Genomic DNA, 56654 nt, shown 5'->3' on the forward strand with positions numbered 1-56654 from the left:
CGGGCCGCGGCTCAGGGGCGGCGCGGCGCGGCATCGCGGATCTCCATCGTGTGATACGGCATCTGCGTCCCTTTGCCGGCTAGCTGCCCATTCCCTAAATCGCGTCCAGATTGTAAGCTATGCAATCAACAATGCAAGACATGCGCGCCGCCGTCCAAAAGCCGCCAGTGCAAGCGCATCCGCTGTCCTTCTGCTACCGTATCGGGGTTGCCGGCCCAGCGCCTACTTCAACTTTTAGACTGAACACGACATGACCCTCTCGACAGAACCGGATACCGGCCTTCCCCTCGACATGACCATTTTCGGCGGCATGGGCGATCTTGCGATGCGCAAGCTCCTGCCGGCCCTGTACATGGCCTACCTGCACGGCAATCTGCCAGGCTCGACCCGCATCATCTCGACCGGCCGCCAGGACTACGACCGCCAGGCCTACCTGGCCTACGTGCAGGAGCACTCGCGCGACTTCATCGCGCTTGATAACTTCAACGAGAAGACCTGGGACGGCTTCCTGCAACTGCTCGAATACGTGCGCCTCGACGTCCAGGCCGCGCCCGACTTCGGCGCCCTGGCCCAGGCTTCGCGCGCCGGCGCCCAGCGCGTGTTCTACCTGTCGACCGCGCCCTCGCTGTTCACCACCATCTGCGAGAAGCTGGCCGCGGCCGGCCTGGTCGACGCCAAGGCCCGCGTGGTGCTGGAAAAGCCGCTCGGCACCGACCTCGCGACCGCCATCGAGATCAACGAGGCGGTCGGCAAGCACTTCGAGGAATCGCAGATCTACCGCATCGACCACTACCTCGGCAAGGAGACCGTGCAGAACCTGATGGTGCTGCGCTTCGGGAACTCGATCCTGGAACCGCTGTGGCGCGCGCCGAACATCTCGAGCGTGCAGATCACGGTGGCCGAGGAAGTCGGCGTCGGCAGCCGCGCCGGCTTCTACGATGGCGCCGGCGCGATGCGCGACATGGTGCAGAACCACCTGCTGCAGCTGCTCTGCATCGTCGCGATGGAACCGCCGACGTCCCTGAACGCCGACGCCGTGCGCGACGAAAAGCTGAAGGTGCTGCGCTCGCTGCGCCGCTTCAGCCTGGCCGACATCGCGCGCGACACCGTGCGCGGCCAGTACACGCGCGGCGCCAGCGGCAACCAGGAAGTGCCCGGCTACCACGAAGAGAAGAACGTCCCGGCCGACAGCAAGACCGAGACCTTCGTGGCCCTGCGCACCTTCATCGATACCTGGCGCTGGTCCAAGGTGCCCTTCTACCTGCGCACCGGCAAGCGCATGACGCGCCGCTCCTCGAAGATCGTGGTCGAGTTCACCAATCCGCCCTTCCCCTTGTTTCCGGATGCGCCGGGCGGGGTCGCGAACCGCCTGGTGATCGAACTGCAGCCGGAAGAAGCGATCAAGCTGCAGCTGATGGCCAAGCAGCCGGGCAGCGGCATGCAGATGCAGCAGGTCGCCCTCAACCTGGACCTGCAGTCGGCCTTCCAGCAGCGCCGCGCCGAAGCCTATGAGCGCCTGCTGATCGACGTCGTGCGCGGCCGCCTGACCCACTTCATGCGCCGCGACGAGCTGGAAGCGGCCTGGGAATGGGCCGATCCGATCATCGAAGGCTGGGGCACGCTGGGCGAAAAGCCGCACGCCTATGCGGCCGGTTCCTGGGGGCCGGCGGAGTCGTTCGCGCTGCTGGCGCGGGATGGCTTCCACTGGGTCGAATAAGCCTGAACCGGCCGGAGGTGGCCATGCCGCACGCATCATTGGTTAGTCCACTTGCAACATTAACAGTTGCCAACTAAGATGCGCATCTGGCATTTGCCACCAACTTTCCTGGACGACCACCGCAATGAAGAGAGCAACCGCGCCGAACGAGCTCATGTCGACTGAGCCGCGACTGTACCGGGTCGTGTCCGCGCGCATCGAGGAGCTGATCCGGGAAGAGAACATCCAGCCGGGCGAACGCCTGCCGGCCGAGCGCGACCTCGCGACCAAGCTGGGCGTGAGCCGCACCTCGCTGCGCGAGGCCTTGATCGCCCTCGAACTGGGCGGCGTGGTCGAGGTGCGCGGCGGTTCCGGGGTCTACGTGAGCGAGCAGGCGACGCCCAAGGGCGAAGGCGCAGCCGCCGGTCCCGGCCCCTTCGAAGTGCTGGCGGCGCGCCGCCTGATCGAAGTCGAGGTGGCCGGCCTGGCCGCGAAGAACGCCACCGCCGCCCACATCGACGCGATCCTGGTCGCGGTCGAGCAGATGGAACAGCACCACGAGCACAGCAGCGACAGCGAATCCGCCGACCGCAACTTCCACCTCGCAATCGCCCGCGCGGCCGGCAACAGCGCGCTGACCGGCGTGGTGGAATACCTGTGGAACCAGCGCGGCACCCTGTGGCACAAGCTGAAGGAGCACTTCCAGACCGAAGAGCTGCGCCAGCAGACTTTGCCGGATCACCGGGACATCCTCACCGCGATCGCTTCGCACGATGTGGCGGGGGCGAAGGCGGCGATGCGGAATCACCTGGACCGGGTGACGCGGACCTTCTCGCGGGGCTGAGCAGCCCCCTACGCACACAGGGCCAGGTGCGCGTCAAGGCCGCGGCCGCGCAGGCGGGGGCCCGCGTTGCTTATCTCAGGTACGCATCCAGAAAAGCCACCGTCGCCTCCACCGTCGGCCCTATCCAGGGCTCGAACAACCAGAAGCTATGCGGCGTCTCGGGCAGCAGCACTACCCGGCTCGGCACACCCACCTCACGCATCCGCGCCACCATCTCTTCGCGCCCTGAAGAAAACCGTGGCTGTGCACTGCCGATGAACAGCACCGGCGGCGTCTTCGCATTCACGTAGAACAGCGGCGAAGCCTCGCGCCACAGAGCAGGCATCGCAGCATAGCGCCCGCCAAACCAGGCTCCCGCCGATGAGGGCTGCCTGGCGGGATCGTCCTCGTACCGGCGCGCGGCTTCCGACGTGAAATCCGACAGCCCGTCGATGTTGACGATCGCCTGCACCGCGCTGGAGACCGTCCCCGGCCCGCCGTCCGGATCGAAGCGCGCCGCGTCCCCGCTCACGCCGGCCAGCGCCGCGATGTGCCCGCCGGCCGAGCCGCCGCCGATCGCGATCTTCGAGGGGTCGATGCCATATTCGGCCGCATGCGTGCGCATCCAGCGCACCGCGACCCGCGCATCCTGCACCGCGGCAGGATACAGGGCCTCGGGCGACAGACGGTAGCTGATGGCCGCCGCCGCATAGCCCCGCTCCGCCATCCGGATCGCCATCGGCGCGAAATTCGCGCGCACGCCCGCGCGCCAGCCGCCGCCGTGCACGAACACGATGCCGGGGACCGGACCCGCTTTCGGCTGCGCCGGCAGGTACAAGTCCAGCTGCAGCGCGTGGCCGCCGCGCTGGACATAAGTGATGCCGGTGAGCGCGCGCACCGAGGCCGGCGCTTCGCTGCCGGCAATGCGGATGAAGGGATAGGCCGGCGCCAGCTTTTTATAGGTCGTCGCCGCCGTGTAGCTCTCCGGCGCGGGCGGCTGCGCGGCCGTTCCCGCGGACACGAGCAGCAGCACCGCCGCCAGGCCCGCGTAAGTACGCCTCATCTTCATCCCGTCTCCATCCATATCGGTCGCCCGAGTATGCCACGGCGCAGCAATCCGCGGCTAGTCCACCTTGCGCAAGTGGCCCGACCACCTTAGAATGGTCCGACCAGAAAAAAGCGGCCACGAAGACAAAAACCCGGCACCAGCCGGCGGGCCGCACCAACATCATGGAGACAAGGGTGACCCCACCGAACCCATCACGCGCCGCGCGGCTGCTGTCCGCGCTGGCGGCCCTGGCCGTCCTCGGCGCCCCGGCGCATGCAGGCAACCCGGCCGGCGGCCCCTACCGCAATCCCGACAACAAGAGCAGGACCGATCCGGCCGAAGGCAGCTATCCCGTACCCTACAAGAAGCCGGTGGTGGCCGAGATCGAAGCCAGCCTGCAGCGCATCCGAAGCTTCCTCGATGCGCAGACTCCGACCCGCGTGGTGCACAAGGGCAGCGGCGCCGAGATCACCGATTTCAGCACGCCGGCGCAGGACGCCGTCGTCCCGACCACGGCGATGGACTTCGGCCTGCAGGTCTACGAAATGGGCGTGGTCCACGCCGGCATGCTGAAGGCGGCCCAGGTCACCGGCGACCAGCGCTTCAGCGAGCTCACCGCGCGCCACTTCCAGTTCTTCGCCGATCGCCTGCCCTACTTCCGCGCCCAGCAAGCGCGCTTCCACCTCGACGGCGCCAACAGCTTCGCGCGCTTCCTCGATCCGCGTTCGCTCGACGACGCGGGCGCCATGTGCGCGGCCATGATGCGTGCGCGCCGCGCCCACGTCGGCCCCGACCTCGGCGCCCAGATCAAGGTCTGCGGCGACTGGGTCGCGAAGCGCCAGTTCCGCCTGCCCGACGGCACCCTGGCGCGCGAGCGCCCGCAAGCGGTATCGCTGTGGGCCGACGACATGTACATGGGCATACCGGCGCTGGCGGAACTGGGCCGCATGACCGGCGAGCGCGCTTACTACGACGACGCGGTCAGGAACGTGCTGCAGATGACGGGCTATTTGTACAACCCGCAGACGGGCCTGTATACCCACGGCTGGAACGCCAACAATCCGGACGCGCCGCAGTTCTACTGGGCGCGCGCCAACGGCTGGGCGGTGCTGTCCATGGCCGACCTGCTCGACGTGCTGCCGAAGGACCACCCCGGCTATCCGCAGGTGCTGGCGCAGTTGAAGAAAAGCCTGCGCGGGATCGCCCAGCTGCAGTCGGGCAGCGGCCTGTGGCACCAGATGCTGGACCGGAACGACGCCTATCTCGAGACCTCGGCCAGCGCCATCTTCGTCTACGTGCTGGCGCACGCGGTCAACGAAGGCTGGATCAGCCCCGTCACCTATGGCTCGGTCGCCCAGGCCGGATGGGCGGGCCTCTCGACCCGTATCGGGGAGCAGGGCCAGGTCGAAGGCACTTGCGTCGGCACCACCTTCGCCGGCGACCAGGTCTATTACTACAACCGGCCGGTCAGCGCGGCCGCCCTGCACGGCTACGGCCCGACCCTGCTGGCCGGCGCCGAGATGATCCGGCTGCTGAACAACCCGGCCATCGACATCCAGTACCGCGTGCGCACCTACCACTACGTCCCGAGGAAACCATGAGCAAACCGATTCGTCTCCTTCTCCTGGCCGCATTGATCGCGCCTGTCGCCGCCGGCGCCGCCGAGCGCCTCGCCATCACGGCCAGCCACGACCTCGACGCCGCCCGGCCCTCCGAAACGATTGCGATTCCCTGGGCCGAAGTGAACCGCGCCCTGCCCAACGCGCTGGTCCAGCACATCGTGGTGAAGGATGCGGCCGGCCACGCGCTGCCCTACCAGGTGACGAACGTCGCGCCGCTGTCCAAGGACCCGAAGAATGTCGGCGTGGCCTACGGCGAGCTGCTGTTCCAGCACAGCTTCACCGCCGGCGAGAAGAGCGCCAGCTTCACCGTCGAGAAGACCGAGACGCTGGAGCCGGTGTTCCCGGTGAAGGCCTACGCGCGTTACGTGCAGGAGCGGCTCGACGACTTCGCCTGGGAGAACGACCGCATCGCCCACCGCATCTACGGCCCCGCGCTCGCGGCCCCGGCGGCGCCGGGCAGCGCCAAGGAAGTGCTGGAGACCAGCGGCATCGACATCTGGTTCAAGCGGGTCGAATACCCCATCGTCGACCGCTGGTACAACAAGGGTCACGACCACTACCACAAGGACGAGGGCGAAGGCCTGGACATGTACAACGTCAGCCAGACCCGCGGCGCCGGCGGCACCGGCGTCTGGTCCGGCGGCAAGCTCTACGTGAGCGGCAACTGGAAATCCTGGAAGGTTTTGGCCAACGGCCCGGTGCGCGCCGTGTTCGAGCTGACTTACGACGCTTGGGATGCGAACGGCGTCAAGGTGGCCGAGGTGAAGCGCTTCACGGTCGACGCCGGCCACCAGCTCGACCAGGTCGAGAGCAGCTTCGATTTCACCGGCGCGGACAGGCTGACGGTGGCCGTGGGCCTGAACAAGACCCCGGCCAACAAGAAGCACGAACCGCGGATCGCGGTCGCGCGCAGCCCCGCCATGGACTGGATGACGCAGTGGGTCGCGCTCAAGGCCAGCCCGAATGGCGCCTATGGCACCGCGGTCGTGCTGCCGGGCGGCGCGGGCTTCGCCGACGATGGCCTGAACGAACTGGCGCTGGCCAGCGTCGAGCCGGGCAAGCCGCTGCGCTACTGGATCGGCGCCGCCTGGGACAAGGCCGGGCAGATCGTCTCGCAGGATGCCTGGCAGGCCTATGTGGCCGCCGCCGCGGCCCGCGCAACGCATCCGCTGAAGCTTTCCACGAACGTGGTTAATTGACAACATTCACGAAAGTGGATTGTCCGATTGCTAAAAGTGGTCGAACCACTTTAGAATGGTCCAACCAAAACGAAATCGGCCCAACCAAAGAGATTCGTTTGGCAGCATCAAGAAGCACAGAGACGCCGCGGCAACGACGGCGTCCGACCGACACCGATAACAAATCTGGAGACAGCTTGATGAAATACCCGCGTACCACGCGCGCGACGCCGCGCACCCTCGTCCGTACCTTTGCCCATTCGTCGATCACCCTGGCCATCCTGGCCCTGAGCCAGCAGGCCGCGGCACAGTCCACGATGCAGCGCGTCGAAGTGACCGGCTCCAGCATCAAGCGCCTGGCCGCCGAAGAAGCGCTGCCGGTCACCACCATCAAGGCCGAGGAGCTCGAGAAGCAGGGCCTGACCACCCTGGCCGACGTGATGATGGCGCTGCCGCAGTCGGTCTCGCTGCAGCCTTCGAACGCCGGCTCCGGCACCAACATCAACCTGCGCGGCCTGGGCGTGAACCGCACCCTGGTGCTGCTGAACGGACGCCGCCTGGCCAACGAGGCCATCGCCGACGGCTACGCCAACCTCGACACCATCCCGATCAGCGCCCTGGCGCGCGTCGAGATCCTGCGCGACGGCGCGTCCTCGATCTACGGCTCCGACGCGATCGGCGGCGTGGTCAACTTCATCACCAAGCGCGAGGTGGAGGGCGGCACCGCCACCGTGCAGTACGTGCAGCCGGAACGCAGCGGCGGCGGCGACGAACAGCGCGTCACCCTCACCTTCGGCAAGGGCAACCTGGCGCGCGACGGCTGGAACATCTACGGCACCGCCGACTTCCACCAGCGTTCGCGCCTGCTGCTGTCCGACCGCGACGGCTTCATCCCGGGCGACGCCGAAATGGCGGCGATCGGCCTGCCGCGCAGCGCCGCCAGCGGCGGCTATGCCACCCCGGCCAACTTCACCAGCTCGATCAACAAGAGCGCCGCCAACCCGTATTACGCGAGCGGCTGCCTGCCGGGCGCCTCGATCCAGGGCGCGAAGAACACCTGCGTGCTGGACGACGACGTCTACGGCACCGCCCTGCACGCCAACAAGCAGCTGTCGGCCTACGTCAAGGCGACCAGGAAGATCAACGAAGACAACACCGTCGCGATCGAATACACCCGCGGCGAAGCGACCATCTTCGCGACCAAGAACCCGACCCAGGCCACCGCGGTCGGCAAGGTCACCGCGATCCTGCCCTCGACCAGCAAGTGGTACCCGGGCAAGAGCGGCGGCGTGCCGGCCTACCCCGGCCTGACCAACCAGCCGCTGACCGTGACCTGGGCGCCGGCCGACGGCGGCGCCGCCATCACCCGCGACCGACAGCTCAACCAGCGCCTGCTGCTGTCCGCGGACGGACGCGTCGGCACCTGGGACTACAAGGCCGGCCTGTCCTACGGCCTGTCGCAGCGCCGCGTCTACTTCGAATCCGGCTATTACAACGGCCTCGGCCTGCTGAACGGCCTGTCCAGCGGCGTGCTGAACCCCTTCGGCCTGCAGGATGCCGACGGCGCCGCCTACCTGCAGTCGATCTCCGCCGACGGCATGATGAACCGCACCGCCAAGTCGTCCTATTACGGCATCGACGGCACCATCAGCCGTCCGCTGCTGGCCCTGGCCGGCGGCGACATGGCGCTGGCCATCGGCGCCGACATCCACCGCGACACCAACGAAGACACCAAGCTGCCGGAAGGCGAAGCCATCACCTACGCCAAGATCGTTCCCGGCCATGGCGCGAGCGCGCGCACCATCGGCGGCCTGTTCGCCGAGATCGACGCGCCGGTCACCAGGACCCTGAACCTGGACGCTGCCGTCCGCGTCGACCATTACAGCGACGTCGGCAGCACCGTCACGCCGAAGATCAGCTTCCGCTGGCAGCCGGCCAAGGCCGTGCTGTTCCGCGGCTCGGCCAATACCGGCTTCCGCGCGCCGACCCTGTTCGACCGCAACGGCTACCGCACGCCGGGCGCGAATACCACCACCTCGGGCCGCTGGGACGATCCGGTCCTGTGCCCAAGCAAGACCCCGCTCATTCCGGGCACCGGCACCGCCATCGCCGGCTTCAACGCGGCCGACGTCTGCAACGCCAAGTTGAACAAGATGACCGGTTCGAACGCGGCCCTGGTCCCGGAAAAGTCGAAAGGCGGCACCCTGGGCGTCGTGTTCGAGCCGAGCAGCACCGCCACCCTGGCCTTCGACTACTGGCAGGTCAACATGAAGAACATGCTGGCCAACCTGCCGGAGTCGGTGTACTTCACCAACTACGCGCAGTACCAGAGCCTGTTCGTGCGTAACGCCGACGGCTCGCTGGCCTACATCGACAACCGCACCATGAACCTGGGCGGCCAGATCGCCGCCGGCGTCGACGTCACCGCCAGCTGGACCGCGCCGCGCACCAGCTTCGGCAGCTTCACGGTCGGCCTGGACGGCACCTACCTGACCCGCTTCGACAACCAGCTGGAAAAGGATGGCGCCTGGATGTCGAACGTCGGCCAGTTCGGCTGGGCCAGCAACGGCACCACCAGCAGCTACCCGATCATCTCGCCGCGCTGGAAGCACAACCTGCGCCTGTCGTGGACCGGCGGCGACTGGGGCGCCCAGCTGACCAACAACTACGCCAGCAAGTACCGCGACGCCAACACCGCCGTCACCCAGCAGTACTACCGCGACATCTCCTCGATCTCGCTGTGGAACCTGACCGCGTCCTGGTCCGGCATCAAGCAGGTGAAGATCACAGCCGGCGTCACCAACCTGCTCGACAAGGCCCCGCCGGTCACCAACAATACGGTGTACAGCAGCGGCTACCTGAGCAGCGCGGTGAACCCGACCGGCCGCGCGTACAACCTGCGCGTGTCTTACAGCTTCCTGTAAGCCCTGGTCCTGTCGTAGAAGACGCAGGCCGGCCGGACTTCCCTCGCCGGCCTGCGCCAGCATTCATATCAGCACCAGCGGCAAAGGAGTCTCATGAAGTTTCCACGTTTCGTCCCGGCCGCGCTGCTGTGCGCGGCTGTTCTTTCCCCCTCCATTCACGCCGCCGAGCGCCTCCCCATCCGCGTCATCCTGGTCGGCGATTCGACCATGCAGACCAACAGCGGCTACGGCGACGCCTTGTGCGCCCGCTTCCAGCCTGAGGTCAGCTGCATCAACCTGGCGAAGGGCGGGCGCAGCACGGCCAGCTTCCGCGCCGAAGGCCGCTGGGACGAGGTGCAGCGCCTGTTGAAGGATGGCGCCAACTTCAGCGCCACCTATGTGCTGGTGCAGTTCGGCCACAACGACCAGCCGGGCAAGCCCGGACGCTCCACCGATTTCGTCACCGAATTCCCCGCCAATATGGCGCGCTATGCGCAGGAGACCCGGCTGCTTGGCGGCTTGCCGGTGCTGGTGACGCCGCTCACGCGCCGCTCCTTCCATGGCGCCTGGCTGCACAACGACCTGGCGCCATGGGCCGGCGCGACGCGCAAGGCCGCAGCACGCGAACAGGCCGTGCTGCTGGACCTGAACGCCGACAGCTACGCCGCGGTGCAGGCGATGGGCCAGCAGGAAGCCGATACGCTCGCCATGGCGCCGCCACCATCGACGCAGGCTGCGACGCCCCAGGACCCGAACAAGCTCGAACCCCAGGGCGCGGCCAAGACCGCCTTCGACCGCACCCACGTCGGCGCCAAGGGTGCGGCACTGTTCGCCGCGATGGTCGAACGCGAGCTGGTGCAGGCGCTGCCGGCGACCCGTAGCTGGTTCAAGGACGGAGGCAAACCTTGAAAGCATGCCTGCTGCCACTCCTGCTCGCTGCAGGCCTGCCAGGCGTGGTCCACGCCCAGGACACGCGCACCGTCACCGAGCCGGCGCCGCCGCCCGCCTGCGCCATCCTGACCGGCGAGGCGTTCGCGCCCGAGCGCAACGACGGCCCGCGCATCCAGGCCGCCATCGACGCCTGCGCGCCCGGCCACGCCGTGGTGCTCGCGGCCAGCAATGCCAAACGCAGCTTCGTTTCCGGGCCGCTGCTGCTGAAGACCGGCGTGACCCTGGTCGTCGACGAAGGCGCCACTTTGTACGCCAGCAGCGATCCGAAGCTGTTCGACCGCGGTAGTGGTACTTGCGGCAGCAACGACCAGAACGGGCGCGGCTGCCGGCCGCTGATCACGGCCGAGAACACGCGCGGCAGCGGCATCATGGGGCGCGGCACGATCGACGGCCGCGGCGGCGAGAAGATCCTCGGCACGAATGAATCCTGGTGGCAGATCGCCCGCCGCGCGCAAAAGGAAAAGACGCGCCAGAACGTGCCGCGCCTGATCCAGGTAGACAAGTCGCAGGACTTCACGATGGCCGGCATCCTGCTGAAGAATTCGCCGAACTTCCACGTCACGCTGAACCAGGTCGACGGCTTCACCGCCTGGGGCGTGAAGATAGACACCCCGCACGACGCGCGCAACACCGACGGCATCGACCCGATCTCGTCGAAGAACATCACCATCGCCCACAGCTGGATCCGCACCGGCGACGACAACGTCGCCATCAAGGGCGGCAGCAACGGTCCGACGGAGAACGTCTCGATCCTGCACAACCATTTCTACAGCGGCCACGGCATGTCGATCGGCAGCGAGACCAATGGCGGCGTGCGGCGCGTGCTGGTCGAGGATCTGTCGATGGACGGCACCACCTCCGGCCTGCGCATCAAGAGTAATGATAAGCGCGGCGGCACCGTGTCCGACATTCTGTATCGCGACGTCTGCCTGCGCGGCACCAAAGCGCCGATCGACATCACCACCCATTACGAGCAGGCCGACAAGCCGGGCAGCCTGGTCCCCGACTACCGCGACGTGCGCATGGAGCGCGTCCACAGCCTCACGCCGGGCAAGATCAATCTGCAGGGCTACGACGATGCGCACCCGCTGCGCCTGCGCCTGGCCGACGTGGTTGTCGACGGCCAGCCGGTGGTCAAGACCGAGTTCGCCCAGGTGACCGGCGCCGCCAGCTTCCTCGGCGAGGCGGCGGCGCCAGTCGATTGCAGCGGGCGCTTCCCGGCCTTCCCGGCGGAGCCCGTGCGCAATCCGCGGCCCCAGCTCAGCGCCGAGCAGGCGAAAGCCTTCGAAGCGCGCGAAGTGCTGAAGTACGTGGGCACGGTCGGCGCCGAGCGCGTCGATCGCTGGGACCCGCTGGCCGATCCGCTCGCCACCGGCGCCCGGTTCATGGCCGATGACACGGTCGATGCGGGCGCCAGCGTGCAGGCCGCCGTGAACAAGGCCATCGCCGCCGGCGCGAAGGGCAAGCGCATCTACATCCGCATCCGGCCGGGCGTGTACCGCGAGCTGCTCTATGTGCCGGCCGGCGCCCCGCCCATCACGCTGTATTCCGAGGATCCGGACCCGCGCGCCGTGCGCATCGTCGCCGGCCTCGACGCCTCGACCACCGGCGCGGATTACCGCCGGCTGCACGGCGCCCAGTTCGACGGCGCCCCGCCCTCGGTGCGCGCGATGTACGAACAGCTGAAGGATCTGCCGGCCCTGTCGACCGGCGGCTCCGGGACCGCCTGGATCAGGGCCGACGGTTTCCAGGCGCGGAACATCACGATCGAGAACGCATTCAACCGCGGCGGCGCCAGGGCCCGCACCGAGTGCGTGGGCGACGGCTGCCCGGACAACACGGGCGGCAGCCGTGTCCACCACCAGGCCGTGGCCCTGCGCGTGGACGGCGCCGACCGCGTCCAGTTCGAGAACCTGCGCCTGCTGGGCCTGCAGGACACGCTGTTCCTGAATGCGCCGGACCAGAACAGCACGGTGCGCAGCTACTTCCACAAGTCTTATGTCGAGGGCGACGTCGACTTCATCTTCGGCGACAGCATCGCCTACTTCGACGATTGCGAGATCAAGTCCATAGCCGGGCGCGCCGCCTCGTATGCGCTGGCGCCGGATACCAGCCGCCGCGCAAAGTACGGCTTCGTGTTCAACGGTTGCCGCTTCACAGCCGACAAGCCGGCCGCCAGTGAAACCCGGTTCTACCTGGCCCGCCAATGGTTCCACAACCAGCGCTGCACGCCCTACGGCTGGATGGCCGTGGAGGGCTACCGCTGCCGCCTGGGCGACAGCGACGTCTACCGCGCGCCGGAAGGCACGATCCGCCTGCGCACACTGGAATCGGTCGGCAAGGCGGTAATCCTGAACTCGCGCATCGGCGCCCACATCGATCGCGACAACCCCTGGTCGGAATGGAACCGCATGGGCACCATGGCGCACCGCCCGGCACAATTCGACTCCTACGATTTCTGGGCCAACCTGGAAGCCGTCCACCCCACGGCCGGGCTGGACGTGAACAAGGTCCTGGGCGGCAAGCCGCGCCCGGCGCCGGCCGAGATCTACCTCGGCGAATACAACAACACGAACGAATGACGGAGACCGCAGCATGACATCAGCTTTCGACAGCCGCCGCAGCTTCCTGCGCAGCACTTCCCTGGCCGGCCTGGCGGGACTCGCGCTGACTCCCGGCGCCCAAGCCGCCGCCGCCGCCGCGCAAGCCGTCGGCAAGGCCGCCGCCGACCCGTGGCGCGAAGCCCAGGCCATCGCCAGCCGCCTGGCGATGCCGGTCAAGTTCCGCAAGAAGGATTACGTGGTGACGGGCTTCGGCGCGGAGCCGTGCAAGCTGGTCCCGGTAAAAGCCTGGGTCTCCTTCGAAGACCAGGAAACCCTGCACACCCCGGCCCCGGGCTCGAAAGACTGCTACCCGGCGATCCGCGACGCGATCGAGCGCTGCCACCGGGAAGGCGGCGGCCGCGTCGTGATCCCGAAAGGCGACTGGTTCTGCGCGGGCCCCATCGTCCTGCTGTCGAACGTGAACGTGCACCTGCAGGCCGGCGCCCACGTCTACTTCAGCAACGACCCGCGCGACTTCGCGAAGTACGGCGACCATGACTGCGGGGCGAACGGCAAGCTGGTCGTCTCGCGCTGGCAGAGCAACGACTGCCTGAATTTCTCGTCCATGGTCTACGCGCACAAGGCGAACAACATCGCCCTCACCGCCGACGACTGGACCGCCATCCTTGACGGCCAGGGCGGCGTGCCCTTCGAAGGCGGCAATGACTGCTGGTGGACCTGGAAGGGCAAGAACGCCACCATCAACTCGGTGGCCCAGGACAAGTCGCCGAACTACGTGCCGGGCAAGCTGGCGCAGAACCAGGTCAATCCGCTGAACCCGAAGTCCTTGGCGGAAATCGCGCCCGGCCTGTCCGAGGAAAAGCGCCTGCTGATCCAGGGCGAAGGCGACAAATGGCGCGCCGACGACGCCTACCTGCCGGCGCTGTCCGAGGCCGGCGTGCCGATCGAGCAGCGCGTGTTCGGCCTCGGCCACTACCTGCGCCCGCCGATGATCCACCTGGTCGAGTGCAGCGGCGTGCTGCTGGAAGGCTACCAGGTCACGCACACGCCCTTCTGGCAGCACCACCCCGTGGCCTGCCGCGACCTCACGATCCGCAGGGTCTACGCCAACAGCCTGGGGCCGAACAGCGACGGCTTCGACCCGGAAGCCTGCGACGGCGTGCTGGTGGACAGCTGCGAGTTCGACACCGGCGACGACTGCATCGCGATCAAGGCCGGCAAGAACCTCGACACCCAGCATGGCCCTTCGCAGAACATCGTGATCCAGAAGTGCAGGATGCACAGCGGGCACGGCGCCGTCACGCTGGGCAGCGAGATGGCCGGCGGCATCCAGAAGGTGTATGCGCAGGACCTGGTCTTCGAGAACAGGAACTGGGCGACCAACCCGCTGAACATCGCGATCCGCCTGAAGACCAACATGAACCGCGGCGGCTTCCTGCGCTACTTCTACGTGCGTAACGTCAGCATCCCGAACGGCGTGCAGACCAGCCCCTCGTTCTACGCCACCCTGCCCGGCTCGCCGATTCCGACCCGCACGGTGGCGGCGGCGGCCGGCGGCGTCATCACCTTCGACTGCGACTACACGCCGCGCGCCGACAACGTGCGCATCCGTCCGCCCGAGGTGCACGACGTGCACATCTCGAACATCCGGGTCGGCAATGTGAAGACGAAGGACGGGAGGCAGGCGTCCAGCTGGCAGGCCTTCGTGATCCTGGGGCCGGTGGCCTCGGACTACAACGGGCCGGCGCCGCGTCCGGCGGTGCTGCCGGTGCGCGACGTGAGCATCACCGATTGCGACTTCGGCACGCCGTCGAACGCGGACCAGCCCTGGTACCTGTACAACGTGAAGGGTCTGACGCTGAAGAACGTGACGATCGGCGGGAAAAAGCTCAACAGCGCACTCGAAGCCTGATTGCCAGGCTTCTCGAGCTTCGGCGCCGATTTGTGACTGCACGTCACAAATCGGCGCCCCTTTTCAAGCGTCTTTGACGTCCGCCACCGCCAGCGCCGTCATGTTGACGATCCGGCGCACGGTGGCGCTCGGGCTCAGGATGTGCACCGACTTGGCCGCGCCCAGCAGGATCGGCCCCACCGTCACACCCTTGCCCGACGAGACCTTCAGCACATTGAACAGGATGTTCGCCGAATCCAGCGACGGCATCACCAGCAGGTTGGCGCTGCCTTCGAAGTTGGGCTGGCCGTCCGGCAGGTAGATGGCGCGGATGTTCTCGTCCAGCGCGGCATCGCCGTGCACTTCGCCGATCACGTCAAGCCCCGGCGCCTCGCGCGCCAGGATCTCGCGCGCCTCGCGCACGCGCTGGGCGGACGGCCGCGAGGACGAGCCGAAGATCGAATGCGACAGCAGCGCCGCCTTCGGCTCGAGGCCGAACTGGCGCAGTTCTTCCGAGGCCATCCTGGCGATCGCCGCCAGTTCCTCGGCGCTGGGCTGGTCGTTGACATAGGTGTCGGTGATGAACAGCGTGCCCTTGTCCAGCACCAGCGCGTTCATCGCCGCCATCACCTGCGCGCCGGGCGCAAGACCGATGTCGCGCTGGACGTGGGCCAGGTGGCTGTCGTAGCTGCCCTGCATGCCGCAAATGAGGGCATCGACCTTACCGGAGGCCAGCAGCCTGGTGCCGCAGGCCGTGGTGTCGTCGCCGCATTCGACCAGCGTGTAGTCGGCGTCGCGCCGCATGCGCAGGCCGGCGTCGCGGATCGCCTGCTCGATGTCAGGACCGCGGCCGATCAGCACCGGCTGCGCCAGGCCCTCGTCGACCACGGTCTGCACCGCGCGCAGCACGCGCGCATCGAAGCCTTCGGCATAGGCCACGCGGCGCGGCTTGGCGCGCGCCTTGGCGAACACCGGGCGCATGAAGAAGCTGGTGTGGTAGATCATCGCCGCCAGCCGCTCGCGGTAGGCGTCCATGTCGGTGATCGGGCGCGCGGCCACGCCGGAGGCTTCGGCGGCGGCGGCCACGCTTGGGGCGATCGCCGCCATCAGGCGCGGATCGAAGGGCTTGGGGATGATGTAGTCGGGGCCGAAGCGCAGGTCCTGGCCGGCGTAGGCGGCGGCGACGGCGTCGTTGGCCTCGGCCTGGGTCAGCTCGGCGATGGCGCTGACGCAGGCCAGCTTCATCTCCTCGGTGATGCGGGTCGCGCCGCAATCGAGGGCGCCGCGGAAGATGTAGGGGAAGCACAGCACGTTGTTGACCTGGTTCGGGTAGTCAGAGCGGCCGGTGGCGACGATGCAGTCGGGCCGCGCGGCCTTCGCCACCTCCGGCCGGATCTCCGGCTCCGGATTGGCCAGCGCCAGGATCACCGGGCGGTCGGCCATGGTCTTGACCATTTCTCCGGTCAGGACACCGGCGGTCGAGCAGCCGAGGAAGACGTCGGCGTCCCTGACGATGTCGGCCAGCGTGCGCGCCTCCGTCTCCTGGGCGAAGCGCGCCTTGTTGGCTTCCATGCTGGCCTCGCGCCCGCGCCAGATCACGCCCTTCGAATCGGTCACGAAGATGTTCTCGCGCTTTACGCCCATGCTCACCATCATGTCGAGGCAGGCGATGGCCGCGGCGCCGGCGCCGGAGGCGGCCAGCTTCACGCTGCCGATGTCCTTGCCGACCACTTTCAGCGCGTTCAGCAGCGCCGCGCTGGAGATGATCGCGGTGCCGTGCTGGTCGTCGTGGAAGACCGGGATCTTCATGCGCTCGCTGAGCTTCTTCTCGATGTAGAAGCATTCCGGCGCCTTGATGTCTTCGAGGTTGATGCCGCCGACCGTCGGTTCGAGCATGGCGATGGCGTCGATGAGTTTATCCGGGTCGTTCTCGGCCAGCTCGAGGTCGAACACGTCGACCCCGGCGAATTTCTTGAACAGGCAGCCCTTGCCCTCCATGACCGGCTTGGAGGCCAGCGGCCCGATATTGCCCAGGCCGAGGACCGCGGTGCCGTTCGAGATCACCGCGACCAGGTTGCCGCGCGAGGTGTACTCGGCAGCCATGGCGGGATCGGCGGCGATCTCTTCGCAGGCGTAGGCCACGCCCGGCGAATAGGCGAGCGACAGGTCGCGCTGGTTCGACAGCGGCTTGGTGGCGACCACCTCGATCTTGCCGCGCGTGGGCGAGCGGTGGTAGTCGAGGGCGTCGGCGCGCAGCTGCGCGTCCTTGCCCGGTTCCTGGATGCCGCTATCGAGGCTGCTTTCGGTACTCATTGGTTTCTCCCTTGTTCGGTCGTCTGGCGATGGTCGCAGAAAAGCGCGGGCCGCTGCGCACGGCGCAGGCCGGTGCTCAGAAGGCCTCGAGCACGCTGCTCAGGTGGGTGACCTCGGGCGCGCCGTCGAAGCAGGGTCCGGCCAGGCGCCGCCATTCCTGGAAATCCTCGCTGCCGCGGAAGTGCACGGTATGGTCTTCCAGCGTGTCCCATTGCACCAGCAGGCGGTAGGCGCGCGGGTTCTCGATGCCGCGCAGCACACGCATGCCGGTGCAGCCACGCGCCCGCCTGAACAAGGGCGCCGCCTGCGCCACCGCGGCCTCGAAGGCCTCCTCCATGCCCGCCTTGACCAGGATCTCCGCACTTTCCAGAACCATATCTTGCCCCTACGCTGATTGAGTGATCGTTCAATTATGCCTCGGATACGGTATCGTTGCCGATCACCGCAAGGAGCACACATGAGCACAGCGTTTCACTTCTACGAGCCGCGCGCCGGCCACGGCCTGCCGCACGACCCTTTCAACGCCATCGTCGGCCCGCGCCCGATCGGCTGGATTTCCTCGCGCAGCAAATCGGGCATCCTCAACCTGGCGCCCTACAGCTTCTTCAACGCCTTCAACTACGTGCCGCCCATCGTCGGCTTTGCCAGCATCGGCTGGAAGGATTCGGTGCGCAACATCGAAGAGACGGGCGAATTCTGCTGGAACCTGGCGACCCGTCCGCTGGCCGGACAGATGAACCTGAGCTGCGCCGCGGTGCCGCCGGAAACCGACGAGTTCCAGCTGGCCGGCCTGAGGCCCGCGCCTTCGGCCGTGGTGAGCGTGCCGCGCGTGGCGGAAAGCCCGGTCTCCTTCGAATGCCGGCTGAGCCAGCTCATCCAGCTGCAGCGCACCGACGGCGAACAGGTGCCGACCTGGCTGGTGCTGGGCGAAGTCGTCGGCGTGCACATCGCCCGCCCGCTGCTGAAGGACGGGGTCTACGACACCGCCGCGGCCGAACCCATCCTGCGCGGCGGCGGGCCCGCCGATTACTTCACGATCGGCCACGAGCAGCTGTTCCGGATGTTCCGCCCGAAGTAGGAGCGCCAGGTTTTGACAGCCTCCGCATCCGGGCCTAAAGTGGAATCTGCGGTCCCACCTTGGGAGAAATCGACATGTACAAGACCATCGTCGTACACATCGACGGCGGCGCCCGCCAGGAAAGCCGGCTGCGCGCGGCCGCCCTGCTCGCCGTCAAGCACGCCGCCCACCTGGTCGGCAGCGGCGCCACCGGCATCTCGTGGCGGGACTACAGCCTGCTGAGCGGCTCGATGGCGGCGCCGGTCATTGGCGACGATTTCCAGGAACTGCGCAAGGCCGCCGCCGGCCACCTGGAAGCCTTCCGCCAGACCGCCGCCCACCTCGGCGTCGAAGCGCCTGAAACCCGCCTCATCGAAGACGAACCGCGCTACGCCCTGCTGCTGCAGTCGCGCTATGCCGACCTGGTGGTGCTGAGCCAGGACGGCGAGAAAGATCCGAACCTGCCGCTGCGCGTGCGCAGCCTGCCCGAGCACGTGGCCCTGCGCGGCGCGCGCCCGGTGCTGGTGGTGCCCGGCAGCTACCAGGGCGAGCCGATCCCGGGCGCCGCGGTGGTCGGCTGGGACGGCGGCATCCCGGCGCTGCGCGCGATCACGGCCGCGCTGCCGCTGCTGGAACATGCCGCAACCGTCAAGCTGGCGGTGATCAATCCGGACGCCCTCGCCGACCTGCACGGCGAGCAGCCCGGCGCCGACATGGCGCTCTGGCTGGCGCGCCACGGCGCCAGCGTCGACGTCGTGGTCGAACGCACCCGCGCCACCACCGGCGATACGCTCTGCAGGCTCGCGCGCGACTGCGGCGCCGGGCTGATGGTGGCGGGCGCCTTCGGCCACAGCCGCTACCGCGAATGGATGCTGGGCGGGACCACGCGCGAGCTGCTGGAGCGCGCGCCGGCGCCGCTGCTGATCGCGCACTGAACCGGGGACGCAGGCGCCGCCGTCCTGCCGCAGCGCCTGCCCGAAGCGGCCGGACCGCCGCGCCCTTTTCCTGACCGACGGAGGTTTCGATGTCGCTGCAGTCCATCCTGGTCCACGCCGACCTGTCGCGCCACGCGCCGGCGCGCATCCACGCGGCCGCCCTGCTGGCGCGCGAACATGGCGCCCATCTCACCGGGGCGGCCATGATGGGGGTGTCGCGCGCGATCTTCCCGAACGGTTACCACCAGCGCCCGGACACGCTGAGCGCGGCCTGCTTCGATCCGCTGGCGGAAAATGCGCGCCGGGCCCTGCAGCGCTTCGAGGCCATCGCCAGCGAGCGCGGCGTGCCCCATGACACCCGGCTGGTGGCGGACGAAGTCGACGACGGACTGGCCCTGCTGTCGCGCTTCGCCGACCTGGTCGTGGTCAGCCAGGACGACCTCGACGAGTCCCTGTCGGACCACGTGCTGCGCATGCCGGACTACGTGATCCTCAACAGCCCGCGGCCGGTGCTGGTGATCCCGCATGGCGTCGACGCGCCCGCCGCCGACTTCGCCCGCCGCGTGCTGCTGGCCTGGGACGGCAGCCGCGAAGCCGCCGCCGCGATGGCCGCCTCGCTGCCGCTGCTGGGCCGCGCGGAGTCGGTGACGGTGGCGATGCTGTCGGACCGCGTCTTGACGGCCGCCGATTGCGCGGCCCAGCAGGACGAGCTGCTCGGCTTCCTCGGGCGGCACCGGGTACGGGCCGAAGCGCTGGTCCGCGAACACACGGGCGATACCGGCCGTGCACTCCTGGCCCTGGCCGACGAGTTGCAGGCCGGCCTGCTGGTGATGGGCTGCTACGGCCACAGCCGCCTGCGCGAGCTGTGCCTGGGCGGCGCCAGGCGCACGGTGCTGGCCGAGGCGCGCATCCCGGCCCTGCTCGCGCATTGATTACGCCGGACGCCGCCGCCAGATCCAGGCGTACATCAGCGCATTCATCGCGAGCACGCCGATGCCGAGGCCGATCTGCAGTTCACGTGTCAGGCCGGCCGGATAGATCAGCGGCAGCAGATAATGGTCGATGAAACCGCCTTCGTAGCCGGCCTCCCCGGCCAGTCGCCGGAAACTCAGTTCCGCCCAGGTCAGCGGGCAGACCGCGCCGCTGGCTTCCACCAGGAAACCCCAGCCCGCCGCCGCCAGGTGCAGCGGCAGCCAGCGGCGCCGGCGCGCCACCAGCAGCGCGCCGAACATGACGAACAAGATGAAGCCGAAATGCAGCAGCAGGACCGCGTCGGCCAGCAGACGGTAAGGCATGCGGGCATGCTACAGCAGGCGCTTGGCCCAGCTCAAGCGCCCGCCATTCGTGCGCACCCGGGAGTGGCGTACAGTGCTGTCTTCCCGAACCGGACGAGGCGGAATCGACATGATCGCAAGCAATTCGAACACCTTCGGCAACTGGGGCGTCATGGCCCTGAAACAGATGGACCGCAGCCGCCAGGCGCGCGGCCAGATGATGGAGCGCGCCGGCTACGGCCCGCGTCCGACGCCGTCCACCGTCCTGCACCGCGAGCCGGGGCTGAAGCTGCGCCGCTACGGCCCGCAAGCCGCCGAGGGGCCGGCCGTGCTGCTGGTGCCGGCGCCGATCAAGCGCGCCTATATCTGGGACCTGGCGCCCGAAGTCAGCGTGGTGAGGCGCTGGATCGAGCGCGGCTACCGGGTCTATATGGCGGAATGGGAGCCGCTTGAGGACAGCGCGGTAGCGCCCGGCTGCGGGCTGGCCGACTATGCCGGCCGCCCGCTCGATGCCTGCCGCCGGGCCATCGCCGAGGACGGCGCCGGCGGCAGGCCGGTCATCGCCGGCCACTCGCTCGGCGGCGTGCTGGCGGCCATCCACAGCTGCCTCCATCCGGAGGCACTGTGCGCCACCATCCTGCTGGAGTCGCCGCTGCACTTCCAGCCGGGTTCCTGCTGCTTCAACAGGCTGGTCGAGGCCACGCCGGACGCGCACCAACTGGCCGAGCGCTTCGGCCACGTGCCGGGCGCCTTCCTGAACACCATGAGCGCCCTGGCCGAGCCGATGGCTTTCCAGTGGGAGCGCTGGACGGACCGCTGGCTCTCGCTGGGCGACCCGCAGGCCTTCACCAGCCACATGCAGGTGGAGCGATGGACCCACGACGAGTTCGCGCTGCCGGGGCGGCTGTTCGGCGACATCGTCGAATCGCTGTACCGCCGGGACGAATTCATGCAGGGCTCGCTCATGGTCGGCGGGAGGCGCGTCGGTCCGAAGGAATTGAGCACGCCGCTGCTCAGCGTGATCGACCCGCGCAGCAAGCTGGTTCCGCCGGCGGCCGTGCTGCCCTTCCACGAGGCGGCGGCGAGCCCGCGCAAGCAGGTGCTGCATTACGGCGGCGACGTCGGCGTCAACCTGCAGCACGTGGGCGTGCTGGTGGGGCGCAGCGCCCATGCGCGGATCTGGCCGGCCATTTTCGACTGGCTGGACGGTGGGCAGCAATAATCAAAGAGGCCGCAGGAACAGGCCGACCGTCAGCGCCACGCCGATGCAGACAATCGCCACCCGCAGCGCCTTCTCGTTGACCCGGTGCAGGGCCCAGGTGCCGGCCAGGCCGCCGAGGATGGCGCCCACCGCCAGCACACCCGCCGGCAGCCAGTGCACCTCGCGCGAAGTGATGAACAGGGCCACAGCCGAAGCGTTCATGACGCCCGCCAGCACGTTCTTGGTGCCGCCGGCATTGCGCGCCGACAGCCCGGCCATGGTCAGCGCCGCCATCATGAGGATGCCGATGCCGCCGCCGAAGTAGCCGCCATAGACCGCAATCAGGAACTGCGCCGTGCCGGTCACGGCCGGACCGAGGTGGGCCGCCTTTTCCGCCGACGCCTTGCGGAAGAAACTACCCCAGGTGAAGACGGCGGTGGCGAACAGCACCAGCCAGGGCACCAGGCGCGCGAACACCTTGGGCGAGGTGTGCAAGAGCAGCAGGCCCCCAAGCGCGCCGCCGAGCACGCTCAGGATGAACAGGGTGCGGAAGCGCAGCCCGGCCGCTCCGCTCACCAGACTGCGGCCGGCATAGCCCGAGGTCAGCTGGCCGGGAAACAGCGCCACGGTCGAGGTGATGTTGGCGGCCAGCGGCGACATGCCGGACAGGATCAGCGCCGGCAGGGTGACGAAGGAGCCGCCGCCGGCCAGGGTGTTCTGGATACCGGCCCAGAGGCCGGCGAGGAAGATCAGCGCGAGCAACATGGCGCGCGGCTCATGCCCGGTCCGCCAGCAAGTGCGGCCCGATCTCCGCCACCGACTTCACCCCGGTCAGCACCATGTTCGTCCTTAAATCCTTCTCCATGATCGCCAGCAGGCGCTCGACCCCGGCCTGGCCGTGCGTGGCCAGCGCGTAGATGAAGGCGCGCCCGAGCAGCACGCCGTCGGCGCCCAGCGCCAGCATGCGGAACACGTCGGTGCCGGTGCGCACGCCGCCGTCGGCGAAGATGCGCATCCTGCCCTTGACCGCCTCGGCGATCGCCGGCAGCACGCTGGCGGAGGACGGCGCGCCGTCCAGCTGGCGGCCGCCGTGGTTCGAGACGACGATGCCGTCGGCGCCGAAGTCCAGGGCGTCGCGCGCGTCCTCGACGTCGAGGATGCCTTTCAGGATCAGCTCGCCTTTCCACTCGTCGCGGATCCACTGCAGGTCGGCCCAAGAGATGCCGGGGTCGAAGTTCGAACCCAGCCAGCCGATGTAGTCTTCGAGGCCGGTGGCGTGGCCGCGGTAGGCCGAGATGTTGCCCAGGTCGTGAGGCCGGCCGAACAGGCCGACGTCCCAGGCCCAGCGCGGGTGCATCATCGCCTGCAGCATGCGGCGGCGCGGGCCGGCCGGGCCGCTCATGCCGCTGTGCAGGTCGCGGTAGCGGTTGCCGGGCACCGGCATGTCAACCGTGAAGAACAGGGTGGTGGCGCCCAGCTCGCTGGCGCGGCGCATCACGTCGCGCATGAAGCCGCGGTCCTTCAGCACGTACAGCTGGAACCAGATCGGCTTGCCGGCCCTGGCCGCCACCTCGGCCAGCGAACAGACCGAGACCGTCGACTGGATGAAGGGGATATTGGCCTTGCCGCAGGCCTGCACCGCCTGGACTTCGCCGCGGCGCGCGTACATCCCGGCCAGGCCGACCGGCGCCAGCGCGATCGGCAAGGCGTAGTCCCGGCCGAACCAATGGGTCGACAGGTCGAGGCTTTCCGATCCGCGCAGCACGCGCTGGCGCAGCTTGACGTTCTGCAGGTCGTCGACGTTGGCGCGCAGGGTCTGCTCGGCGCCGGCGCCGCCGTCGAGGTAGTGGAACAGGAAGGGAGGCAGCTTGCGGCGCGCGGCTTCGCGGAAGTCGGTGGCGGAAGAAATGATCATGAACGGGACGCTGGACGGTAACGGTTGATTATTCTTTTCGTATGGTCCAGTGTACGACGAAACGCGCACGGATGGGCATGCCGGCCGCGTTAATCGGCCCGGTGATGCTATAGTGTGCCGCCTATTTTCACCCGACAGTAAAGACATCCGATGTTCCCGGCAGTTTCCCTCGACGTGGCGGCGGCCCTCAAGACGCTCGTCCTGACCCTCGACCTGGTCGGCACCTTCGTGTTCGCGCTGAGCGGCGCCACCGCCGGGGTCAAGCGCCGGCTGGACATCTTCGGGGTGCTGGTGCTGTCCTTCGTGGCCGCGAATTCGGGCGGCATCGTGCGCGACCTGCTGATCGGGGCGACGCCGCCGGCCGCCATCAGCGACTGGCGTTACCTGGTGGTGTCGGTGGCGGCGGGCGTGCTGATCTTCTTCTGGTATCCGAAGGTGCGCCACCTGCGCAACCCGGTGCTGGTGTTCGACGGCGCCGGCCTGGCCCTGTTTTGCGTGGCCGGCGCCCAGAAGGCCCTGGTGTACGGCCTGGCGCCCTGGATGGCGGCCCTGCTCGGCATGCTGACCGGGGTCGGCGGCGGCGTCGCGCGCGACGTCCTGCTGTCCCAGGTGCCGGCCGTGCTGCGCGCCGAAGTGTATGCGGTGGCGGCCCTGGCCGGCGCCGGCGTGGTCGTCATCGGCCACGTCCTGGGCCTGCCGTCGGCGCCGATGGCCAGCGCCGGCGCCATCCTCTGCTTCGCCCTGCGCATGGCGGCGATCCGCTACGACTGGCACCTGCCGGTCGCGCGCGACCCCGATGAGCAGGAAACCGAGGCCAGGGATGGAAGATGAGTTCGCTTTGACCTGAGTCAGCCGCCCTTGCACATCGTTGGCGCATCCTGAAGGCTTGCGTCAATACCGGAAGGGCTGACATGAAACCAGCAACGATACCCGCGTATCCCGCCAGCATCCGGCGTTCCCCGGTCAACCTCGCCTTCAGCGCCCTGCTGTTCTCCTTCCTCGGCTGGGCCATCCTCGAGCGCTGGAACTTCGGCGCCCGCGCCGGCATTGTCCCGCATCTCATGAACACCCTCGCCTGCGCGCCGGTCATGGCCTGCTCGCTGCGGCGCTTCCGCGCGGTCTGCCCGCACCACCTGCGCGTGCGCACGCGGCCGCGCGGCACCCTGCCCGGCGCCGCCCTGGCGCTGGCCGTGCTGTTCGCGGTCGGCGCCGTGTTCGGCGTCGCGGCCGGCAGCGGCTCGATGCGCATGGTGGCGCTGGCCGCGCTGCTGTGCTGCCTCACGCCCTGGACCCGCCTGCGCGCCCACCAGCAGCACCTGTTCCTGTCCTTCCTCGCGGTTGCCGCCGGCGCGCTGCTGGCCGCAAGCCTCGCCAATCCGAAGATGGACCTGCTGGTGGCCCTGCCCGCGGCCTGGTGCCTGTGGGCTGCAGCGGCGCTGCTGTGCATCGGTCTGTGCGGCGGTGATCTGATCAAGAAAAAGGGCAGGCGCTGAGCCTGGCGGTCACGAGCGGTTAAAATCGCGCTTTTGCCGCGAGCCCGCCATGAATACACGACCGCCCATCTCCGCAGCCACGCCGCCCGCCCCCGACCTCGTCCTTGGCCTCGAAGACCGTCCGCGCGCCCTCATCGGCATCCTCGCCGCCCTGCAGCACCTGCTGGCGATCATCGTCCCCATCGTCACGCCCGGACTGCTGATCTGCCAGGCGCTGGGCGTCTCCGCGCGCGACACCAACCTGATCGTCTCGATGTCGCTGGTGGTGTCCGGCATCGCCACCTTCGTCCAGTGCCGCCGCTTCGGCCCCTTCGGCGCCGGACTCCTGATCGTGCAGGGCACCAGCTTCAACTTCGTCGGCCCGCTGATTGCCGGCGGCACGCTGATGGTCAAGGCGGGCACGCCGGTCGAAGCCGTGATGGCGTCGATCTTCGGCGTGGTGGTGGCCGGCGCCTTCATCGAGATGGGCGTCTCGCGCATCCTGCCTTTCGTGAAGCGCATGATCACGCCGCTGGTCACCGGCATCGTGGTGCTGATGATCGGCCTCACCCTGATCAAGGTCGGCCTGATCAGCATGGGCGGCGGCTTTGCCGCGATGTCGAACGGGACCTTCGCCAATGGCGAGAACCTGCTGCTGTCCGGCGCGGTCCTGGCGATCATCGTGCTGCTGAACCGCGTGCCGGTGGTGTGGATGCGCAGCGGCGCCATCATCATCGCGCTGGCGGTCGGCTACCTGCTGGCCGGTTCGCTGGGGCGCCTCGACTTCACGGGCATGCGCCAGGCGGCCTTGTTCCAGGTGCCGCAGCCGCTGCACTTCGGCCTGGGCTTTTCGTGGTCGCTGTTCATCCCGATGATCGTGATCTACCTGGTCACCTCGCTCGAGGCCATCGGCGACGTCACCGCGACCAGCAAGGTCTCGCGCGAGCCGGTCGAGGGCGAGACCTGGATGCGGCGCATCAAGGGCGGGGTGCTGGTCAACGGCGCCAACTCGCTGCTGGCGGGGCTGCTGAACACCTTCCCCAGCTCGATCTTCGCGCAGAACAACGGCGTGATCCAGCTGACCGGCATCGCCAGCCGCCATGTCGGCATGTGGATCGCCCTGTTCCTAGTGGTGCTTGGGCTATTCCCGGGCGTGGCCGGCGTGATCCAGGCGGTGCCGGAACCGGTGCTCGGCGGCGCGGCCATGGTGATGTTCGGCGCGGTGGCGGCGGCCGGCATCAACATCCTGGCCAGCGTGACCCTGGACCGCCGCGCCCTGCTGATCATCGCGGTGTCGCTGGCGCTGGGACTGGGCGTATCGCAGGTGCCGGAATTCCTGGCGCATGTCCCGTCGGCGCTGCGCCACGTGCTGGAATCCGGGGTGGCGACCGGCGGCATCTGCGCGGTGCTGATGAACTGGTTCCTGCCGGCTGTCCAGGACGCCGGCGTCGACCCAAGCTAGTCCAGTCCCAGGTGCTGCGGGTGGGTGTAGCAGACGAAATCCCGCCCGCGCGCAAAGGCCAGCAGGGTCATGCCGGCCTGCTCGGCCAGTTCCACCGCCGCCAGGGTCGGCGCCGACATGCCGACCAGCGCGGGCACCCCGGCCATGATGGCCTTCTGCGCCATCTCGTAACTGACGCGGCTCGTAATCAGCAGGAAGCCCTCCGCCGGCCGGCAGCCCGCCCGCGCCATCGCGCCGATCGCCTTGTCCAGCGCATTGTGGCGGCCGACGTCCTCGCGTACGATCCGCAGTCCGCCATCCATGCCGCACCAGGCGGCCGCATGGGCGGCGCCGGTCGAGCGCGTGAGGGCCTGCTCGGCGCCGACGGCATCGAGCGCGCGCCGCACCGCCGCCGCATGGAAGCCGCGCGCCGGCGCCAGCCGCGGCAGCGGGCGCGCGACCTGCTGCAGGCTGTCCACGCCGCACAGGCCGCAGCCGGTGCGCCCGGCCAGCGTACGGCGCCGCTCCTTCAGCGCCATGAAGGCCGAGGCGGCGATCCGCAGCTGCACGGCGATGCCGTCGCGGCCCGGCTCGACCTCGATGCCGTAGCAATGCTCCGGCCGGGCGATGATGCCTTCGCTGAGCGAGAAGCCGAGCGCGAATTCCTCGAGGTCGGCCGGCGTGGCCATCATCACGGCGTGCGAGATGCCGTTGTAGACCAGGGCCACCGGGACCTCGTCGACCACCATGTCCTCGACGGTGGCGAGGACCTCCTTGCGCATGCGCAGGACATGGCGCGCGCGGGCCGGGGCCGGCGCCCTCGGTGCGAGCGCCGGTCCATCGGGACTGCCTGAGAAATCGAACTGTGCATGCATGTGCACAAATCTAGCATCGCGCCCGGTTTGCCGGCGCGCGCCACGGCGTGCTCACCAGTTCACGGCGCCCATGCTGCGCGCCGGCTGCCAGCTGTAATACAGGCCGACCGAGTCGTAGCGCTGCTGCCTTGCCACCACGTTCGGGAAGGAGAAGCCGCGCCGCGACGTCAGGTATTTGAGCGTGAGCGCGTGCGGGCCGGACAGGCGGTAGCTGAGCGAAGCGTCGCCGCGCAGCACCCGGTCCTTGCCGCCCGATTCCAGGCCGTGCTGCTTGCCGTCGAAGAAGGCGCTCGAGCTCAGGTCCAGCGACATCCTGTTGTCCCAGATAAAGCGCAGGCCCAGCATCGACTGCGGCGCGAAACCGTAGTGGTACTGGCCGCCCGTGCTGGCGCGTATCGTGCCGGTCGAGACATAGCCGACGCCGGCCGAGGCATGGGCCTGCAGCGCCAGCTCGCGCGCCAGCCACACCTGCGCATTGCTGCCCAGGGACACCGCGGTGCTGGCGATGCGGAACAGCTGCGGCGACAGGTAGTCGTAGCTGCCGTAGATGCCGGCGATGCCGCGCATCCGCTCGCCGTAGCCATAGGTGGTCCCGGCCAGCATGCCGCGCGAGGTCAGGCTTTCGAGGCCGTTGACGTTCGATACGCGGGCGCGGAACAGGAAGTAGTCGAAGGGCTTGCGATAGGTGTAGCCTTCCTTGCCAGGCAGGCCGTACTCCAGCGCGAAATCGGCCGCCACTTCCCTGCGCTTGGTCGCCAGGGATGGGCCTGCATTGCTGCTCGACGGGTTGCTGTAGCCAAGCTGCAGGCGCGAGAAGGTGGCGGGCGTGGCGCCGGCCCACAAGGAAGCGGCGCGGCGCGAACCCTTCTGGCGGTTGTACTCGAGCGAAGGCGAGACCAGCCCGGCGCCCACCTCGCGCCATGGCGAGGTGCCGTCGCCGCGGTCCAGCACCAGGTTGGCCATGCGGTACAGGGCCTCGCCCAGGAAGCTGCCGCCGAAGCTGGTGGTGATCTGGTCGTTGCGCGAGGGCGGCGTGGTCTCGCCGGCGATCTCCCACACCGCGCTGCCGGCGAAGGCATAGCCCATCGATTCCCAGAACGTCAGGCCGTTGCTGCGCGCGATATTGAAGTAGACCGAGCCCTGGTAGGGGTGGCCCATCTGGTTGATCTCGAAGGGGTCGCGGTCCTCGACCCAGCTGCTGCGCAGGTTGCGGCGCACCGAGCCGATGCTGACGCCGTAGTCGTCCGGCGTGACGAAGGCATGGTCGATGCGGTTCAGCACCACCTGGAAGCCGAGGATTTCGAGCGCCGCCGCGCCGTAGCTCTTGTACTCGCGCGAGTCGGCAAAGACCCGGGTTTCCCTTGGGGGCGCGTGGGCCGCGGGAATCGCCGCCGGGTCCGCCGGCGGGTCGGCCGGCTGATGCTGTTCCACTTCCTGTGCCTGCACTGTGCCGGCGGCCAGCGCGAGCAGGATCGCTTGGGCTAGTAATTTCATGGTTCTCCGATTCGCTACGCTGCAAAATATTGGCATTAATGTAACAATTAAGCCTGAATCGTGTCGCACGAGAAAATACAATGTCCTCAAAGCCCTTGTCCGAAAGCCCGGATCGATCCCCCGCACCGGCACGCCTGAGCGCGTGCGGGCTGCGCTCGCGCTTCGGCGGCCCCTTCGACTTCGAGGTGCAAGCCGGCGAATGCGTCGCGATCCAGGGGCCTTCCGGCGCCGGCAAGAGCGTGCTGCTGCGCATGCTGGCCGACCTCGACCCGCACGAGGGCGAGATCCTGCTCGACGGCCGTTCGTGCACGTCGATGCCGGCCCCCGCCTGGCGCGCGCAAGTGGTCTACCAGGCGGCCGAACCGGCATGGTGGGAAGCGACGGCGGGCGAGCATTTCGCCCATGAGCAGCGCGGCTTCCTGGACCAGACCCTGCCCGCGCTCAGCCTCGCCGCCGGCCTGCTGGACAGCGAAATCGAGCGCCTGTCCACCGGCGAGCGCCAGCGCCTGGCCCTGGTCCGTTCGCTGGCCAGGAAGCCGCGCGTGCTGCTGCTGGACGAGCCCACGGCTGCCCTCGACCCGGCCTCGGTCGCGCGCGCGGAGGCGCTGCTGTCGGGCTGCCTGGCGCAGGGCATGGCGCTGCTGATCGTGACCCACTCCGCCGACCAGGCGCGGCGGCTGGCGCGGCGCATCTTCCACCTCGAGCACGGCAGGCTGGAGACGCAATGAACGCCATCCACCTGGGCGCCTGGGACCTGCTGGCGGCGGCGCTGCTGATCCTGCTCGACGCCGCGCTGTCGCTGGCCCTGCGCCTCGGCGTGCACCGCCAGATCCTGGTCGCCGCCGTGCGCATGGTGCTGCAACTGGCCATCGTCGGCATGGTGCTGCGCAGCGTGTTCGAAAGCGCCTCGCCCTGGGCCACCGGCGCCGTGATCCTGTTCATGATCGGCGCCGCCGCGCGCGAGGTCGCGACCCGGCCGAAGCAGCGCCTGAAGCGCCGGATGAATTACCAGATCAGCGCCGCGGTGGTCGCCTGCGCCGGCTTCGCCACCGTGCTGCTGGCCCTGACCACGGCGGTGCGCCCGGACCCGTGGTATGCGCCGCGCTATGCCATTCCGCTGATGGGCATCGTACTGGGCAGCGTGCTGAATGCGGCCTCGCTGGCGCTGGACGGCATCCTCGACGGGGTGGTGCGCGAACGCGCGCGCATCGAGGCGCGGCTGGCGCTGGGCGCGTCCTTTCGCGAGGCGATCGGCCCACTGGTGCGGAATGCCACCCGGCGCGGCATGATCCCGGTGGCGAACCAGATGTCGGCCGCCGGCATCATCACCCTGCCCGGCATCATGACCGGCCAGCTGCTGGCCGGGATGGACCCGATGGAAGCGGTGAAGTACCAGATCCTGCTGATGTTCCTGCTGGCCGGCGCCAGCGGCCTGGCCTCGGCCGGCGCCGCGCTGCTGGCGGTGCGGGCGCTGAGCGACCATCGCCAGCGGCTCCGCGTGGATCGCCTGCGGGATTAGGCCAAATAGGTAGCGCGGCCCGAGACATCGCGCAGCACCTCGCGCGCCGCATTGTGGCCGGGCGCGCCGGTCACGCCGCCGCCCGGATGCGCGCCCGCGCCGCAGGTGTACAAGCCCTGCACGGGGCCGCGGTAGTCGGCGTGCCCCAGCATCGGCCGCGCCGCGAACAGCTGGTCGAGGCCGAGCGCGCCGTGGAAGATGTCGCCGCCCACCAGGCCGAAGGTGCGCTCGAGGTCAAGGGGGCTCATGATCTGGCGCCCGAGCACGGCGCGTTTGAAATTCGGCGCGTAACGGGTGACGGTATCGATCATCAGGTCGGCCACCTGCTCGCGGTGATCGTCCCAGCTGGCGCCGTCGGGCAGCTGCGGCGCCACGTGCTGGCAGAACAGGCTGGCCACGTGCTGGCCGGCGGGCGCCAGGCCCGGGTCCAGGGTCGTCGGGATCAGGACCTCGACGATCGGTTCGCGCGCCCAGCCGAAAGCGCGGGCGTCGTGGTAGGCGCGTTCCATGTATTGCAGGCTGGGCGCGATGATGATGCCGCTGGCGTGGTGCTCGGCCGCCTCGCTGCCCGGCAGGCAGCTGAAGTCCGGCAGTTCGGAGAGGGCCACGTTCATGCGGAAGGTGCCGGAGCCGCAGCGCCAGGCCTGCATGCGTCGCAAAAAATCGGCGGGCAGCACGCCCGGGTCGACCAGTTTGGTGTAGAGCAGGCGCGGGTTCAGGTTCGACACCACCACCCGCGCATCGATGCGCTGCCCCTGCGCGGTGACGACCCCGGTGGCGCGGCCTTTGCTTGTGATGATTTCGCTGACCGCGCAGCCGGTGCGGATCTCGACGCCTTGCGCTTGCGCCGCTTTGGCCATCGCCTGGGTGATCGCGCCCATGCCGCCGATCGCATGGCCCCAGGCGCCCTTCTTGCCGTTCACCTCGCCGAACACGTGGTGCAGCAGCACATAGGCCGAGCCGGGCGTGTAGGGGCTGGCGTAATTCCCGACCACGCTGTCGAAGCCGTAGGCCGCCTTGATCGGCGTGCTCTCGAACCAGCCGTCCAGCACGTCGCCGGCCGACTTGGTGAACAGGTCGAGCAGTTCGCGCTGGGTGGCGAGCGGCAGCCTGGCGACGCGCTTGCCCAGCTTGCCGGCCTTGAGCAGCTCGGGCAGCATCTCGAGCCAGCCGCCCTGCACGCGGTTCGGCGGCGTCTGCAGGACCAGCTCGCGCAGCAGGTCGGCGGCGGCGTCCAGGTGGGCGGCGTAATCGGCCAGCCGTCCGGCGTCGCGCGGCGAGAACTTCGCCACCTCGGCCGCGGTCCTGCCGGCGCCGAGTTTCAGGTAGCGGGTCTCGTCCAGCGGCAGGAAATTCGCGAGCGGACGCTCGACCACGCGCAGGCCGTGCGCGGCCAGGTCCATGTCACGGATCACCTTGGGGTTCAGCAGCGAGACCGTATAGGCCGCGACCGAGTTGCGGAAACCAGGATGGAATTCCTCGGTCACCGCCGCGCCGCCGACCACCTGGCGCTGTTCCAGCACCGTCACCTTCAGCCCGGCGCGGGCCAGGTAAAAGGCGCACACCAGGCCATTGTGGCCGCCTCCGACAACGATCGCATCGCGCATGCACGGTCTCCGGTCTTGAAATTGCGGGGATGTGGGCTAATATACAATTTGCTCAGCGGATGGCAAGCATCCAATCCCCAACGATGAAGACAGATCACAGCGCCACGACAGTTTGCGAGAAGTTCGCCTGGCTTCATTAAGCTCGGCGGCGGCCCCGTGCGCCGTTTGCCGAGCTCCCCTTCCAGCCTGTTCCGCCGCCCGGCGCCGCCGGCGGTCCTTGTTCACGCCCGTACCACACCCTGGAGTTCATATGAGCCCGAATATCACGATGTCGAAAACCGATTTCAACCGCATCGACCTGATGCTGGAAAAGCTGGCCGCCGTGCGCATGCACGGCAAGGAAGCCCTGTCCAACGAACTGCTGCGCGCCCAGGTGGTCGAGCCCTGGGAGGTGCCGCCGATGGTGGTCACCATGAATTCGACGGTCTGCTTTCGCCTGGACGGCAGCGGCCCGGCCCTGTGCCGCACCCTGGTCTATCCGAAGGACGCCGGCCTGCAGGCGGACACGCTGTCGGTGCTGACCCCGGTCGGCAGCGCCCTGCTCGGCCTGTCGGAGGGCGACCGCATGCAGTGGACCCATCCGGATGGGCGCACGCTCACGGTCGAGGTGCTGCAGGTGCTCTACCAGCCCGAGCGGGCCGGCGACTTTCACCTGTAAGCAGCCCCTAGTCCAGCGTGCGGTTGCGCGACTCCACGTCCACGCACAGGATCGCGAGCGCGCCGAGGGCCAGGAAGCCGGCCAGCATGAGCAGCGCCAGCGTGAAGTGCGCCGTCATCACCGGCGCGATCACGGCCGGCGCCAGCAGGCCGCCGAAGCGCGCCACGGCGCCCGCCAGTCCCATGCCGCTGGCGCGCAGGGCGGTCGGGTAGACCTCGGGCGTGAAGGCGTACAGCGCGCCCCAGGTCCCCAGCAGTGCAAAACTCATCAGCAGGGTCGAACCGACCACCAGCGCCGCCGCGCTGCCGAGGCTGTAGCCCAGGCAGCCCACGGCGCTCAGCAGCAGGAAGCCGACCAGGGTCGGCTTGCGTCCCCAGCGCTCCACGCCGTAAGCTGCCAGCGCATAGCCGGGCACCTGCGCCAGCGCCAGCACGATCAGGAATTCCTGGCCGCGCATGAAGCCGAAGCCCTGGGCGCCCAGCTTGACGGGCAGGTAGACGAAGACGCCGTAATAGGCCACCGAAATCAGCGCCCAGGCCGAGAACAGCGACAGGCTGCGGCGGCGCAGGTCGCGGTCGAACAGCGCCGAAAGCGAACGCGCCTGTGCGGCTTCCGGCTGCAGCAAAGGGATCGCCACCTCGCGCCGGTTGACGCGGGCGACGCGCTGCAGGACGGCGCGCGCCTCGTCCGCCCTGCCGGTGCGGTTCAGGTAGACCGGCGACTCGGGTATCGACAGCCGCAGCACCACGCCCACCAGCGCCGGCATGCCGGTCACGAAGAAGATCACCCGCCATGCATCCGCGCCCCAGCGCAGCGCAGCCAGCGCCAGTACCGCCAGCAGGACGGTGCCGAGCGCCCAGAAGGATTCGAGCAGCACCAGCCAGCGCCCGCGCCGCTCGCTCGGGAGGAATTCCGCCATCATCGTGTAATCCACCGGCAGCGTGCCGCCGACCCCGATGCCGGTCAGGAAGCGCAGCGCCAGCAGCCAGGTGAAGTCCGGCGCAAAGCTGGACGCCACGCCGAAGCAGGCGTCGACCAGCACCGCCGCCATCAGCACCGGACGGCGCCCGACGCGGTCGGCCAGGCGCCCGAACACGAAGGCCCCGAGCAGCATGCCGACGAAGAACCAGGTCCCGCTTTCGAGCGCCCGCGGCATCGCGATGCCGAAACTCAGCGCGATCGACGGCGCGCTGAAGCCGATCGCCAGCACCTGCATGGCGTCGGCCATCCACACCAGGCCGAAGATCGCGAACAGGCGGTACTGGAATGTGCCGACGCCCGCCGCCCGGATGCCCTGCTCCACTGTTGCTGGTAATGCCGGCATGTGTTTTCCTTCGCTCGAAAGCATGAGTAAATTTTTAATATTTTCTTGCGGGGTAAATATAGTCATGTTAATTTTAGAACCAGGAATCGCAATTGCCCGCCCCGCTTGTCCTACCCCTGGCAGTACCCGAAAATCATGAATCCACGCGCATGGCTATTGTCCGTTCTGTTGGCGTTTTTCGGGTTTCTGCCGGCCTGCGCGGACGCCGTCGGCGAGGGCAACCGCGCGATCGAACCGCAATCCAGGATCGCACTCGTGATCGGCAATGCACACTATACCGATGCCCTGCCCCTGCCGAATTCCGCGAACGATGCGAGCGATATGTGCGCCGCTCTCAAGAAGCTGGATTTCGAAGTCATCTGCAAGCTCGATATCGCCACCAAGCGTGAATTCAAGGACGCCATTTACGAATTTACCGGGAAAATCAATTCGCGCAGCGTCGCCCTCTTTTATTACGCCGGCCATGCGGTACAGGTAGAAGGGATCAATTACCTCATCCCCGTCAAAGCGGTGATGCGCACCAAGAGCGATATCGAGGACGAAGGCGTCCAGATCAATTACCTGATGAGCGAACTGCAACCGCGCCAGGCGCTGTTGAACATCTTCCTTCTCGACGCCTGCCGCAACAATCCCTTCGCCAATCCGATTCGCGGCTACGTTCCCATGATGGGCCTGGCGACTCAGTTGTATGCGCCGCGCAACAACATCATCGCCATGTCCGCGGGCCCCGGCGAGCAAGCGCTCGATGGCGTCGGCCGCAACGGCACCTTCACCAAGAATCTGCTCCAGAACATCGGCGTGCCGCGCCTGACGATCGAAGATACCCTGAAGGCGGTCAGCACCGGCACGCGCGCCGATGCCGCGCGGCTCAAGTACCGGCAGGAGCCGCAGATCATGGCGTCCTTCGGCGAGAAATTCTGCCTCGCCGGCTGCGGCGATCCGGCGCCGCCGGCGCCCGATGACGGCCTGCTGAAAGCGAAGACCGCCGAACTGAACCGCCTGCAGGCCAGCATTGCCGAAGCCAGGGCGAAACAGGCGGAACTCGAATCGCAGCAGGCCCTGCTGCTCAAGAAGCGCGCCGAACTCGATACGGCGCGCCAGGGCCTGGCCGACGTCGAAGCGAAAAAGGAAGAACTGGAGCGCCGGCGCGCGGAAGTCTCGCGGCGCGAACAGGAGCTCGACAAGCTCGGCAACGAGGTCAAGACCTCGACGGACAAACTCAAGGAGCTCGAAGCCGTGCGCCTCAGTCTCCAGCAAAAGCAGGAGGAAATCGAAAAGATGCGCAAGACGCTGGTCGCGCAACAGGCCACCATCGACGCCGCCAATCAGGAAATCGCGACGCGCTCCCTCAAGCAAAAGCAGGAGGAAGCCAAGAAATCGAAAGAGGAAGAAAAGAAAGCGCCACCCGGTACGGTCGTACCCACTTTTTAACGTCGTTAATTACAAGGGGATCCATATGAGGGTAAGGAAAGCACTTCCGGTCATTCCGTTCGTCCTGGGCACAATCGTCTGCGCCGCGGCCCAGGCGCAGTCAGATCCTCCTGAAACCCAATTTACCGTCGGCGTCAAGCTCTGGCACGCAGGATGGCTGTCGTACATTCCCGCGAATTACAGTGGCATGACTGCGAACGGGACGCCGGCGATAGGCGATAGCGTGAATGCGACCGAAGGAACTGAACATACGGATTTCCTCCCCTCATTGCAGATCCGCCGCGGCAAATTTTTCGCGAGCTTCAGCCACGGCAGCTTTTCCAGCGATTTCCGGGTGTCGACCAGCCCGATCATTTTGCCCACCGGCCAGACCCTGATCACTTCCCGCTCCGACCATTTTTCACGCCGTGAAAGCGATCTGAATCTCGGCTATAACGTGACGCCGGAGCTCAGCCTCGTGGTCGGCTACAAGGATGCGACTGAAACCCGCGACACCATCCTGGGGGTCGCGCCACAGAGCATGCCACTCGTGAAAACCACGGCCAAGGGCTTCCTCTTCGGTGCGGCAGCCAACTTCGCCGTGGTGGACAAGCTGCGCTTTTATGCGCAGGCTGCCTATGGCCCGGCCAGGCTGAAGCTCAGGTTCGCCGATCCAGGCTTGGGCAGCTTCTCGACCAATGGCCGCTATCTGATCGGTGAACTCGGATTGAATTACCCGGTCTACATCAGACCCAACGGATTCGGCATTGCGACAGCCTCGGTCGGCTACCGTACGCAGACCATCAAGACCAACAGCTATGCGAGCATTTTCCAGGAGAGCCGCGAACTGCGCGATGTCCGTGACGGCGTGATCCTGTCGATCAACTACACCATGTAGCGACGCAAGGCCGCCGCGCGCCTCGGCCCTGGCCGGGCGTGAGCGGCGGACCCTTCATTGAAGAGAAGGTCCGGCAATGAAATTCTCGATCGCGGCGAAATTCAACATCGTCTTCCTGTCCATCTTCGTGGTCGGCTTCGGCGCGGCCAGCGCCGTCACGAACTACCTGCTGCGCGAGAACGCCAGGGAGGAAACCCTGGAAAACGCACGCGTGCTGATGCAGTCCGCACTGGCGGCGCGCAGCTACACGGTGGGCCAGATCGTCCCGCTGCTGGACACCCACCTGAAGTACGAATTCGTGCCGCAATCGATCCCCTCGTATGCCGCCACCGAGCAGCTCGGCCAGCTGCTCAAGCAGTACCCGGACTTCAGCTACAAGGAGGCGACGCTCAACCCCACCAACCTGCGCGACCGCGCCGCCGACTGGGAGGCCGACCTGATCAACACCCTGCGCGCCAAGCCGGCCCTGAACGAGCTGGTGGGCGAGCGCAGCACTTCGGTCGGCCCGGCCCTGTACGTGGCGCGGCCGCTGCAGATCAAGAACGAGGCCTGCCTGCGCTGCCACAGCGTGCCCGACGCCGCGCCCAAGACCATGACCGACATCTACGGCCAGAACAACGGCTTCGGCTGGAAGCACATGGAAATCGTCGGCGCCCAGGTGGTCTCGGTGCCGATGGAGGTGCCGCTGCGGCGCGCGAACGCGATGCTGCGCACCTACATGCTGTCGATGCTCGGCATCTTCGCCTTCCTGTTCGTGGCCCTCAACCTGATGGTGCACTACTTCGTCACGCGCCGCATCACGCGCATGTCGCGCCTGGCCGACCAGGTCAGCCTGGGCCGGTTCAACGACGAGGAGTTCGAGGTCAAGGGCAGCGACGAGCTGTCGACGCTGGCGCGCTCCTTCGCGCGCATGCGCTCCAGCCTGGCCAGCGCGATGAAGATGCTGGACGAGTAAGCGGACGGCGGGCGCATGATCGCACAGCTAGGCAAATACCGGATCGACGGCATCCTGGGCAAGGGCGCGATGGGTGTCGTCTACAAGGCTTTCGACCCATGGATCGAACGGGTGGTCGCGCTCAAGACCATCCGCAAGGAGCTGTTTTCGGAAAAGGAGCAGGCCGACCTGATCGACCGCTTCAAGAACGAGGCCCAGGCCGCGGGGCGCCTGAACCATCCCAACATCGTGACGGTCTATGACTACGGCGAGGATGCCGAGTCGGCGTATATGGCGATGGAGTTCGTCGACGGCGTCGGGCTCGACACCCTGCTGGCGCAGGAGCGCCCCACCGACCTGCCGAACGTGCTGGCCTGGATGGGCGACCTGTTGCACGGTCTGGATTACGCCCACTCGCGTGGCGTGGTGCATCGCGACGTCAAGCCGGCCAACCTGCTGGTCACGCGCGCCGGCCAGGTCAAGATCAGCGACTTCGGCATCGCCCGCATCGAATCCTCGACCCTGACCCAGGCCGGGGCCATGGTCGGTACGCCCAGCTACATGTCGCCCGAACAGTTCCGCGGCGACGCCATCGACGGCCGCTCGGACGTGTTCTCCGCCGGGATCGTGCTTTACCAGCTGCTGACCGGCGCGCGCCCGTTCAGCGGCACGGCCTCGATCGTGATGCAGCAGATCCTGAACGAGGAACCGGCGCCGCCCTCGCGCGTCCTGCCGGCGCTCGGCACGCGCTTCGACGCGCTGCTGGCCAGGGCGATCGCCAAGCCGCCGGAGGCGCGCTACCCGAGCGCGCGCGCCTTCCACGAGGCGCTGCTGGCCGCGGCAAGGAACAGCGAGGCCGATCCGGACGCGACCCGGCTGGCGAACGACGACCGCACCGTGCTGGCGCCCGCCATGCCGGCCATGCCGGCCCCGGCGGCGGCCTTCGAGGGCAGCGGCATCGCCACCATGACCCCGTGGAAGCGCGAAGCCCTGCCGGAAGTCGAGGCCAGCCTGGCGCGCCAGATCGGCCCGATGGCGCGCTTCCTGCTCAAGAAAGTCGCCGACAAGGCCGAGGGCCTGGACCACCTGTCCGAGCTGCTGCTGCCCCACATCCCTTCCGAGGTCGGCCGGGAGCAGTTCGGCCAGGCCCTCGCCCAGATCAGGAAAAAGCTGGACGCCACCGGCACCGGCAGCGGCGCGGCGCGCGCTTCCAGCCAGGTCAGCCAGGTCAGCCTGTCCGGCGCGGCCCGGCCCGGGGTGGCGTCCGCCTTGTCGCGCCCGCCGCGCCCCGAGAGCTTCGACGCCGGCTATGCCGATGCCACCGCCGACAGGCTGGTGGCGATCATCGGCCCGATCGGCCGCGTGGTGGTCAAGCGCGCCATGAAGCAGACCAGCGACAAGCAGGTTTTCCTGCAGCTGCTCGCCGGCCACATCGACAATCCTGGCGAGCGTACGCGCTTCCTCGCGGACGCCGGCGCCAGTTCTTCAACATGACCGGGACCCTGCGATGACGATGCCGATTCCCCTCTCGCCGCCGCGCCTGCACCGCCTGCCAGGCATGCTGGTGGCCGGCGCCACCGACATCGGCCCGGTCCGCAGCAGCAACGAGGACAACTTCCTGCTCGACGAAACGCTCGGGCTGGCGATGCTCGCCGACGGCATGGGCGGCCACGCCGCCGGCGAAGTGGCGAGCGCCGGGGTGCTGACCGAAGTGCGCGCCTACCTGGCGCTGCACGCGCCTCACCTGCCGGCCGCCGACCTCGACACCACCGTGCCGGCCGATCCCGATGCGACCTGGTCGGATCCGGCCGCCGCCGCGGTGCGCCTGCTGCATGCGGCGGTGAGCCACGCCAACGCCAGCCTCTACGGGCAGAACTGCGCGCGCAAACGCGGCGACGGCGACGGCATGGGCGCCACCCTGACCGGCTTCTGGCGCGCTTCCGGCACCGCGCCGCTGGTCGCCTTCCACGTCGGCGACAGCCGCCTGTACCGCCTGCGCGAGGGCGTGCTGGAGCAGCTGACGCGCGACCAGACCCTGTACCAGCAGGCGCTCGAAGCCGGCATGCTGGACCCGCTGCCGCCGCGGAACCTGCTGCTGCAGGCGGTGGGGCCCGCGAGCGCGGTGACGCCGGAGGTGCGCTCGCACCTGGCCGTCGACGGCGATGTGCTGATGCTGTGCAGCGACGGGCTGCACGGGCCCGTGCCGCATGGGGATATCGAAGAGGCGCTGGGCAAGGCGGAGGAGAGTAATCTCGATCAGGTGTGCCGGCGGCTGATCGAGATGGCAGTGGCGTGTGGGGGACGAGACAACATCACCGTGGTAGTCGCGCTGCTGGAAACACCTTGAATCCTGGAGGTCTGCCATGCCAAAACCGCAGGGAACCTATCTGAAAGTGCAAAACAAGGAGCGCATCAGGTGCCGTGCGCTGGAAGCGAACAGGCTGTTCAACCGCAGCCTGGATGACGACATGTCGCGTTACCACGAGGCGCTCGAGCGCGTGTCGGACGAGGAGATCGACGCGTGGAACAGGGACATCGCTGCGATCATCGACGACATCAAGAACAACGAGCCCAGTTCCAGGGAAGACAAGATTCGCAAGCGCGTCGCGAAAGTGTTCGGGGAAGTCCGCAAGATCCTGGAAAAAGCCAAGGACATCAAAAAACTGGAAGCCGGTATCCAGGCCAATCACAAGCCGATTATTTCGGCGCCGGCGCATTTCGAGACGGACGCGACGTTTGCCATCCTTGGGCTGTGCATCGCGATGCTGCATGTGATGGAGGTCTGGATACGTATTCGCGGCAAGACATTAAGCAGGCATTAGACCGGCATATTTCGTGCGCCACAACGACCACTGGAGAGTCCATGAACAACTATCGCACCACCCAATCAGCCTTCGTCTGCACCCCGACCAATCATTTCGACGATCTGACCAGGCTGGAAGACTTCATCAAGAAGTACAAGAGCTTCGGCGGAAAAGTGCCGCCCAACGTCGAAGCCGCGATGGAAGCGGCAAAGACCGGAAGGAACGTTGAAGAATCCCTGAACATCGCCTGCGACGGCATTTTCAAGTTCTACCTCGCAGCGGAAACCCGGTGTGCGCAGAAAGCGGGGTTCTCGAGCCTGGAGGAGATGGCCGTGAAGGGCGGCGAGCGGTGGCAGGACGTGGAACAGATCTACGATCCCTGCATCGTTGCCGTTACCCGCCGGTGGCAGTGGACCAACATCGACTACACGATCAATCCCTTGAACCCGGAATCGGCGCTGCGACAATTCCTGGAAAAATCCGCCGCTCAGGTCGGAGGCATCGTGTCCAAATATGTGAAGAAAAAGGCGTTAAAGCAGTCCAAGCCCTAGACCGGCGCCCAGCGCGTCGACCTCGACGGATGCACAGTTCCTATCCGTCCAGCGCCCGTCGAGCAGGGAAATAAAGGCCGCGGCCGGCGGAAGCCCGCCGCACATGGCCAGGCAGGCCGTCACCAGCGGCGAGCCTATGGTCCACCACGCGCTCCTTCCGGCAAGATCGGCATCGGCCGGGGCCGGCACAGCGTCTCCATCCGCTGGGCGAAGCGCCGTTGCGAAGGGCATGAGCGCAAGCAGCGCGGCATCAAAGCTGTCCAGAGCGAATCCCTCTTCCAGCGTCGATAGCGCCAGCGCCTCGAGCCGCGCAAACCATCCATCGTGCACCGTCAGGCAAGCGCGCATGGACGGCGTCCCATCGATCCCCGCCATCAGCAGCAAGGGAAAACAGCGCCCCACCCGATCATGGCTGGGCATCATCACCCCGGCCCAGGCCTGCTCGCCGCAAACCCCCGCGGCCACCACGAAGCGCCAAATCGGGCTGCTGAGCCACACGGGCAGCCACTCGTCGCCGAGGTCCTCCTTGCTGCGTACCAGCCCGGCCTGCAGCCAGCGGTCGAAGCAGTCCTTCACGGCCGGCGGCAGGCGGCGCCCGACAAAATCGCCGTGGCTGGGCAGCTTGCCGAAAAAACCTACCAGCCCGCTGGACAATGGAAGCCCTCCAGCGTCTCGCGCCGGAACGGGTTGATCACGCTGCTGGCCGTCAGCAGGTAGCTCATCCTGTGGCCGTCGAGCTCGTAGATCAAAGCGAAGCGCTCGGCCTGGCCGGCCGGCTGCAGCACGCCCTTGTCGATCATGCGGAACCAGGCCCACGGCCCTTCGCTGCGCAGGTCGGCACGCAGCGGCGGCGTCGCTTCGAGATGCACCTGGCCGCTGCCCTTGCCGGAGGGGAGCGTGATCTGTACCGGCTGCGCCGGGCTGCCGGCCGCGTAGACCACCTGCTGGCCGTCGATGTCGAGCACCACCTTGGCCAGGACCGGGTCGGCCGCCTGCGGGGTCAGGGTGAAGCGCAGTGAGGGCTGGCGGCCGCCGGCGAAGAACATCTCGCGCACGCGGGCGCCTCGCTGGAACTGGTTCAGCACGTCCTGCGGAATCCCGACCGGGGCGGCGCCGGTATCGCGCCAGCGCCACTGGCTGCCCGACATGTCCACCTGGGCCGCCAGGTTCTTGGTGAAGAAGTCGTCCATCAGGCCGCCCGGGCCGAAGAACTTGCCGAAGTCGTCGGCGGTGATGTCGCGCGAGACGCCGCGCACCAGCGGATAGCGCCCGGCGATCGCATCGGCGCAGAAGCGCGCGCCCTCCGCCGCCCACAGCGCCTTGATGCGCGCACGCTCGCTGCCCAGGGTCAGGTTCGAGCCGGCGCTGTCGACGGTCTGCAGCATGTCGCCCAGCGGCGCCGGCGTGCCTTCGGCGGCGCGCTTGATCTTCGTGAGCGCTTCCCCGCCCGGCGCCGGGGTGCCGGCGCGGCGGGCCTGGTCGGCGGCGTCGAAGAACTGCGAGGCGTCCTTCAGCATGGCCAGCTGGGCGTCCAGCTGGCCGGGCGCGTCCTTGCTGCCGACCAGCTTGTGCAGCGGCAGGAAGTGCAGGTCGACCGGGTTGCTGGTTTCGGCCACCGGCGGCGGCGCTTCGTCGGCGCCGAGCGCCGCCTCCAGCTTCTTGCGCGCGTCGAGCAGCTTGCTGCGCACCGCCTTGTCGAGCGCCACCGCGGCCTTGCCGGCGGCGCCTTCCAGCGTGGTCTCGCGCGACGCGGCGACCAGGAAGGCTTTCAGCGGCGAATCGGCCGCGGCCAGCGCATTGGTGATGCGGGCGCCCTGGTCGAGGCTGGAGAACGGCGCGATGCGCACGTCGGCCAGCAGGGCGTCCCAGGCGCGGATGTAGTCCGCGTAATAGAGCCGCAGGACCGCGGCGTTCATCTGGTCGCCGGTCAGGCCGGCCACCGCGCCTTCGGCTTCGCGGCGGTCGAGCACCCAGCTGTCCTTGGCGATGTCGGCCAGCGCAGCCGGTATTTGCTTGAGCAGCTCGCGGTAGCCGGCCACGCTGTACAGGCCCGGCACGCCGCGCGTCAGCGGCTCGCCGCTCTTGCGCGCCAGCAGCGCGGAGACGTCGCGCCCGGCCGCGCGGTTGACGCTGAACTCGGGCAGCCTGGCCTGCGCCACCTTGCGCTTGAGGCGGTTGTAGACGCGCTCCGGCAGCGGCATCATCGCCAGCGTCGAGCGCACGTTCGAGACCAGGCTGGCGTCCAGCGGCGGCGGATCGGCCGCCACGCCGCCCGAGTCGAGCAAGGCGCCGACGTGGGCCGCCAGCTCGTCGCGCTGCGCGGGCGTGGCCTGCTGCAGGCCGCGGCGCCAGTCCAGGTCCAGCCAGGCCTGCACCGATTCCGGCTCCAGGTGGTTCGGCTGGCCCAGCATCAGGTAGACGCGCAGGGTTTCGTACAACTGCTCCTGGTTGTTGGCGTCGCCGCGGCGCAGGACCTCTTCCAGGCGCGCCATCACCTGCGGCAGCAGGGCCGAGCGCAAGAGACGCTGGTAGGCCAGTTGCGCGCCGGCGCCCAGCTTCTCGCTCTGGTTCAGGCCGAAGCGGCTCAGCAGCGGCGTGCCCGCCTCGCGCTCCTCGTAACCGCCGGGCAGCTTGCGCGCCGCGTTCAGCATGGGCAGCGCGTCGAGCACGGTGCCGTTGGCCGGCGCCTCCTTCACCAGCCGGGCCAGCTCGGCGCTGCGCGCGTCGACCTCTCTGACGGTGCGCTGGTTGCGCACATAGCTGGTGGCCAGCGCGGCGCCGAACAGCAGCACCGCCAGCACCGCGGCGATGGCGCCGGCCCAGCGCAGCAGGCGCTGGCGGCGTTCGACGTTCGGGTCGATGCCGGCCAGCCCGGCTTCCTTGAAGATCAGGTCGCGCAGCAGGCCGGTGATGAAGTAGCTGCGCCCGCTGACGGCGTTCGGCGGCAGCAGCTTGCGGTCGAGGCCGAAGGTCGCGGCGAGTGCGCCCATCACGCGGTCGATCGGGTTGCCTTCCTGGGTGCCGCTGGTGAAGTAGACGCCGCGCAGCTGCGCGCCCTGCTCGTAGCGGGTCGGCTCGAACACGGCGTCGAGGAAGCCCTTCAGCACCTCGCCCAGGCCGGCGAACTGCTGCGGGAAGCGGTACAGCAGGGCGCGGCGCTGGAGGTCGCGCTCCTCCTGCAGGCGGCCCAGCACGCGCGCCTGCAGGCGCTGCTCGAGTTCCAGGAAGCGCGCCGGGAACTCGGCCAGCGCGGTGGCGGCGTTGCGGCCCGGCCCCTGGCCGAAGGTCAGGCCCCACACCTGGGCGCGCTCCTCGCGGCCGAAGGTGTCGAAATACTCCATGAAGCCGGCCAGCAGGTCGCACTTGGTGACCGTCACGTAGATCGGGAAAGTGCTGCCCAGGCGTTCGTGCAGTTCCTTGATGCGCGCACGGATCGCCGCCGCCTGCGCCTGGCGCGCCGCAGGCCCCTGCTGCAGCAGGTCGGCCACGCTCAGCGCGACGATGATGCCGTTGATCGGACGGCGCGGCCGGTACTTCTTGAGCAGGCCGAGGAAGCCATGCCAGCCGGCCTGGTCGACCTCCGCATCGCTGTCCTGGGTGGTGTAGCGCCCGGCCGTGTCGAGCAGCACGGCATCGTCGGTGAACCACCAGTCGCACTGGCGGGTGCCGCCGACGCCGCCGATGGCGCCCGGCCCCAGCGCCTCGGCCAGCGGGAAGCGCAGGCCGGAATGCAGCAGGGTCGTGGTCTTGCCGCTGCCGGGCGCGCCGACGAACATGTACCAGGGCAGCTGGTAGAGGTACTGGCTGCCCCAGCCGCGCTTGCCCGGCGCCGCCTTGCGCAGCACCTCCAGCGCCTGCTTCATGCGCTGCTGCAGGGCCAGCTGTTCCTGCAGCGCTTCCGGCGCACCGCCGGCCGCGCCCTGGGCCGCGGGCGCGTTCGCCGCCGCCACGCCCGCCATCAGGCGCCGGTTGGCCAGATGGGCCTTCAGGGCCTTCCAGCCGTACCAGGCGGCCCAGGCGCCGAACATCAGGAGGACGATGGTCCAGCGCACGCCGCTGCCGGCAAACGGCTCCTTGCCGTCGAAAGCCAGCAGCGGCGCCTCGAACCAGAACACCAGCGACAGGAAGGCCACGCCGATGAAGGCCAGCACCGGACGCTTGAACAGCCAGGAAAACAGTTTTTTCATGTCGGAGCCCCTCAGGACGCGCTGGCCGGCGCCAGCACCACCACGTCGACGCGGCGGTTGCGCGCCCGCGCGCCCGGACTGTCGTTCGGCACCAGCGGCTCGGTGTCGCCGCGCGCTTCGACGCTGTAGCGCGACGGCGGACCGGCGCGCTGGGCCAGCGCCGCCATCACGCTCTGCGCGCGCGCCTTGGACAGGTCGTAGTTGGACGGATAGCGCGCCGACAGGCCGGGCCGGGTATTGTCGGTATGGCCGATCACGATGACCTTGCCCGGCAGGGGCGCCAGGGCCTCGCCGATCCGCCCCAGCAGGCCGGTGAGGCCCGGGTTGACCTCGGCGCTGCCGGATTCGAACATGCCTTCGCCACGGATCGTGATGGTGGTGCGGCCGGCGTTTTCGGTCACCGTCACCAGGCCTTTCGCCACCTCGGGCGCCAGGAAGCCCGCGGTCCTGGATGGCGTGGCCGGCGCCGGCGCCGCGGCGCGGACGGGCACGGCGGGACCCTCCTGGCGCAGGGCCGAGAGCGCGGCGAACACCGGATCGGAGGCGCGGTTGAGGAAGCTGGAAGCCAGCAGCTGCCCCACCACCAGCAGCACGCAGGCGGTAGCCGCGAGCACCCACAAAGGCGTGCGGCGCAGCGGCGAGGCAAGGGGAGCGGCCTCGCCCCGCCAGTGCGGCGAGAGGTCGGTCTCGACCGGCCCGCGGTGCTGGCGAATCAGCTGCAGCAGCCGTTCGCGCAGTGTCGCCAGCTGCGACTGGCCCTGCTCGGCCATGCGGAAGCGCCCTTCCAGGCCGAGCGCCAGGCACAGGTACATCAGTTCGAGCAAGTCGAGGTGGCGCGCGGGGTCCTCGCTCAGGCGCTGCAGCACCAGGAAGAATTTCTCGCCGCCGAAGGCCTCGTTGTGGAAGGCCACCAGCAGGCTGCGCGAACCCCACACGCCGCTGCCCCAGGCGGTGCCGGCAATCGCTTCGTCGAGCAGGGTGCACAAGGCGTAACGCGCGGCGGCAATCTGCTCGGCCGGCGCCCCGCCCTCGCGCGCTTCGGTTTCGAAAGTGCGGATCGCCAGCGCCAGCCGTTCGCGCAGCTGGCCCAGGTCGGGCGGCTGCACCGTATGGCGCAGCGGCACCACCAGGTCGAGCAGCGGATTGGCGGCGCGCACCAGCGGATTCAGGCCGCTGCCGGGCGGGACGCTGTGGACCGGTATCGCCGCTTCCGGCGGCGGCGCCGATGCGGGAACGGGCGCAGCCGCCGCGGCCGCCGCGGCGGAACGGCGCCCGCCGGGGTTCAGCACCAGCATGGTCGCTTCCGGGTCCGGCGGCTTGGGGCTATCCGGCGTGCTCATGGCTTCTTACCTCCTGATGGCCCAGAACTGCATCTGCAGGCCCGGGAAATCGCCGGCCACGTGCATCGCGAAGCCGGCCGACTGGTGCAACTGCTGGAAATACTCGCTGCCGCTGTCGAGTTCGAAGTAGGTATAGCCGGCATAGAAAGGCAGCTGGCGCGGCGCCACCGGCAGCGGCCGCAGGCCGATGCCGGGGAGCTGCAGGTTGACCAGGTTGCGGATCTGCTCCACCGAGCCGATCTTGACCTGGGCCGGGAAGCCGCCGCGCAGGACTTCCGGCGGCATGTGCGCATTCACCGCCAGCACGAAAGTGGCCGAGCGCAGCAGCTCGCGGTCCGGCACCACCGCCACCCGGATGCCGAACTGGCGCTCGTCGAGCGGGATCGGCACGGCCTGGGTGTCCATCACCACCGACAGCGCGCGGCGCAGGTCGGCGATCACCGGGGCGAAGCTCTCGGCCAGCTGGTCGTGGCGGTAGGCCGGATAGGCAGCGCAGCGCTTGCCGGGATCGGTGAAGGTGGCCAGTTCGCCGGCCAGCGACACCAGCGCCTGGTACAGGGTCTCGGGATGCACGCCGCTGGCGCCGGCCAGGTGGATCGCCAGCGGCTCGACGCGGTTGAGCAGCTGCAGCAGCAGGAAGTCCTGGATCTCGGCGACGCCGGTGGCGCCGGGCTGCGACAGGCGCGCGGCCAGCAGGTCGCCGCGCTGGTGCAGCAGGCCGACCAGCTCGTCGGCGAAGGCCGCAAGGCGCGGCGCGGCGCGGAAGTCCAGGCACGGCGCGCTGTAGTCGGGATCCAGCACCAGGCGGTCGTCGGCGCGGCGCTCGACCACCCGCGCCACGCCCAGGGTCGCATACGCGTTCGCCACTTCGGGCGCCAGCGCCAGGCGCAGGCGCAGCTTGCCGACCTGGAGCAGCGCGCTGTTGTCGAGGCCATTGCTGTCCCAGACTTCGTAGTCGGCGGTACGGTGGCGCGCGAAACTGTCGGCAGCCTCGCCGTTCGCCACTTCGGCGATGCCATGGCGGCGCAACGGCAGCGCCAGCACCACCGGGACGTTACGGGCGTCCGCCGGGATGTCGAGCGGCGGCGGCAGCTCGTCGTCGGCCGGCAGCATGAAGGGCGTACCGTCGGGCAGCACCCCGCTGCAGGAGCGCAGGGCGAGCTTGCCCAGCGCGAGCTGGTGCTCGTCGAACTTCAGTTCCGAAAAGCCCCAGCTATAGGGCCGCAGCGCGGCGACCCGGCTTTCAAGCTGGCTTTGCCAGTAGCGGTCGTGCTGCTGCAGGTGCTGCGGCTGCAGCAGCATGCCTTCGGACCAGACCACCTTGTTCTTCCACGCCATAGACTGTTCTTCCCTTTATTGTCGTGCGCTGCGCAGGCGCGCCACCTGCTCTTCGTAAGCCTCGGAGAATTTTTCGCCATACAGGCGCTGCAGGTCGTCGTCGGCCTCGCGTGCGATTTCTCCGTACAGTTCGACCAGCCGGTCCCACATCTTGGCCTTGCGGCCGGAGGACAGCATCTTGTCCATCACCGTCGGTTCCGCCAGGCGCGCCTCGATCCGGGCCGGGTCGAAGCGCTCCAGCACCGCCGACAGGGCCGCGCGCATGCCGGCGATGACCGCCAGTTCGTGCGCGCGCAAGTCGTCGAAGGCGCCGGCCATGGCTTCCACCGGCGGCATGTAACCGGGCAGGTTCGAGGTCAGCATCTGCGTCAGCGCGCCATGCGCATTCGGGAAGAACTTCAGCGGATTGTTGGCGCGCACCGACAGCATGGTCATCTCGATCCGGCTTTCCTTCTTGGTGGCGGCGCGCGCCATCAGCACGTCGATGGTGCCGGCGGTGGCTTCGCGCAGCATGGCGCCGACGGTCTCCGCGATCTCGACCGGCGGGCGCTGCAGCTTCAGGTCGGGCAGGCCGAGGCCGCGCAGCAGCGCCGCCAGCTTGTCGCTGTCGGAGGCCACGGCCACCGGCGCCGCGGCGGCGGGCGCCGCCTGCAGGGCCGGCGCCGCCAGGGCCGCCGCCAGCGGCGCGGCCTGGGCCGTCACCGGCGGCGCCACCGGTATCGTGGCCGCCGGCGCAAACGCGGCCGGCGCCGAGGCCACCGTGGCCGTCCCGGCAGCCGCCGACGGGAAGAAATCGGCCAGCGGATCGTAATCGTTGGGGATCGCGAACATGCCCGGCCTGGGCGCGGTCGCCGGCTGCACGGCCGGTCCCGGCAGCGCGGCGCTGCGCGGCATGGCCGCCAGTTCCGGCGACACGTGGTCGCTCTCGGCGGCGCGCGGCGGGTGGCTGGCGCCGGGCGCCGGCGCGAACAGGTTCAGGCCGAGCGGATCGGCCGTGCCGCGCTGCTGTCCGGGGGCGACGTCGAGGATGCTGGCGCCGGCCAGCGGGTCGAGAAAGGCCGGCGCGGCGCCGGCAAACTGCGCTGCCGCCGGCGCCTGGCCCTGGGAACGCGGCACGGTTGCAGGCTGGGCCTGCAGGCTGTCCAGCGGCGGCAGCTGCGGCGGGGCCGCGGGCGGCGGCGGCTCGAACAGCGGCAGCGCAGGGTTGTTGGCGGGCGCCGGCGCCAGCAGCGGCGCGGCTGCCGTCGCATCGACCACCGCCTGCAGCAGGTAGTCGCCGATCAGCACCCGGTCGCCATGGGCCAGCGCCACCTGCTTGCCCTTGCCCAGCGGCCGGTCGTTGACGACGCTGGCATTGCTGCCCATGTCCTCGAGCACGAAGGCGCCGTCCTGCACCAGCACCCGCGCGTGCACGCGCGAGATGTACTTGCTCGGGTCGTCCAGGACCAGGGCATTTTCAAGAGAGCGGCCGATGCTGCCGCCCTCGGCGCCGAAGGCCACGGCCGGCGCCGGCGGCACCGGCTGGTTACGGTAGGTCAGGATTCGTAATGTCAGCTGCATCGCATCGCTTCAGGTTTTCAGTTGATCTGCACCAGGGAACCGCCTATCGTCATCACGCCGCCCGCCTTTATCTCCATCATCGCGCCCGCCCTCACCTTGGCATTGGCGTCGGCGGCGATCTCGATCTCGGGCGACTTGACCGTGATCTTGGCCGCCTCGATCTTGATGCTGCTGCCGCCCACTTTCAGTTCGATCGAGGTGCCCGCTTCGATGACGATGGTGGTGGCGACCTTGACCGCCTGCTTGCCGTCGATCTTCACGGTCTGGTCGTGGCCGATGGTGAGCGCCTGGTCGTTCTTGATGGCTATGGTCTGGTCGCCCTTGTCGGCGGTCTCGAAGCCGACCTTCAGCACGTCGTCGTTCTTCACCACGCGCAGGAAATCGCGCTCGGCGTGCATGAACACTTCCTCGCTGCCCTTCTTGTCCTCGAAGCGCAACTCGTTGAAACCCTCGCCCTGCTTCGAGGAGCGGCTCTTGACCGTCGACCTGGTCTGGTTGGCCGGCAGCTCGTAGGGCGGCATCGCATCCGAGTTGTACAGGCAGCCGGTGACCAGCGGCCGGTCGGGATCGCCCTCGAGGAAGCTGACCACCACCTCCATGCCGATCCGCGGCAGGCTCATGGCGCCCCAGCCCTTGCCGGCCCAGCCCTGGGCCACGCGCACCCAGCAGGAACTGTTCTCGTCGCTCTGCCCCACCCGGTCCCAGTGGAACTGGACCTTGATCCGGCCGTACTTGTCGGTCCAGATCTCCTCGCCGGCCTTGCCGACCACCATCGCGGTCTGCGGTCCGCGCACCACCGGCCGCGCGATGACGTACAGCGGCCGGTAGGGATGCTCCTTGCCGATCGCCGCGATCCGGCACTTGAATTCGAAGCCGCCGGCGCCGCTTTCGTACTGGTTGCCGACCAGGTCGTAATGGGCGGCGGTGACCAGGTAGTCGCGGTTCTGGTCGTCGCGCGGATGGTCGGCCAGCGTGAACAGGCCGCCCGGATACAGGCCGCGCGCGTTGGTGAGGGCATCGATCCGTTCGCACTGCCCGTGCAGGCTTTCGATGCGCGCGCGCGCCAGCGCGTTGCCGGCGCCGGACACGCTGTAGTCGCCGGGATAATCGAACATCTCGTAGGCGGCCTGGCTGAAGCCGGCCGCCACGTTGGCGGTGGACAGCAGGCCGCCGCTGATGCAGTTTGCGGTCTTCTCGAAATCGAAGTCGTTCAGCACGACCTTGCTGCTGGCGATCTCGCCGCCGGTGGTCCACTCGGACACGCTCTCGTCGGCCCAGTCGCCGCCGCGCTGGGCGCGCGCGAACTTCAGGCCGCCGTAGCCCGGAATCGCCTGGTGGGCGCCGTAGGAATCGGCCAGCACCATCGTGTGCTTGTCGGCGTCGTGGGTGAAATAGAAATAGATGCCGGCTTCCTCGAGCAGCCGGCAGACGAAGTCGAAGTCGGTCTCGCGGTACTGCACGCAGTAGGGCATCGGCGCATATTCGCCGCTGAGCGAGGACGCCGACAGCGACACCACGCCGCCATAGGCCTCGCACACTTCCTTGACGATGTCGGTGACGCTCTTGTCCTGGAAGATGCGGCAGTTCGAAGCGCGCGTGAGCAGCCACAGCCAGGGGTGGACGGTCGCCTCGTAGGTAGCGTACGCGCCCCGCCAGCCGGTGCCGCGGAAGCGCGTGACGATGCCGTTGAAGTAGCGGACATCGCCATCGGGACTGGTGCTCAGTTCGACGGTCAGCGGCTTGCCGAGGACGTCGGCGATCTTGACGTCGCCGTCCTCCGACAGCAGGCTGACCGTGAATACGGAGAGGCGGCCGAGTTCTTCCGCGCCGCTCATGCCGGCGAACAGCAGGACGTCTTCCGCCAGTGCGGTCTTGACGCGTGCTTCGCGGTGCGCTTGGATGGCATCCATAGGAGTTCCGGTTCTTCCTTCGGTTCAGGGAATCATGGTCTTGACGGTGCCGGACGAGCTGAATCCGATCACGCCGCCCCAGTTGCACATGCACTTCGAAACGTTGTCCAGCGCCGGCATGTTCGCGATCAGCACGGTCGGCGCGCCGGTCACCCAGGGCGCGCTGGTGGCGGGGATGCAGGGCATGGGCGTCAGCACCCCCATGGCCGCCGCGGTGGCCGAGGCCACCGCCGGATTGGCGATCGAGGTGCAGACGCCGAAGGGCGTGATGTTCACGATCGGCACGTGGTCCATGATGTTGGCGGCCGGCGGGCCCTCGCACAGCACCTTGTTCTTGGGCAGGACGACCAGCGGCGCCGGCGCCGCCCCGAAGCTGCAGGTCATCATCGCGCCCATCGACACCTGATTCGGCATGATCGTCTCCCTCCTTTTTCAGAAGCGGTAATCGAAGGCGCCGTCGGCCACGCCCACTTCCACGCGCTCGGCCGTCCTGCCTTCCATCATCCGCGTCAGGAATTCGCGGCTCATGTCGGGCAGCATGGTATTCGTGAGAATGGCGTCGATCATGCGCCCGCCGGACTCGCTCTCGGTGCAGCGCGACACCACCAGCCTGACCACCTCCTCCGAATAGGTGAAGGGGATCTTGTAGCGCGCTTCGACGCGCTTCTTGATGCGGTTCAGCTGCAGGCGCACGATCTTGCCCAGCATCTCGTCGGACAGCGGGTAGTAGGGAATCGTCACCAGGCGGCCCAGCAGCGCCGGCGGGAACACCTTCAGCAGCGGCTCGCGCAAGGCCTTGGCCATGCCTTCCGGATCCGGCATCAGGTCCGGGTCCTTGCACAGGCCCGCGATCAGCTCGGTGCCGGCATTCGTGGTCAGGATGATCAGGGTATTCTTGAAGTCGATGAAGCGCCCTTCCCCGTCTTCCATGAAGCCCTTGTCGAAGACCTGGAAGAAGATCTCGTGCACGTCCGGGTGGGCCTTCTCGACCTCGTCCAGGAGCACCACCGAATACGGCTTGCGGCGCACCGCCTCGGTCAGCACCCCGCCCTCGCCGTAGCCGACATAGCCGGGCGGCGCACCCTTCAGCGTCGACACCGTGTGCGCTTCCTGGTACTCGCTCATGTTGATGGTGATGAGATTCTGCTCGCCGCCATACAGCGCCTCGGCCAGCGCCAGCGCGGTCTCGGTCTTGCCCACGCCCGAGGTCCCGGCCAGCATGAACACCCCGATCGGCTTGCCCGGGTTGTCCAGGCCCGCGCGCGAGGTCTGGATGCGCTTGGCGATCATCTCCATCGCGTGGTCCTGGCCGATCACGCGCTCGGACAAAGTCGCCGCGATGTTGAGGATGGTCTCCATCTCGTTCTTCGCCATCCGGCCGACCGGAATGCCGGTCCAGTCGCCGACCACGCTGGCCACCGCCTGGTAATCCACGGTCGGCAGGATCAGCGGGTCCTCGCCCTGCAGCGCGCTCAGTTCCGCCTGCACCTCCTTCAGGCGCGCCATCAGGTCGGCGCGCTGTTCGGCGCTCATGCCCGGGGCCGCCGGCGCGGCCGCTGCTTCCAGCTTGCTGCCGGTGCCTTCGACCGGATTGGCGCCGTCGCGCAGCTGGGCGCGCAGGCCCAGCAGCTGGTCGACCAGCGCGCGCTCGGCGTCCCAGCGCTGCTCCAGGCCCTCCAGGCGGGTGCGTTCGGCGCCCAGCAGGTCGTTGGCCTCGCTGGCGCGCTTGCCGGTGTCGATGCCGATCGCGCCTTCGCGGCCGATGATCGCCAGTTCCGTCTCCAGCGCCTCGATGCGCTTGCGGCTGTCGTCGACCTCGGCCGGGGTGGCGTGCAGGCTCACCGCCACGCGCGCGCAGGCGGTGTCGATCAGGCTGACCGCCTTGTCGGGCAGCTGGCGCGCCGGGATGTAGCGGTGGCTGAGCCGCACGGCGGCTTCCAGCGCCTCGTCGAGGATCTGCACCTTGTGGTGCTTTTCCATGGTCGAGGCGACCCCGCGCATCATCAGGATCGCCTTGTCCTCGCCCGGCTCGTCCACCTGGATGCTCTGGAAGCGGCGGGTCAGCGCCGGGTCCTTTTCGATGTGCTTCTTGTACTCGGCAAAGGTGGTGGCGCCGATCGTGCGCAGGGTGCCGCGCGCCAGCGCCGGCTTCAGCAGGTTGGCGGCGTCGCCGGTGCCGGCCGCGCCGCCGGCGCCGACCAGGGTGTGGGTCTCGTCGATGAACAGGATGATCGGTTTGCTGGACGCCTGGACCTCGTCGATGACGGAGCGCAGGCGCTGCTCGAACTCGCCCTTCATGCTGGCGCCGGCCTGCAGCAGGCCGACGTCGAGCGTGCGCAGTTCCACGTCCTTGAGGCTGGGCGGCACGTCGCCGCGCGCGATGCGCTGGGCGAAGCCCTCCACCACCGCGGTCTTGCCGACGCCGGCCTCGCCGATCATGATCGGGTTGTTCTGGCGGCGCCGCATCAGGATGTCGACCATCTGGCGGATCTCGTCGTCGCGGCCGACGATCGGGTCCATCTTGCCGCCGCGCGCCTGTTCGGTCAGGTCGACCGTGAACTTCTTGAGCGCTTCCTGCTTGCCCATCGCGGCCGGGGCGATCGCGCCGCTGGCCTCGCCGGGCGCCGCGCCGCCGCCGGTGAAGCCGTCGGTGGCGGTCATGGCCGCTTCGGGCGAGGCCGCCAGCAAGCGCGCGAAATTGTCGCTCAGGTGTTCCAGCTTGATGCGCTCGAACTGCTTCGACATGCCGTACAGGGCATTGCGCAGGCCGGTGGTCTTGAGCATGCCGATCACCAGGTGGCCGGAGCGGATCTGCGATTCGCCGAACATCAGGGTGCCATAGACCCAGGCCCGCTCGACCGATTCCTCGAGCTGCGAAGAGAGGTCGGTGACGGAGCTGGCGCCGCGCGGCAGGCGGTCGAGCGCCGCCGTCAGGTCGCGCGCCAGGGCCGCCGCGTCGAGCTCGTACTGCCTGACGATGCGGACCAGGTCGGAGTCCTGCAGCTGCAGGATCTGGTGCAGCCAGTGCACGATCTCGACATAAGGATTCCCGCGCAGCTTGCAGAACACGGTGCTGCTCTCGACCGCGCGGTAGCACAGGCTGTTCAACTTTCCAAACAATGCAACACGACTGATGTCGGCCATGATCGTCCTTTAAGGTTGGAGTTCGATGCTGCTGCGGCTGATACGCATCTGGTCCGGGTCGCGGCTCGCCTCCGCGCTGGCCAGCCAGGTGCTCCAGCCGATCCGGGTGGGGCCGCCGAGACGCAGTCCCGGCCGCTCGGTTTTCTTCAGGATCAGGCGTACTTCCCAATCGAGCGCCAGGCCGCAGTACATCCTGACCCAGGCCAGCAGGCGCTTGAGGCTGTCGCCGCCGGGCAAGAAGCGGCGATAATCGTCGTAGCCGAGCGGGCCGATCACGATGCGGAAGCGGTTCTGGCTGTCCCATACCTTGCGGCCCAGGACCAGCGAGCTGCCCAGGCGGCTGCCCTCGCCGGCCAGGCCGATCCGGCTCTGGACCTCGTCCGGCAGCGCCATCCAGTGGCCGACGAACTGCTCGATCTGCAGCGGCAGCTGGAAGTACTCGCGCAGGATGGTGGCCAGGCCCGAGGCCGGACGCGCGCGGTTGGCCAGCAGGCCGGCGAAGTGCAGCTTGGCGAAGTCGCCGATCTCGTCGCGCTCGCGCAGGGCCGGGGCGCCGATCCCGAACATGCTGCCGACGAAGCTGGAAAAACGGTCGCCGTCGGCGCGGTCCAGGCTGACGACCGGCTCGGCGTTCGCGCGCGCCCGGTAGAACAGCGACAGCATGCGGTGGTGGAACACGTCGAGGAAGGCCATCAGGGTCGGGTCGCCGCCATGGCGCAGGCGGTCGCGCACGTATTCCGTGAGGTGGGTCGGCAGCGGGCCGTTGGCGCCGAGCAGGCCGAAGAAATTCACCGCCAGCCGCGCCCGCGCCTCCGGGCCGGTGCGCCGGTAGGCTTCCAGCGCCGCCTCATGAAAGGACAGCGAGGGGTCCTGGCCGAGGCGCAGCGCGTCGTCGCGCGGGCGCAGCGAAGTGCCGATGCGCGGCAGTTCCGGGTGCGCGTTCTCGACCAGGCGCAGCACCTGGAAGAAATCCATGCGCGCCGCGTTCCGTTCCAGCTCGGCGTCCAGCGCTACAGGATCGCGCATGTGCCTCCCCTTGCCGGCCAGCGCATGATGGCGCCGCGGGTCGGCGTGCGCACCACGGTCTCGGTGAACGAGTTGATCGACACGTATTCGGCGAAGAACTCGGCCAGAACAGCACCTAACAGGAACGCGCCGCTGCCTTCGAAGGCGGCGTCGTCGAGCGTGACGCTGATCTCGATGCCGCGGCCGAAGGTGATCGGGCCCGGCGAGGGCATGCGCCGGGTGACCGGGCGCGAAGCAATCGAGCGCACCCCTTCCACCTGGCGCTGTCCGTAGGCGTCGGCCGGATGGCAGTACAGCGCCAGCATCTCGCGCAGCGCGACCGCGCCCTGCACCGGATCGGTGTCGAGCAGCGACAGGTAGTTCAGCGACAGGTGGTTGAGCAGGCGCCAGGCGGCGCTGCCTTCGGCGAACGAGGGCTGCGGCTGGCTCGGGCCGGCGACGCAGCGCACGGCGAGCACCGGCGCCCCGGCGTCGAGGATGAAATCGGTCTTGCCGTTCCCGAGCGGCATGGAAAGCGGCAGGTCGCGGTTGGTGCACCAGACCGTCAGGCCGAGCTGGCGCAGCTCGCTGCTGTAGGGCGCGCGGCCGGCGTCGACGATGGCGATGAAGGTCTCGCTGCCGATGTAGCTGGAGCGCGGCCCTTCGCGCCGCTGGCGCTGCGACAGCACGCGCTGCTCGCGCCGGACCTGGAAATAAGCCTGGTCCTGGCCGGGCGCGCCGAGGTCGCGCGCCGTGTAGAAGGGCCGGAACGGCTGCTCCGAACCGGGGCCGCTGCCGTAGCCGGTCACCGATTCGACCTGGAACACTTCATAGTCCATCGGCCGCGTGCGGTCGACCAGCACGTGGTATTCGAGCTGCTCGCCGGTCAGGTTGATGCGGTCGGCGCGGCGCTCGAACAGGTTGATGACGGGCGTGCAGTGCAGCGCGAAGTGGCGGCTGTCGAGCGACTTTTCGAGCTGCGGGTCGGCGCGGTTCAGCAGCACCGTCAGCTCGACCTCCTTGTCGGCGCAGTGGCGCAGGGCCGCCTGCAGGCCGCCCAGCTCGACGAACTGGTAGCGCTGCGGGAAGGCGAAGTATTCCTGCAGCAGGCGGTAGCCGGCGAAGGTACGGCCGCGGCCCGGCAGCAGCGCGTCCTCCTCGGCAAAGCCGCGCGCCTGCAAGCTGGTCTTCGGCAGCAGGCGGTGCCAGGCGGCCGGGCGCGCCACCGGCGTCACCAGCACGCCCTCGATGCTGCCGAGCAGCAGCTCGTAGATCCGGACCGGCATCGCGTCGGCGCCGCGCAGGTGCAGGCACAGGCGGTCGAGCGGCAGCTCGCGGAAGGATGCGGCGGTGGTCCGCAGCCGCAGCTTGATGCCGGCCTTGACCGCCGGCGGACAGCTGATGCCGCCTTCGGCGCCGGCAATGGTGACGAATCTGGCCTCGACCAGCTCGACCGGCCACAGGGTCAGGTCATGGGCGCTGCGGTACTCGCAGGCGGTATTGTCGTCCTTGCCCAGCAGGCTGCGCATGGCGCTGCCGCGTTTCACCAGGAAGCCCTTCTGCAGGGCCGGATTCGACAGGTCGGGCTGCAGCTGCACCACCGCCATCGAGGGCGTCGGCGCCAGGAACTGTGGATAGACCAGCTCGGACAGGTGCTGGGTGAAGCGCGGGAATTCGGCGTCGATCTTCATCTGCACGCGCGCCGCCAGGAAGCTGAAGCCTTCCAGCAGCCGCTCGACGTAGGGATCGGCGCACTCGAAACCGTCCAGGCCCAGGCGACCGGCGATCTTGGGATAGTCCTGGGCGAACTCG

General features: G+C 68.5%; 46 protein-coding genes (2 of these 46 only partly in view). 25 read left to right on the top strand and 21 right to left on the bottom strand.

Annotated elements, in window-relative coordinates; genetic code table 11:
* Window positions 1-34: the start of a DMT family transporter gene (locus tag ACFPO9_RS09455; protein ID WP_379769861.1), read on the bottom strand. Its footprint begins 842 nt before the window's first position; only the first 34 of its 876 coding nucleotides appear in the window; the start codon lies at window positions 32-34; its stop codon lies beyond the left edge, outside the window.
* Window positions 35-250: 216 nt separating this feature from the next.
* Here ACFPO9_RS09455 and zwf point away from each other — a divergent pair, with 216 nt between their 5' ends.
* Together zwf and ACFPO9_RS09465 are read left to right on the top strand one after the other, a co-directional pair.
* Window positions 251-1717, top strand: a complete 1467-nt coding sequence (gene zwf, locus ACFPO9_RS09460; protein ID WP_379769863.1) for a glucose-6-phosphate dehydrogenase — start codon at window positions 251-253, stop codon at window positions 1715-1717.
* A 124-nt stretch (window positions 1718-1841) separates the two neighbouring features.
* A complete protein-coding gene (locus ACFPO9_RS09465) occupies window positions 1842-2540 on the top strand; it encodes a FadR/GntR family transcriptional regulator (RefSeq protein ID WP_379769865.1) in 699 nt (232 codons plus the stop codon).
* A 70-nt stretch (window positions 2541-2610) separates the two neighbouring features.
* On the opposite strand, the gene ACFPO9_RS09470 is transcribed toward ACFPO9_RS09465, so the two are convergent.
* Window positions 2611-3582, bottom strand: a complete 972-nt coding sequence (locus ACFPO9_RS09470; protein ID WP_379769868.1) for an alpha/beta hydrolase fold domain-containing protein — start codon at window positions 3580-3582, stop codon at window positions 2611-2613.
* Between the two features lie 179 nt (window positions 3583-3761).
* Between ACFPO9_RS09470 and ACFPO9_RS09475 the strand changes: the two genes are divergently transcribed.
* From ACFPO9_RS09475 to ACFPO9_RS09500, 6 genes are all read left to right on the top strand, one after another.
* Window positions 3762-5168 carry a glycoside hydrolase family 88/105 protein gene (locus ACFPO9_RS09475; protein WP_379769870.1) on the top strand — a complete coding sequence of 469 codons (1407 nt, stop codon included), beginning with the start codon at window positions 3762-3764 and terminating at the stop codon, window positions 5166-5168.
* Complete coding sequence (locus ACFPO9_RS09480) at window positions 5165-6388, top strand: DUF4861 family protein (protein ID WP_379769872.1); 1224 nt, start codon at window positions 5165-5167, stop codon at window positions 6386-6388. Before ACFPO9_RS09475 ends, ACFPO9_RS09480 begins: the two co-directional genes overlap by 4 nt.
* Before the next feature lie 179 nt (window positions 6389-6567).
* Complete coding sequence (locus ACFPO9_RS09485; RefSeq protein ID WP_379769874.1) at window positions 6568-9291, top strand: TonB-dependent receptor plug domain-containing protein; 2724 nt, start codon at window positions 6568-6570, stop codon at window positions 9289-9291.
* A 93-nt stretch (window positions 9292-9384) separates the two neighbouring features.
* Window positions 9385-10179, top strand: a complete 795-nt coding sequence (locus ACFPO9_RS09490) for a rhamnogalacturonan acetylesterase (protein ID WP_379769877.1) — start codon at window positions 9385-9387, stop codon at window positions 10177-10179.
* Window positions 10176-12803 carry a pectinesterase family protein gene (locus ACFPO9_RS09495; RefSeq protein ID WP_379769879.1) on the top strand — a complete coding sequence of 876 codons (2628 nt, stop codon included), beginning with the start codon at window positions 10176-10178 and terminating at the stop codon, window positions 12801-12803. The genes ACFPO9_RS09490 and ACFPO9_RS09495 overlap by 4 nt, the downstream gene beginning before the upstream one ends.
* 13 nt (window positions 12804-12816) lie before the next feature.
* A complete protein-coding gene (locus tag ACFPO9_RS09500; RefSeq protein WP_379769881.1) occupies window positions 12817-14697 on the top strand; it encodes a glycoside hydrolase family 28 protein in 1881 nt (626 codons plus the stop codon).
* A gap of 63 nt (window positions 14698-14760) precedes the next feature.
* Here ACFPO9_RS09500 and ACFPO9_RS09505 read toward each other — a convergent pair whose 3' ends face one another.
* Both ACFPO9_RS09505 and ACFPO9_RS09510 read right to left on the bottom strand, forming a co-directional pair.
* On the bottom strand, window positions 14761-16989 hold the full coding sequence (locus tag ACFPO9_RS09505; RefSeq protein ID WP_379769883.1) for an NADP-dependent malic enzyme: 2229 nt from the start codon (window positions 16987-16989) through the stop codon (window positions 14761-14763).
* Window positions 16990-17065: 76 nt separating this feature from the next.
* Window positions 17066-17365: an antibiotic biosynthesis monooxygenase family protein gene (locus ACFPO9_RS09510; protein ID WP_379769885.1), complete on the bottom strand. Its 300-nt coding sequence runs from the start codon at window positions 17363-17365 to the stop codon at window positions 17066-17068.
* An 81-nt stretch (window positions 17366-17446) separates the two neighbouring features.
* Here ACFPO9_RS09510 and ACFPO9_RS09515 point away from each other — a divergent pair, with 81 nt between their 5' ends.
* The 3 genes from ACFPO9_RS09515 to ACFPO9_RS09525 all read left to right on the top strand — a co-directional run bounded on the left by ACFPO9_RS09515 (window position 17447) and on the right by ACFPO9_RS09525 (window position 19913).
* Window positions 17447-18067 (top strand): flavin reductase family protein, encoded by a 621-nt coding sequence (locus ACFPO9_RS09515; protein WP_379769888.1) that lies wholly within the window; start codon window positions 17447-17449, stop codon window positions 18065-18067.
* A 74-nt stretch (window positions 18068-18141) separates the two neighbouring features.
* Entirely contained in the window at window positions 18142-18981 is an 840-nt protein-coding gene (locus tag ACFPO9_RS09520) for a universal stress protein (protein WP_379769890.1), read from the top strand.
* An 89-nt stretch (window positions 18982-19070) separates the two neighbouring features.
* Entirely contained in the window at window positions 19071-19913 is an 843-nt protein-coding gene (locus ACFPO9_RS09525; protein ID WP_379769892.1) for a universal stress protein, read from the top strand.
* On the opposite strand, the gene ACFPO9_RS09530 is transcribed toward ACFPO9_RS09525, so the two are convergent.
* A complete protein-coding gene (locus tag ACFPO9_RS09530) occupies window positions 19914-20276 on the bottom strand; it encodes a DUF2784 domain-containing protein (protein WP_379769894.1) in 363 nt (120 codons plus the stop codon). It lies immediately after the preceding gene.
* A 109-nt stretch (window positions 20277-20385) separates the two neighbouring features.
* Between ACFPO9_RS09530 and ACFPO9_RS09535 the strand changes: the two genes are divergently transcribed.
* Window positions 20386-21477, top strand: a complete 1092-nt coding sequence (locus ACFPO9_RS09535; protein ID WP_379769896.1) for an alpha/beta hydrolase — start codon at window positions 20386-20388, stop codon at window positions 21475-21477.
* Here ACFPO9_RS09535 and ACFPO9_RS09540 read toward each other — a convergent pair whose 3' ends face one another.
* Window positions 21478-22218, bottom strand: a complete 741-nt coding sequence (locus tag ACFPO9_RS09540) for a sulfite exporter TauE/SafE family protein (protein WP_379770999.1) — start codon at window positions 22216-22218, stop codon at window positions 21478-21480. It abuts the gene before it with no gap.
* A 13-nt stretch (window positions 22219-22231) separates the two neighbouring features.
* Window positions 22232-23371: an FMN-dependent L-lactate dehydrogenase LldD gene (gene lldD, locus ACFPO9_RS09545; protein ID WP_379769898.1), complete on the bottom strand. Its 1140-nt coding sequence runs from the start codon at window positions 23369-23371 to the stop codon at window positions 22232-22234.
* A gap of 150 nt (window positions 23372-23521) precedes the next feature.
* Here lldD and ACFPO9_RS09550 point away from each other — a divergent pair, with 150 nt between their 5' ends.
* From ACFPO9_RS09550 to ACFPO9_RS09560, 3 genes are all read left to right on the top strand, one after another.
* Window positions 23522-24202: a trimeric intracellular cation channel family protein gene (locus ACFPO9_RS09550; RefSeq protein ID WP_379769900.1), complete on the top strand. Its 681-nt coding sequence runs from the start codon at window positions 23522-23524 to the stop codon at window positions 24200-24202.
* 80 nt (window positions 24203-24282) lie between these two features.
* Window positions 24283-24864, top strand: a complete 582-nt coding sequence (locus ACFPO9_RS09555) for a hypothetical protein (protein WP_379769903.1) — start codon at window positions 24283-24285, stop codon at window positions 24862-24864.
* Window positions 24865-24913: 49 nt separating this feature from the next.
* Complete coding sequence (locus ACFPO9_RS09560) at window positions 24914-26305, top strand: nucleobase:cation symporter-2 family protein (protein ID WP_379769905.1); 1392 nt, start codon at window positions 24914-24916, stop codon at window positions 26303-26305.
* On the opposite strand, the gene fdhD is transcribed toward ACFPO9_RS09560, so the two are convergent.
* Window positions 26302-27159 carry a formate dehydrogenase accessory sulfurtransferase FdhD gene (fdhD, locus tag ACFPO9_RS09565; RefSeq protein ID WP_379769908.1) on the bottom strand — a complete coding sequence of 286 codons (858 nt, stop codon included), beginning with the start codon at window positions 27157-27159 and terminating at the stop codon, window positions 26302-26304. The genes ACFPO9_RS09560 and fdhD overlap by 4 nt on opposite strands.
* Window positions 27160-27210: 51 nt before the next feature.
* On the bottom strand, window positions 27211-28653 hold the full coding sequence (locus ACFPO9_RS09570; RefSeq protein WP_379769910.1) for a DUF3943 domain-containing protein: 1443 nt from the start codon (window positions 28651-28653) through the stop codon (window positions 27211-27213).
* 80 nt (window positions 28654-28733) lie between these two features.
* Here ACFPO9_RS09570 and ACFPO9_RS09575 point away from each other — a divergent pair, with 80 nt between their 5' ends.
* Together ACFPO9_RS09575 and ACFPO9_RS09580 are read left to right on the top strand one after the other, a co-directional pair.
* Entirely contained in the window at window positions 28734-29381 is a 648-nt protein-coding gene (locus tag ACFPO9_RS09575) for an ABC transporter ATP-binding protein (protein ID WP_379769912.1), read from the top strand.
* Window positions 29378-30172 (top strand): ABC transporter permease, encoded by a 795-nt coding sequence (locus tag ACFPO9_RS09580; RefSeq protein WP_379769914.1) that lies wholly within the window; start codon window positions 29378-29380, stop codon window positions 30170-30172. The genes ACFPO9_RS09575 and ACFPO9_RS09580 overlap by 4 nt, the downstream gene beginning before the upstream one ends.
* On the opposite strand, the gene ACFPO9_RS09585 is transcribed toward ACFPO9_RS09580, so the two are convergent.
* Window positions 30169-31779: a phytoene desaturase family protein gene (locus tag ACFPO9_RS09585; RefSeq protein WP_379769916.1), complete on the bottom strand. Its 1611-nt coding sequence runs from the start codon at window positions 31777-31779 to the stop codon at window positions 30169-30171. The two genes, ACFPO9_RS09580 and ACFPO9_RS09585, sit on opposite strands and share 4 nt — an antisense overlap.
* A gap of 250 nt (window positions 31780-32029) precedes the next feature.
* On the opposite strand from ACFPO9_RS09585, the gene rnk reads away from it, so the two are divergent.
* Entirely contained in the window at window positions 32030-32437 is a 408-nt protein-coding gene (gene rnk, locus ACFPO9_RS09590) for a nucleoside diphosphate kinase regulator (RefSeq protein ID WP_379769918.1), read from the top strand.
* Window positions 32438-32444: 7 nt separating this feature from the next.
* Here rnk and ACFPO9_RS09595 read toward each other — a convergent pair whose 3' ends face one another.
* Window positions 32445-33761: an MFS transporter gene (locus ACFPO9_RS09595; RefSeq protein WP_379769921.1), complete on the bottom strand. Its 1317-nt coding sequence runs from the start codon at window positions 33759-33761 to the stop codon at window positions 32445-32447.
* Between the two features lie 135 nt (window positions 33762-33896).
* On the opposite strand from ACFPO9_RS09595, the gene ACFPO9_RS09600 reads away from it, so the two are divergent.
* The 7 genes from ACFPO9_RS09600 to ACFPO9_RS09630 all read left to right on the top strand — a co-directional run bounded on the left by ACFPO9_RS09600 (window position 33897) and on the right by ACFPO9_RS09630 (window position 40358).
* Window positions 33897-35192 carry a caspase family protein gene (locus ACFPO9_RS09600; RefSeq protein ID WP_379769923.1) on the top strand — a complete coding sequence of 432 codons (1296 nt, stop codon included), beginning with the start codon at window positions 33897-33899 and terminating at the stop codon, window positions 35190-35192.
* A 25-nt stretch (window positions 35193-35217) separates the two neighbouring features.
* A complete protein-coding gene (locus ACFPO9_RS09605) occupies window positions 35218-36069 on the top strand; it encodes a hypothetical protein (protein WP_379769926.1) in 852 nt (283 codons plus the stop codon).
* 76 nt (window positions 36070-36145) lie between these two features.
* Window positions 36146-37024 carry a Tll0287-like domain-containing protein gene (locus ACFPO9_RS09610; protein WP_379769928.1) on the top strand — a complete coding sequence of 293 codons (879 nt, stop codon included), beginning with the start codon at window positions 36146-36148 and terminating at the stop codon, window positions 37022-37024.
* 15 nt (window positions 37025-37039) lie between these two features.
* A complete protein-coding gene (locus ACFPO9_RS09615; RefSeq protein WP_379769931.1) occupies window positions 37040-38497 on the top strand; it encodes a serine/threonine-protein kinase in 1458 nt (485 codons plus the stop codon).
* Window positions 38498-38516: 19 nt separating this feature from the next.
* The gene (locus ACFPO9_RS09620; RefSeq protein WP_379769933.1) at window positions 38517-39350 is read left to right on the top strand and encodes a PP2C family protein-serine/threonine phosphatase; all 834 of its coding nucleotides are present in this window, start codon (window positions 38517-38519) and stop codon (window positions 39348-39350) included.
* A gap of 16 nt (window positions 39351-39366) precedes the next feature.
* Window positions 39367-39825 carry a hypothetical protein gene (locus tag ACFPO9_RS09625; RefSeq protein ID WP_379769934.1) on the top strand — a complete coding sequence of 153 codons (459 nt, stop codon included), beginning with the start codon at window positions 39367-39369 and terminating at the stop codon, window positions 39823-39825.
* A 41-nt stretch (window positions 39826-39866) separates the two neighbouring features.
* The gene (locus ACFPO9_RS09630) at window positions 39867-40358 is read left to right on the top strand and encodes a hypothetical protein (protein WP_379769937.1); all 492 of its coding nucleotides are present in this window, start codon (window positions 39867-39869) and stop codon (window positions 40356-40358) included.
* On the opposite strand, the gene tagF is transcribed toward ACFPO9_RS09630, so the two are convergent.
* The 10 genes in view from tagF to tssF are tightly spaced (at most 24 nt apart) and all read right to left on the bottom strand, a layout consistent with a single transcriptional unit that may run on beyond the window.
* Complete coding sequence (tagF, locus tag ACFPO9_RS09635; RefSeq protein ID WP_379769939.1) at window positions 40338-41012, bottom strand: type VI secretion system-associated protein TagF; 675 nt, start codon at window positions 41010-41012, stop codon at window positions 40338-40340. The genes ACFPO9_RS09630 and tagF overlap by 21 nt on opposite strands.
* The gene (gene tssM / locus ACFPO9_RS09640) at window positions 40994-44545 is read right to left on the bottom strand and encodes a type VI secretion system membrane subunit TssM (RefSeq protein ID WP_379769942.1); all 3552 of its coding nucleotides are present in this window, start codon (window positions 44543-44545) and stop codon (window positions 40994-40996) included. The genes tagF and tssM overlap by 19 nt, the downstream gene beginning before the upstream one ends.
* Window positions 44546-44556: 11 nt before the next feature.
* Complete coding sequence (gene icmH / locus ACFPO9_RS09645) at window positions 44557-45885, bottom strand: type IVB secretion system protein IcmH/DotU (protein WP_379769944.1); 1329 nt, start codon at window positions 45883-45885, stop codon at window positions 44557-44559.
* A gap of 6 nt (window positions 45886-45891) precedes the next feature.
* Window positions 45892-47223 carry a type VI secretion system baseplate subunit TssK gene (gene tssK, locus ACFPO9_RS09650; protein WP_379769946.1) on the bottom strand — a complete coding sequence of 444 codons (1332 nt, stop codon included), beginning with the start codon at window positions 47221-47223 and terminating at the stop codon, window positions 45892-45894.
* A 15-nt stretch (window positions 47224-47238) separates the two neighbouring features.
* Complete coding sequence (tagH, locus tag ACFPO9_RS09655) at window positions 47239-48783, bottom strand: type VI secretion system-associated FHA domain protein TagH (protein WP_379769948.1); 1545 nt, start codon at window positions 48781-48783, stop codon at window positions 47239-47241.
* Window positions 48784-48800: 17 nt separating this feature from the next.
* A complete protein-coding gene (locus tag ACFPO9_RS09660) occupies window positions 48801-50693 on the bottom strand; it encodes a type VI secretion system Vgr family protein (RefSeq protein ID WP_379769950.1) in 1893 nt (630 codons plus the stop codon).
* Between the two features lie 24 nt (window positions 50694-50717).
* Complete coding sequence (locus tag ACFPO9_RS09665; RefSeq protein WP_379769953.1) at window positions 50718-51107, bottom strand: DUF4280 domain-containing protein; 390 nt, start codon at window positions 51105-51107, stop codon at window positions 50718-50720.
* Between the two features lie 18 nt (window positions 51108-51125).
* Window positions 51126-53837, bottom strand: a complete 2712-nt coding sequence (gene tssH / locus ACFPO9_RS09670) for a type VI secretion system ATPase TssH (RefSeq protein WP_379769956.1) — start codon at window positions 53835-53837, stop codon at window positions 51126-51128.
* A gap of 9 nt (window positions 53838-53846) precedes the next feature.
* Entirely contained in the window at window positions 53847-54863 is a 1017-nt protein-coding gene (tssG, locus tag ACFPO9_RS09675) for a type VI secretion system baseplate subunit TssG (protein WP_379769958.1), read from the bottom strand.
* Window positions 54848-56654: the 3' portion of a type VI secretion system baseplate subunit TssF gene (gene tssF, locus ACFPO9_RS09680; protein WP_379769960.1), read on the bottom strand. 62 nt of this gene lie beyond the right edge of the window; the window shows 1807 of its 1869 coding nt (coding positions 63-1869); its start codon lies off the right edge, out of view; its stop codon occupies window positions 54848-54850. The genes tssG and tssF overlap by 16 nt, the downstream gene beginning before the upstream one ends.

Origin of the sequence: Massilia aerilata, assembly GCF_042656905.1 — a bacterium.
GTDB lineage: Bacteria > Pseudomonadota > Gammaproteobacteria > Burkholderiales > Burkholderiaceae_D > Telluria > Telluria aerilata.

Bases quoted from the DNA above. Each gene is read 5' to 3' on its own strand.
- ACFPO9_RS09550 (WP_379769900.1), top strand. From the start codon at position 23,522: ATGTTCCCGGCAGTTTCCCTCGACGTGGCGGCGGCCCTCAAGACGCTC.
- ACFPO9_RS09490 (WP_379769877.1), top strand. From the start codon at position 9,385: ATGAAGTTTCCACGTTTCGTCCCGGCCGCGCTGCTGTGCGCGGCTGTT.
- ACFPO9_RS09520 (WP_379769890.1), top strand. From the start codon at position 18,142: ATGTACAAGACCATCGTCGTACACATCGACGGCGGCGCCCGCCAGGAA.
- rnk (WP_379769918.1), top strand. From the start codon at position 32,030: ATGAGCCCGAATATCACGATGTCGAAAACCGATTTCAACCGCATCGAC.
- ACFPO9_RS09505 (WP_379769883.1), bottom strand. From the start codon at position 16,989: ATGAGTACCGAAAGCAGCCTCGATAGCGGCATCCAGGAACCGGGCAAG.
- ACFPO9_RS09600 (WP_379769923.1), top strand. From the start codon at position 33,897: ATGAATCCACGCGCATGGCTATTGTCCGTTCTGTTGGCGTTTTTCGGG.
- lldD (WP_379769898.1), bottom strand. From the start codon at position 23,371: ATGATCATTTCTTCCGCCACCGACTTCCGCGAAGCCGCGCGCCGCAAG.
- ACFPO9_RS09510 (WP_379769885.1), bottom strand. From the start codon at position 17,365: ATGGTTCTGGAAAGTGCGGAGATCCTGGTCAAGGCGGGCATGGAGGAG.
- ACFPO9_RS09480 (WP_379769872.1), top strand. From the start codon at position 5,165: ATGAGCAAACCGATTCGTCTCCTTCTCCTGGCCGCATTGATCGCGCCT.
- ACFPO9_RS09470 (WP_379769868.1), bottom strand. From the start codon at position 3,582: ATGAGGCGTACTTACGCGGGCCTGGCGGCGGTGCTGCTGCTCGTGTCC.
- icmH (WP_379769944.1), bottom strand. From the start codon at position 45,885: ATGAGCACGCCGGATAGCCCCAAGCCGCCGGACCCGGAAGCGACCATG.
- ACFPO9_RS09620 (WP_379769933.1), top strand. From the start codon at position 38,517: ATGCCGATTCCCCTCTCGCCGCCGCGCCTGCACCGCCTGCCAGGCATG.
- ACFPO9_RS09625 (WP_379769934.1), top strand. From the start codon at position 39,367: ATGCCAAAACCGCAGGGAACCTATCTGAAAGTGCAAAACAAGGAGCGC.
- ACFPO9_RS09515 (WP_379769888.1), top strand. From the start codon at position 17,447: ATGAGCACAGCGTTTCACTTCTACGAGCCGCGCGCCGGCCACGGCCTG.
- ACFPO9_RS09615 (WP_379769931.1), top strand. From the start codon at position 37,040: ATGATCGCACAGCTAGGCAAATACCGGATCGACGGCATCCTGGGCAAG.
- ACFPO9_RS09610 (WP_379769928.1), top strand. From the start codon at position 36,146: ATGAAATTCTCGATCGCGGCGAAATTCAACATCGTCTTCCTGTCCATC.
- ACFPO9_RS09560 (WP_379769905.1), top strand. From the start codon at position 24,914: ATGAATACACGACCGCCCATCTCCGCAGCCACGCCGCCCGCCCCCGAC.
- ACFPO9_RS09530 (WP_379769894.1), bottom strand. From the start codon at position 20,276: ATGCCTTACCGTCTGCTGGCCGACGCGGTCCTGCTGCTGCATTTCGGC.
- fdhD (WP_379769908.1), bottom strand. From the start codon at position 27,159: ATGCATGCACAGTTCGATTTCTCAGGCAGTCCCGATGGACCGGCGCTC.
- ACFPO9_RS09555 (WP_379769903.1), top strand. From the start codon at position 24,283: ATGAAACCAGCAACGATACCCGCGTATCCCGCCAGCATCCGGCGTTCC.
- ACFPO9_RS09585 (WP_379769916.1), bottom strand. From the start codon at position 31,779: ATGCGCGATGCGATCGTTGTCGGAGGCGGCCACAATGGCCTGGTGTGC.
- tssK (WP_379769946.1), bottom strand. From the start codon at position 47,223: ATGGCGTGGAAGAACAAGGTGGTCTGGTCCGAAGGCATGCTGCTGCAG.
- ACFPO9_RS09465 (WP_379769865.1), top strand. From the start codon at position 1,842: ATGAAGAGAGCAACCGCGCCGAACGAGCTCATGTCGACTGAGCCGCGA.
- tagH (WP_379769948.1), bottom strand. From the start codon at position 48,783: ATGCAGCTGACATTACGAATCCTGACCTACCGTAACCAGCCGGTGCCG.
- ACFPO9_RS09660 (WP_379769950.1), bottom strand. From the start codon at position 50,693: ATGGATGCCATCCAAGCGCACCGCGAAGCACGCGTCAAGACCGCACTG.
- tssM (WP_379769942.1), bottom strand. From the start codon at position 44,545: ATGAAAAAACTGTTTTCCTGGCTGTTCAAGCGTCCGGTGCTGGCCTTC.
- ACFPO9_RS09665 (WP_379769953.1), bottom strand. From the start codon at position 51,107: ATGCCGAATCAGGTGTCGATGGGCGCGATGATGACCTGCAGCTTCGGG.
- ACFPO9_RS09525 (WP_379769892.1), top strand. From the start codon at position 19,071: ATGTCGCTGCAGTCCATCCTGGTCCACGCCGACCTGTCGCGCCACGCG.
- tssH (WP_379769956.1), bottom strand. From the start codon at position 53,837: ATGGCCGACATCAGTCGTGTTGCATTGTTTGGAAAGTTGAACAGCCTG.
- ACFPO9_RS09535 (WP_379769896.1), top strand. From the start codon at position 20,386: ATGATCGCAAGCAATTCGAACACCTTCGGCAACTGGGGCGTCATGGCC.
- zwf (WP_379769863.1), top strand. From the start codon at position 251: ATGACCCTCTCGACAGAACCGGATACCGGCCTTCCCCTCGACATGACC.
- ACFPO9_RS09630 (WP_379769937.1), top strand. From the start codon at position 39,867: ATGAACAACTATCGCACCACCCAATCAGCCTTCGTCTGCACCCCGACC.
- ACFPO9_RS09575 (WP_379769912.1), top strand. From the start codon at position 28,734: ATGTCCTCAAAGCCCTTGTCCGAAAGCCCGGATCGATCCCCCGCACCG.
- ACFPO9_RS09605 (WP_379769926.1), top strand. From the start codon at position 35,218: ATGAGGGTAAGGAAAGCACTTCCGGTCATTCCGTTCGTCCTGGGCACA.
- tssG (WP_379769958.1), bottom strand. From the start codon at position 54,863: ATGCGCGATCCTGTAGCGCTGGACGCCGAGCTGGAACGGAACGCGGCG.
- ACFPO9_RS09500 (WP_379769881.1), top strand. From the start codon at position 12,817: ATGACATCAGCTTTCGACAGCCGCCGCAGCTTCCTGCGCAGCACTTCC.
- ACFPO9_RS09580 (WP_379769914.1), top strand. From the start codon at position 29,378: ATGAACGCCATCCACCTGGGCGCCTGGGACCTGCTGGCGGCGGCGCTG.
- ACFPO9_RS09595 (WP_379769921.1), bottom strand. From the start codon at position 33,761: ATGCCGGCATTACCAGCAACAGTGGAGCAGGGCATCCGGGCGGCGGGC.
- ACFPO9_RS09485 (WP_379769874.1), top strand. From the start codon at position 6,568: ATGAAATACCCGCGTACCACGCGCGCGACGCCGCGCACCCTCGTCCGT.
- ACFPO9_RS09570 (WP_379769910.1), bottom strand. From the start codon at position 28,653: ATGAAATTACTAGCCCAAGCGATCCTGCTCGCGCTGGCCGCCGGCACA.